This window comes from Pedobacter sp. (assembly GCF_046462515.1).
In the GTDB taxonomy this organism is placed as follows: Bacteria; Bacteroidota; Bacteroidia; order Sphingobacteriales; family Sphingobacteriaceae; genus Pedobacter.
The window spans coordinates 1-57,671 of sequence record NZ_JBKGVD010000007.1 but is presented as its reverse complement, the minus strand read 5'-3'; the positions used below and the strand labels follow the sequence as shown (position 1 = coordinate 57,671).

Genomic DNA, 57,671 nt, shown 5'->3' with positions numbered 1-57,671 from the left:
ACCTTATAGGTTTGGAAAATTGTACAGTACATGATTAAACTTAACCTGACCCCGGAGAAATCCGGGGTTTATTTTTGAGGGTTTAATCCAAAGGGTATTTTAATCTAAAAGAGTTATTTGATTTCCGATTTATTTCTAAGCTCTTCAAATTTTTTCAAATCAAAAGCAGATAGTTTGTCTTCTCCTATTGCTTTATAGATTACACTGCGATTTTGATAATATTCTGCTACCTCAGGGTCTAATACAATAGCTTGTGTTAAATCCTTAAGAGCCAAATTGTACTCTTTTAAATTTCCATATACTATGCCTCTGTAAAAATAGGCAATTGCATATTTGGGGTCTAATTCTATAGCTTTAGAAAGACTGTTTAATGCAAGCTTAAGGTCGTTAACATCTTTGCTTTCTGTATACCAGACCATATAAGTTCTTCCTACCAAAGAATGGGAAGAGGCTGCATAATTGGGGTTGACATCAATTGCTTTGTTAAATTCCTGTAAAGCCAGTTCATATTGTTTTTTATTGTAGTATTCAATTCCTTTGTTTTGCAATATTACGGTCTCTAAGCCAATATCAAGTTTGCTTTTGCTGGTGTTCTGATTTTGATCAGAAATATTCGATTTACCTTTGTAAATACCATTTTCAAAAAAACCTTCATCTGTTTTACCATTTGCATGTACGTATTTTCCATAGCCTGTTAGGAGATTGTTCTTAAAATCGCCCTCGTAACTATCCCCGCTCCATTGAGTATTTCTGCCCCATATCAGCTTACCTTTGCCTGTCCTGTTTCCATTCTGATAATCGCCCATATAAACGGTTCCGTCGGTCCAGGTCATTTTGCCTTTTCCGTTTGTTTGGCCGTTTATAAACTCACCTTCATAAATACTACCATCAGGCCAGGTATATTTGCCCGTTCCAGTTCTGGTACCATTTTTAATATCGCCCTCATAAATGCTTCCAGTGCTCCATATTATTTTCCCTTTTCCGTTAAGATCATTGTCTTTCCAGTAACCTTTATAATTGTACTTAAGGCTTGAAGAGGCTTCACCATAACCATTAGCTTTACCATTGCTTACTTCTCCATTATAATAAATAGTATCCTTTGGATTAGCTGCTCTTGTGAACTCTAATTTTTGCCATTTGGCTTTCGGACTAATATAAGAGCGTACTTTATTCTTTTGTTGAGCCTGTAAAATAATAATAGGACCAATCATAAAAAATAGGATAATTAAAACCTTTTTCATCATTGTAAATGCAGATGTTAATACAATAAATAATCTGAATATACTCAAATTCGGTTGATTGCACAATTCCAAAATATTAAAAACCAAATAGTTGTAAGAGATGTTGTTTTTTTAAACTCTAACTTAAATCGTTATGAAAAAGTATTTGTTATTATTAACCATTGGTATTGTAATTACCTTGGTATCTTGTTCCAGACCAGGCAAAGAAATTGCACAAGCTATGTTAAATTCAACAAAAGATAATACCTCTATCGGAGTAGCTAAATTTTATAGTGAAGCAGGAGGCAAAATTAAGATGGACCTGGAACTTAATTTTCCTGAAAGAGCAGATAGCACTGTCGCAGTTCATTTTCATGAACATGGAGATTGTGGAAATATGGGAGAAAATACACATGGACATTGGAACCCTACCAACGAACCGCACGGTAAATGGGGGAGTGCTGCCTACCATTCGGGTGATATCGGAAATGTCAAATTAGATGCTAAGGGACACGCTACGCTTAGCGTGACTACCGATAGATGGAGTGTAAGGTCTAATGATGTTAAAAATATCATAGGCAGGGGCATTATAGTTCATGGAGGAACTGATGATTATACTACACAGCCAACAGGTAATTCAGGGCCAAGAGTAGGCTGCGGTGTAATTGAAGAAGTAAAATAAACTTAGAAAGAGCTTGTCTGTTATTTATCTTCCATTTTAGGCGAGCTCTTTATGTAATTAGTAGGTGAATGTCATCCTTTTATAAAACTGAAATTAATATGGCAACACTTACTACTCCTCGTAATGGCTGGGCCGTGAAAGGAAAATCAAAAACATTGGCGCCAGGTATAGATCTGACTGCAATGGTAGATTTAGCTTTTTTGCTGATTACATTTTTTATGCTGACAACTTCTTTGAGCAAGATGGGTGCTATGGAAATTGCTAAGCCTATTGATAGTAATGAGCCCATAGATTTGGCAGAATCCAGAACAATGACCATTCTTTTAGCTAAAAACAATCAGGCTGCTTATTATATGGGAGAGACTGGAAAAGCAGTGATGTATCAAACAGATTTATCAGAGATACAAAAACAAATTGCTCACAACAAAAAAGTAGTAGCCGAGAGATATCATAAAGATTCTTCAAAATTTATGATAGTAATTATTAAGCCTACCTCAGGCTCTAATTACAAAAACTTTGTCGATATCATGGATGAAATACACATCGGTTCTGTACAGTCTTATTTTATTGATGATAAGAATATCTCAGAACAGGAAAAAACTTTTATGAAACAGAGAGGGATATTATAAAGGGCGGCTAAAAAGCCGCCCCTTTTAATTAAAAAGTTATTGCTATAGACCAAATGCGGCTTTTACCTGATCAACAAAATCAAGTTTTTCCCAAGTGAACAATTCTACAGTAACTGATTTCTCCTCACCATTTGGCGATTTGAATGTTTTAGTTACAGTTTCAGGTTTACGGCCCATATGGCCATAAGCTGCTGTTTCGCTATAAATAGGATTTCTTAGCTTTAAACGTTGCTCAATGAAATAAGGGCGCATATCAAAAATGCTTTCTACAATTGAAGCAATTTCACCATCAGTTTTATTTACTTTAGCCGTGCCATAAGTATTAACATAAATACCCATTGGTTTTGCCACGCCAATTGCATATGAAACCTGTACCAGAATTTCGTCAGCTACACCTGCCGCAACCAAATTTTTTGCAATATGACGTGTTGCATAGGCCGCACTTCTATCTACTTTACTCGGGTCTTTTCCTGAAAAAGCTCCTCCACCATGAGCTCCTTTACCTCCGTAGGTATCTACAATGATTTTTCTTCCAGTCAAACCCGTATCGCCATGAGGTCCTCCTATTACAAATTTTCCGGTAGGGTTAATATGGTACTGGATTTTGTCGTTAAATAAATGTGCGTATTGAGGATTGTTTTTTATGATACGAGGGATTAAAATGTTAATCAGGTCTTCTTTTATTTTTGCTAACATCTTGTCTTCTGTATCAAAATCATCGTGTTGGGTAGAGATTACAATTGCGTCTATACGTACAGGCTTGTTATTATCATCATATTCTAAGGTTACCTGCGATTTGGCATCAGGGCGTAAATAAGTAATTTCGTTGTTTTCACGACGTAAAACAGCTAATTCCTGTAATAATTTGTGCGAAAGATTTAACGCCAAAGGCATATAATCTTCTGTTTCATTGGTGGCGTAACCAAACATCATACCTTGGTCACCTGCCCCCTGTTCTTCCTTGGTTTTCCTGTCAACGCCTTGATTAATATCCTGAGACTGCTCATGAATGGCCGATAATACGCCACATGAATTGGCTTCAAACATGTATTCACTTTTGGTATAGCCAATTTTTTTAATGACATCTCTGGCAATTTGCTGTACGTCAAGGTAAGTTGTAGACTTTACCTCCCCGGCTAATATAACCTGCCCTGTGGTTACCAAGGTTTCGCAAGCTACTTTCGACTCGCTGTCGAAAGCTAAAAAATTATCAATTAACGCGTCTGAAATTTGATCTGCAATTTTATCAGGATGCCCTTCAGATACAGATTCTGATGTGAATAAATAAGACATTTTAAATCTTCTCTAATGTTAAAAAATATAAAATGTTAGGTGGTAAAGCCCCGAATAAATCGGCCTGTAAAATAAGTGTAGAAAGAATTAGCACTTTTTTTTACGTGGTTGCAATCTTGCTCTTAATTAAGAGTTTAGCAAATCAGTCCACCTTAACGGCACAAAAGTAGTGTAATAAATTTTAATACTCAAAAATTATCAATTATTTTGTCGGCCAAATCCTTATGTCTTTACAAAAGTATAACATTCTGTTTGTGATCAATCCTATTTCCGGCGGAAAAAAGAAGGATCGTATACCTGCTTTAATCAGCAAATATTTAGACAAAGATAAATTTAATGCCTCTTATGTTTTTACTGAAAAAGAAGGCCATGCTACAGAAATAGCTGCTGAAGCCGAAGCCCATAATATGGCTGTTGTGGTAGCTGTAGGAGGCGATGGAACCATAAATGAAATTGCCAGCAGTTTAGTAAATACTAATGTAAATTTAGGGATTATTCCTTTTGGATCCGGTAATGGACTGGCCAGATTTTTGGGTATTCCAATGACCACAAAAGGGGCAGTGAAATACCTTAATTTATTAAACGTACAAGCAATTGATTCTGCCCTATTAAATGAGAAACGCTTTTTTAATATGGCAGGTATGGGTTTTGATGCCCATATCAGTGCTGTTTTTGCCGGAAATAAAAGTCGGGGTTTAAAAAGCTATGTTAAATTGGGTCTTAAAGAAATTACTTCTTATAAGGCACAACGGTATAAACTGGAAATAGATGGGGTGTTCTATGAACGTGATGCATTTGCAATTAGTATAGCCAACTCTTCTCAATATGGTAATAATGTATATATATCACCAAAATCTTCTTTAACAGATGGCTGGTTAGATGTTTGTATCATAAAGCCAATACCTTTGTTTAAATTACCGGTTCTGGCTTATGAAATGATAGCTGCTAAAACTCATAATTCATCTTTAGTGGAGATTATAAGAGGTAAAGAAATTAAAATCATAAGAAATAAACCAGACTCCATCCATCTTGATGGAGAGCCCTTTCAAATGGAAAAGAATATTGATATTAAAATAGAGCCGGCATCGTTAAATATAATTGTTGGAAAACTTTAAACATTAAACCGTGAGTAAGCAGAAAAAAAAGGTCTACAATGATTTTGGTGGAATCATGTTTTCTACAAACCCTGATTTCGAGTTTGCAGAAGAGCAGTTTCAGCAGGAGGAAACCCTACCTAATGCGCAACAGAACTTAAGAATTCTATTAGATAGGAAAAATAGAGCAGGAAAAACAGCTACAGTAATTACCGGATATATAGGTAAAGATGAAGATTTGCAGGTATTGGGTAAAACGTTAAAAACCAGATGTGGTGTAGGAGGAAGTGTGAAAGATAGAGAAATCATTATACAGGGAGATTTCAGAGATAAGATTTTGCAATATCTTACAGACCAAGGTTATAAAGTAAAAAAATCTGGAGGATAATGTGTGTAAATATTTGTTTATTAGGTTTTTAATGAATAGTGTAAAAGCGACAATAAGTAAAAAAATATTTTAAAAAAAAGCGGTTTTCCACACCAGACTATGTAGCTTTGGGCTTTCAAAAAACCAAAAGATATGAACAGTTTAAGTGAACGGAAACTTGATTTGAGCTATCTAAATCTAAAACCCAAGACCGTTAAATACCAGCTAACGGTAGCCCAATTAGTAGAAGAGGCCCTTAAAAATGGTGAAGGGACTTTGGCAGATTCAGGAGCTTTAGCTATTGACACAGGTAAATTTACAGGAAGATCACCAAAAGATCGGTTTGTTGTTGCCGATGCATTAACAGAGGATACTGTATGGTGGGGAGACATCAACATTAAGATATCTCAGGAACATTTTGAGGGGTTATACCAAAAAATGCTTCAATTTATTGCACAAAAAGAAGTATACGTAAGAGATGCATACGCTTGTGCCAATGAAGATTACAAAACTACAATCAGAGTTGTTACCGAGCATGCCTTTCAAAACCTGTTTGCCAATAATCTGTTTTTAAGATATGAATCTGGAGAACTTCCAGCTCAGCCTGAATGGACTATTATAGCCATGCCGTCTTTTATGGCTAATCCCGAAGTAGACGGAACAAGGCAGTCAAACTTTTCTATCTTAAACTTTTCAAAAAAGATTATCCTGATAGGAGGTACAGCCTATACCGGAGAAATAAAGAAAGGTATTTTTTCTGTGCTAAATTATATATTACCTACCCAAAGAAATACACTTTCAATGCATTGTTCTGCTAATGTTGGCATGGATGGAGATACTGCAATTTTCTTCGGTTTATCAGGAACAGGTAAAACCACGCTTTCAGCAGATCCTAACAGACCTCTCATTGGGGATGATGAGCATGGATGGGGTGAAAACGGAGTGTTTAATTTTGAAGGAGGCTGTTATGCAAAATGTGTTGATTTAACAGCAGAAAAAGAGCCTCAGATTTTTAACGCAATTAAATTTGGCGCATTATTAGAAAACATCAATTATTTTGAAAATACCCGTACGGTAGATTTTTCTAATATTGAAAAAACCGAGAATACTCGTGTGGCTTACCCATTAAATCATATCGAGAACGCCATTATTCCATCTGTAGGGCCTATTCCTAAAAATATATTTTTCTTAACGGCAGATGCTTTTGGCGTATTGCCACCTATATCGAGACTAACACCCGGACAGGCTATGTTCCATTTTATTTCGGGCTATACCGCAAAAGTTGCCGGAACAGAAGCAGGTGTTACAGAGCCTCAGCTAACATTCTCTGCCTGCTTTGGAAAAGCATTTTTGCCTTTGCACCCGGCGCAATATGCCCAGCTCTTAGGAGAAAAAATGAAAAAACACCAAGTGAATGTATGGCTGATCAATACGGGATGGAGTGGAGGCCCTTATGGAGTTGGTGAACGTATAAAGCTTAAATATACGAGAGCTATGATAACAGCAGCGTTAAAAGGTAATTTGAATGATCAGAAATTTGTTGAACATCCAGTATTTGGCTTAGCAATGCCTATCAGCTGTCCTGAGGTACCACATGAAGTTTTAAATCCAAGAAATACTTGGGCTAATGCAGAAGCCTATGATGCAAAAGCAATAGAACTGGCAGAAGCCTTTGTAAATAACTTTAAACAATTTAGTGATTTGGCGGATGAGGAAATACTTAGCGGTATGCCAAAAGTTGCCCAAAACATAAATTGAGTATGTTTTTTTGCTTAAAAATTTGCATTTAAATAAAATTTTGTCTTTAATTGCGAAAGATTGTCTCAAACGGGGCAATCTTTTTTAATTAAAGTGGATTTAAGTGGTCATCGGGTAATGTAAAGAAATGATTGCGCAAGTAATATTTAATTTGATTTTTGAATCAAAATTATAAATTTGCTTCTGCAACGTTATTTTGCAGCTTTGTGTACACACAAAATTGAGTTATTAATTATTTAAAAATTAAAAAAACAAGTACTAAAACTAAAAATTAAAAAAATGGCAAACGCACCAAAACCAACACCTGCTAAGAAAGAGAGCAGTGCAACAGCATCTAATTTATTTGCTACGCTTGTAATTCCTATTTGTTTAATAATCGGTATTGCATTATTTATTTTCGTATTGGGTAAACCAAGTAACTTTAACATCCCTGAAGATGTTGCTAAAAATAACAGCCCGTTGTCTTTAGCGTTTTATAACGATGATACCCACAGCTTTTTACCACATCCAGGAAACTACGGCGGTATGGCGTTTAAAGGTGGTTTTATCGTGCCTATCTTAATGGGTATGCTTTTAATGGTATTTGTGTTCTCAATTGAGCGCTTAATCGTAATTGGTAAAGCAACAGGTAAAGGTAGTTTAGAATCGTTCATCAAAAAAATCCAGTCTTTATTAAGCTCAGGTAACATCCAGGCTGCAGTTGCAGAATGCGATAAACAACAAGGGTCTGTAGCTAACGTAATCAAATCTGGCTTAAAAAAATATAGCGAAGTAGAAGCAGATACAAACTTAGATGTTGAACAATCTGTTGTAGCTATCCAAAAAGATATCGAAGAAGCTACTTCTTTAGAAATGCCAATGTTAGAGCAAAACTTAACAATCATTGCTACTTTGGTTTCTGTAGGTACGTTAATGGGTCTATTAGGTACGGTAACAGGTATGATTAAGGCATTTGGTGGTTTAGCTAATTCAGGAGCACCAGATCAGGCGGCTTTAGCAACAGGTATCTCTGAAGCGCTTATCAATACTGCTACAGGTATCAGTACTTCAACATTAGCTATTATCATGTATAACATCTTAACTTCTAAAATAGATAAATTAACTTATGCTATTGACGAAGCAGGATTTAGCATCATCCAAACTTACGCTAGTACACATAAATAAAAATTATTTTAATTTTTTTTGCCGGCTTTATGGAAAACCGGAAATGAAATCATCATTAGTTAAAAAATTATAATTTTTATATTATGCCTAGAGTAAAAGTTCCAAGAAAGAGTACAGCAGTAGATATGACCGCAATGTGCGATGTTGCATTCTTATTGTTAACTTTCTTTATCTTAACGGCAACAGCTCGTCAACCCGATCCATTAGATATCACTACGCCTTCATCAACGGTGCAGTTTAAAGTGCCGGATAAAGACATCGCGATTGTAAGTATCGGTAAAGGAAAAGTTTTCCTTGAGATTGTTGGCCAGGATGTAAAGAAGTTAACTTTACAGAAAATGGGCAGCTTGTACAATGTGCCATTCACTGAAGAAGAAGCAAAACGCTTTTCTGTAGTATCTTCATTTGGTGTTCCATTCGGAAACTTGAAAAAGTTTTTAGCAATGAACAGCCAGGAGAGAGAGAAATCAGGCATTCAGGCGGGTATTCCTAATGACTCTACCGTTAATAATGAATTGTTTGAATGGATCAAGCAAGCACGTTTCGCTACCGCAGAATTACATGGGGTAGATATGCGTATCAGTATAAAAGGAAATGCCAACGAAGAATATCCTGCAATCAGAAAGGTTGTTGATTTACTTCAGAAACAAAAAATAAATAAGTTTAGTTTAATTACATCAGCCGAAGCAGGCGGTGCTAACTAAGAAATAATATGGCAGAATTAGACACCTCCGGCGGAGGCAAAAATAAAGGTGGTAAAGTAAGAAGTAAGAAACAATCTACCAAGGTTGATTTAACAGCGATGGTGGATTTAGCTTTCCTTTTAATTACTTTCTTCATGCTAACCACATCTTTATCTAAACCTTCGGCAATGGATATAGCCAAGCCGGATAAAGATCCAAAAGATGAAAATAAACTGGAATTGAGACAGTCGCAAACCATGACTATATTATTAGGTAAAAATGACCGCATTGCTTGGTACATGGGAGAGGCTGGTAAATCAGCTCCAACTATTGAAGGTTTTAATGACATCCAATCTTCTTTATTAAAAAATAAGAAAGAGGTAAAAGAGAAAACCGGAAAAGATATTATTGTTATTATTAAACCAACAGATGCATCTACATATAAAAACTTTGTAGATATCATGGATGAGTTAAGTATAACCAAAACAAATATCAACGCACCGGCTATTGATGATGATCCTAAACATCTTTTAGATAGCGAGAAAGAGTTTATGAAATCTAAAGGGATTTTATAAATAAGTATAAACAGATAAAAATATTAAGCAATGTCTAAAATAGATTTATTCAGTAAAGAATGGCTTGATGTTGTTTTCGAGAAAAAAAACAAGGCTTACGGCGCTTATGAGTTACGTCAGTCTAATGCTTGGAATACAACTAAGTCATTGTTTATAGCTTCGGCGATTTTCATTCTTCTATTTTTGGCGCCTAAGATTTATGCCTTATTAAAAGGCTTAGCTCCAGAACCGCCACAAGAGAAAATGACTGAGGTAGTGATATCAACACCTCCGCCAATTAACCCGGAAGTGAAAACACCTCCGCCGGTTGAGCCGCCACCACCAAAGCAGGATCAGGTTAAGTTTCCTCCTCCGGTTGTTAAACCAGACAATTTAGTACGCGATGAGGAACCACCTAAAGCTGAGGATTTGAAAAAAGCAGATCCAGGACAAAAAACAATTGAAGGTGACCCAAGTGCTGATATTGTTCAGATTGCTCCTGTTGGAGAAGGACCTAAGCAAGCGCAAGTTGTAGAGGATAATACCGTATATAACTTCGTAAGTATGGAAAATCCACCAACATTCCCTGGGGGTATTGAAAAGTTCTATGACTTTTTAGGTAAGAATATCAAATATCCTCCAATGGCTGCTGAGAATAATGTTCAAGGTAGTGTGTTTCTTTCGTTCACTGTTGAAAAAGATGGTTCTTTGACAGATATTAAAGTAGAAAGAAAACTTGGCTATGGTACAGACGAAGAAGCAGTTCGTGTATTAAAGTTAAGTAAACGTTGGAATCCAGGTATGCAGAACGGTAAACCAGTTCGTGTAAAATACAACATTCCAATTAAATTTAGCTTACAGTAACCGTAAAGCATGTTTAATTTTAATAATTCAAGACAGAAATCGCCTCAAAAGCGATTTCTGTTTATTTTAGGCCTTGCCATGATGGTAATATATTTTGGCATAAGTATCGTAATACTTTTTTTTAACGAGGCCCTTTCATTAGATCCTGAACGCTTTCCACGCAATTATCAGATCGCATTTGGCGTTTTATTAATCGTCTATGCCGCGTTCAGATTTTATAGGATCCTAAAAGACAATAACGAGAACGAATGAGGATTTTGAATTTTAGTCTGGTTATATTGTTGCTGTTCGCCGCCTCCTGCAATCGCAAACCTAAAACCGTTAAAACTAAAGAAACCAGAACTTCTGGTCATACCACATTGTTGGTAGATGAATCTTTTTCAAGAATACTAGATGACCAGATTAATGTATTTAATAGCGATTACCCGGATGCGAGCATTAAGGTAATACCAGGTAATGAAAATAAGATTATTCCGAGGTTCTTGAACGGAGAAGTAGATATGTTAATCGCTTCGAGGATGTTGAAACCTTCGGAATTGAGCTATTACCGGAGAAAGCAAATACCGGTATATACAGACCGGTTTGCCATTGATGGTATAGCACTTATTACCAATTCTACCGACAGAGATTCAACCATAACTGTAGCTGATGTTCTTGACTTGATTAAAGGCACTTCAAAATCTAATAAAAAATTGGTTTTTGATAATGCTTATTCAAGCACTTTAAGATATTTTGTAGACTCTGCTAAGGTAACAGCTTTACCAAAACAGGGTGTATATACACTAGAAACCAATAATGACGTTATCAAATATGTGGCAGAACACAATGACTTTATCGGCGTGTTAGGTGTAAATTGGTTGTTAGAAAGTAACAAAAGTGTTGCTTCTTATTTGCCCAAAATTAAAACACTGGCTGTGAAGAACCTGCCAGGTAAAAAAGGAGATGATAATTTTTATAAACCTACTCAAGAAAACCTAATTAATGGCAAATATCCCTTTTTAAGAAATATTTATGTTATTAACGGAGAGGGAAGAAGTGGTTTAGGCACGGGATTTGCAAATTGGTTAGCTAGTCCCCGCGGACAGCTTATTGTGTTGAGATCTGGATTAGGTCCACATAAAATTATGCCAAGAGAATTTAATTTGAAATCGAAGAACTAAAAAAAAATTATTAAACTTGAGAAAATAAATTAACTGTAAAGAAATCACATACATGCAGTAAAACTTATCTCAAAATTAACTAATAGAAAACAATGAAAATGATTAAGAAAACAGCAGCCCTTGTATTAGGGTTAGTATTGATGGGTGGAGCTGCCTCATTTGCTCAGAGTTTAGCCGATGCGAAAAAAGCTATTGATGCAGAACAGTATCAAAAAGCAACTTCTATGCTTAAAACATTAGTTGCGAACCAAGCTAAATCAGGAGATAACTATTATAATCTTGGTCGCGTTTATTTATTAACAGATGATGTTGACTCGGCTAAAATCGTATTTAATAATGGTGTAACGGCCGATGCTAAAAATCCATTGAACTATGTAGGCTTAGGACAGACTGATTTGATGCAGAATAATGTGGCAGGAGCCAAAGCTAATTTTGATAAAGCAATACAATTAGGATCTAAAAATTATTTAACCTATTTAGCTATAGGAAGAGCGTATATTGATCAAAAAAATCCTGATTATGTATCTGCATTGCCTAATTTGCAAAAAGCAGATGAATTAGATTCTAAAGATAAAGATGCTGATGTATTTCTTGCGTTAGCAGATTACTGGGCTCAACAAAAGAAAAATACTGAGGCATATCCTCAATATTTAAGAGCTTTGGATATTAATCCGGCTTTATCTCGTGCTAACGTACAGATCGGAAAAATGTATAAAGAGGCTTATGCTTTCCCAGAATCAGAGACAGCGTTAAAAAAAGTAGTAGAGGCTGATCCTAACTATGGTCCTGCTTATCGTGAATTAGCAGAGCTTTATTTGCAATGGTCTTATTCAGATCCTAAAAACGGAGCTGCAAAACGTAATGAAGCATTAGAGAATTACAGAAAATATCTTGATTTAACAGATAAATCTTTTGAATCTCGTTTGCGTTATGCTCAGTTTTTAGTTTATGCAGATGATTTTGCAACATTAGAAAAAGAAGTAGCAACATTACAGGCGCCAGATGCGAATAACCCTAAAACTTTTGTGGTTACAAGGATGAGAGGCTATTCTGCCATAGAGAATAAAAACTATGAGCAAGGTATAAAATACATGAATGAGCTGTTTAACAGAAAACAAGATGCATCACGTATCTTAGGTTCAGACTATTTATACTTAGGTAAAGCAGAACAGGCAATTGGGCAAGATAGTTTAGCATTCATAAATATTACCAAAGCAGTAGAATTAGATTCTACTAAATATGAGGCATTAGCTGATTTAGGTAAAAAATATTTTGATAATAAAAACTATAAAAAAGCTGCAGATGCTTATAGAATTCTTACAAAAGCCAACAGTAAGAACCCTAACTTAGCAATGGCTTATTTCTTCTTGGGTTACTCAGATTATTTTGATTACGCTTTTGCTGATCAGGCGCATAAAAATCCAAGTAGAGATTTATTAGTAGAAGCTGATGCGGCTTATGCAAAAGTTATTGAAATGGCTCCTGATTATGAAAGTACATATATTCAGAGAGCTCGTGTAAATAAATTATTAGACATCAAAGATAATGGTGAAAACCAAAAAGGATTAGCTATTCCTTTCTATGAGAAATTTGTAGAATTAGTAACTGTAACTAAACCTGAAAAAGCTGCTCAAAATAGCAGAAACTTGATTGATGCATATAACAACATCGGACAGTTTTATGCAAATACGGATAAAGAAAAAGCTAAAGAATACTTTAACAAAACTTTAGCATTAGATCCACAAAATAGCTATGCAACAGAGAGTTTAAAAGCGTTATCTCCTGCACCAGCACCAGCTAAGAAAACCCCGATTAAAAAGTAATTTTAAAATAAGGATAAAGAAGGCAGGGTTTGTAATCCTGCCTTTTTCTTTTAAATTTGCCACAAACTAAATTTAATATGGCAGCACAGAGTACAGCTCAAGATTTTATACCTATTATATTTCAGGTTATTGTTGCATTAGGATTTGTTGTAGTTACCCTTGTGGCAACCCACTTTTTAGGTCCTAAGCGTAAAACAAGCGATAAACTTACCCCTTTCGAATCGGGTATTAAAGTAGTGGGAAATGCACGTCAACCTTTTTCCATTAAGTATTTCTTAGTGGCAATTTTATTCGTGCTTTTTGATGTAGAGGTCATATTTATGTATCCATGGGCTGTGAATTTTAGGGAGCTTGGCTGGAATGGGGTTATAGAAATGTTTATTTTTATGGCTACCTTACTATTAGGCTTTATTTATATTCTCAAAAAGAAAGCTTTAGACTGGAATTAAGCAGGTTATTTAGATTGTTTCTAAATGATGTTCGTGTAATTCATTTGGAGCTAAATATTGTAAATTTGTTGCTTATCCGAGCCAGCTTGGGTAAGCATTTTTGTTTAAAACATGAGTGAAATTAAGATAGTTGAAGCCCCTCCGGGTATTGAAGGCTCAGGCTTTTTTGCCACCTCTTTAGATAAGGTGATTGGTTTGGCCCGTTCACATTCGTTATGGCCCTTGCCATTTGCAACTTCATGTTGTGGTATAGAGTTTATGGCAACAATGGGCTCTCATTATGATTTTGGCCGTTTTGGAGCAGAACGATTAAGCTTTTCGCCTCGTCAGGCAGATGTTTTAATGGTAATGGGAACTATTGCTAAGAAAATGGGCCCGGTATTAAAACAGGTTTACCTTCAAATGGCAGAGCCACGTTGGGTAATGGCTGTAGGTGCATGTGCGTCAAGTGGAGGTATTTTTGATACCTATTCGGTTTTACAGGGGATTGATGAAATTATTCCTGTTGATGTGTATGTTCCAGGTTGTCCGCCCAGGCCAGAAGCTATTTTAGATGGATTTACCAAGATACAGGAGCTGGTAAAAAACGAATCAGGTAGAAGAAGATATTCTCCTCAATATAAAGAAATGTTAGCTGGATACGGAATACAATAATGGCTAAAGCAACAAATACAGAATTAATCGATTTGCTTGGAGAGAAATTTGGCGATCAACTTTTTGATGTGTCAGAGCCTTATGGCTTACTAACTTTCTCTACAACTAAAGATAGAATAATAGATGTTTTAACCTTTTTAAAGGAAAACACCACCATAAATTTTAACTTTTTAACAGACATAACGGCAGTACATTATCCTGAGAAGGAGCAGATTGCGGTAGTTTATCATCTGCATAGCATGGTAAGTGGGATAAGGTTAAGAGTAAAGGTTTTTATTCATGAAAATGATCCTCGTATTGCCAGTGCCACTGTTCTTTGGAATTCTGCAAACTGGATGGAAAGAGAAACATATGACTTTTTCGGGGTAAAATTTGAAGGTCATCCTGATTTGAGAAGAATTCTGAATATGGATGATTTAAATGTGCATCCAATGTTAAAACAATATCCTTTGGAAGATCCTAACCGGGTAGATAAAAAGGATGAATTTTTTGGTAGATAGCAAATGAAACATAATAATCAACCGGTTTTCACAGACAACGATCCGCAAAGTGAATTGGTAACCCTAAATTTGGGCCCCACACACCCTGCAACACATGGTGTGTTTCAAAACGTAGTTCAGTTGGATGGAGAGCGCATTGTGAGTGGCGTTTCTACCATAGGCTATATTCACAGAGCATTTGAAAAAATTGCAGAACATAGGCCTTTTTATCAGATAACACCACTTACTGATCGACTAAATTATTGTTCGTCGCCTATCAATAATATGGGCTGGCATATGACAGTTGAAAAACTGTTAAACATTAAAACACCAAAAAGAGTAGATTACCTGAGAGTGATTATCATGGAGTTATCACGTATTGCAGATCATATCATCTGTAATACCATCATAGCTCAAGATACAGGTGCAACAACGCCTTTCTTATATTTCTTCCAGTTCAGAGAGCATATTTATGAAATTTTTGAAGAAATATGCGGTGCTCGCTTAACTACTAATATTGGGCGAATTGGAGGATTAGAAAGAGATTTTAATGACGCTGCATTTGCTAAGATCCACAAATTTGTAGCTGATTTTCCAAAAGCATTACGTGAGTTTGAAAGTCTTTTAAATCGCAACCGTATTTTTATAGACCGTACAGCAGGTGTGGCTGAGGTTACACAAGAAACGGCATTAAGTTATGGATGGACAGGCCCCTTATTAAGATCTACAGGTGTTGATTATGATGTGCGTATAAGCGAACCTTACTCATCGTATGAAGATTTTAATTTTGAAATTCCGGTAGGAACCAGTGGCGATATTTACGATAGGTATTTGGTTAGAAATGAGGAAATGTGGCAGAGCCATAGCCTTATTCAGCAGGCTTTAGAAAAGATTAAATCAGAACCTAAGGGTATTTTCCATGCAGATGTACCAGATTTTTATCTGCCCGGAAAAGAAGAAGTTTATAATAATATGGAAGCATTAATTTATCACTTTAAGATTGTGATGGGAGAAATTGATGCGCCAAAAGCAGAGGTTTATCATGCCGTTGAAGGTGGAAATGGAGAATTAGGTTTTTACCTGATAAATGATGGTGGAAGGAGTCCTTACCGTTTACATTTTAGAAGACCGAGCTTTATTAATTATTCTATGTTTGCAAAAATGAGCGAAGGAATGTTATTATCAGATGCCATTATAAACATGAGTAGTATGAACATTATTGCAGGAGAATTAGATGCTTAAAGTAGAAGAAACACAACCTGTAGAATTTTCATCAGCTTTAATAGCAAAGTTTGATGAAGTTGTAAAACGTTATCCGGAAGGCAGACAAAAATCGGCTTTGCTACCTATTTTGCATTTGGTACAGGCAGAATATGGCTGGACAAGTGTGCCGGCAATGAATAAAGTCGCAGAATACCTCAGCATACAGCCCATTGAAGTTTATGAAGTGGCATCTTTTTACACGATGTACTTCTTAGCGCCTAAAGGAAAGTATGTTCTGGAGGTTTGCAGAACCGGACCTTGCTGTTTGGTAGGTGCCGAGAAAATTATGCAGCATATAGAAAATAAACTGGGCGTTAAAGAAGGAGAGATTACGGCTGATGGTATGTTTAGTTGGAGGGGTGTGGAGTGCTTAGCCGCATGTGGTTTTGGACCGGTTTTACAGATCGGACCTGAATATACATTTTATGAAAATTTAACTGAGCAATCAGTTGATCAATTAATAGACGATTTACGTAAAAAATAATGGCACGCAAACTATTATTAGAACATATAAACGTACCAGGTATTCACACGCTTGAAGTATATCGTCAAAAAGGCGGATACCGGGCGGTAGAGAAAGCACTTAAAACCATGACACCTGATGATGTGGTAGAAGAGGTAAAAAAATCTGGTTTGAGAGGTCGTGGTGGCGCAGGTTTCCCTACAGGAATGAAATGGAGCTTTTTGGCTAAGCCAGAAGGTGTACCCCGTTATTTGGTTTGTAATGGAGATGAATCTGAACCAGGCACTTTTAAAGATCGGTTTTTGATGACACATATTCCTCATGCTTTAATTGAGGGGATGATTGTGTCTAGCTACGCTTTAGGAGCAAATACTTCTTATATCTACGTAAGGGGTGAAATGATGCCTCAGATAAGAATATTAGAAAAAGCTATTGAAGAGGCTAAAGCAGCAGGATTATTAGGTGAAAATATTTTAGGTACCGGTTACAATCTTGAATTATATGTTCAGCCAGGTGGCGGTGCCTATATCTGTGGAGAAGAAACTGCACTTTTAGAATCGTTGGAAGGGAAAAGAGGAAATCCTCGTATTAAACCTCCATTCCCAGCTATTGCAGGTTTATATGGCTGTCCAACTGTGGTAAACAACGTAGAGTCTATTGCCGCCACTGTTCCAATTATTAACGATGGTGGTGATGAATATGCTAAAATAGGCATAGGAAGAAGTACAGGAACAAAACTGATATCTGCTTCAGGTAATTTAGTGAAACCTGGAGTATATGAAATAGAATTAGGCTTACCGGTAGAAGAATTTATTTACTCGGATGAATATTGTGGTGGTATAGCAAATGGAAAAAGGCTGAAAGCTACTGTAGCGGGAGGTTCATCGGTTCCGATCTTGCCGGCAAACTTAACTCTTAAACTGGCCAATGGTGAGCCTCGTTTGATGAGTTATGAATCTTTATCAGAAGGAGGTTTTGCAACTGGAACTATGTTAGGTTCAGGAGGATTTATCGCTTTTGATGAAGACCAGTGTATCGTAAGAAATACCTGGAATTTTTCACGTTTTTATCATCATGAAAGCTGTGGTCAATGTTCGCCATGTAGAGAAGGAACCGGTTGGTTAGAGAAAATTCTTCATAAAATAGAATATGGTCATGGTACTATGGATGATATTGATTTGTTGTGGGATGTTCAGCGTAAGATAGAAGGAAATACGATTTGTCCGTTAGGTGATGCGGCTGCATGGCCTGTTGCCGCTGCCATTCGTCATTTTAGAGATGAATTTGAATGGCATATAAAAGAGCCTATAAAAAGCCAAACCAGCAATTACGGATTAGCTGATTATGCAAATCCGATTGAAAAAAAAGTAGAAGTAAAACAGGATAATCTTTAACCATGAGCGATTTAGTTAAAGTAACCATAGATGGAATAACGGTAGAAGTAGAGCCGGGTACAACTATTCTAAATGCTGCAAGGCAAATAGGAGGTGATATTGTACCTCCTGCAATGTGCTATTATTCAAAGCTTAAAGGTAGTGGCGGTAAATGCCGTACCTGTATTGTAAAAGTAAGTAAAGGTTCTGAAAAGGATCCTAGACCCATGCCTAAATTGGTAGCTTCTTGCCGTACTACAGTTATGGATGGTATGGAGGTACAAAATATAACTTCGCCAGAAGTACTTGAAGCCCGTGCAGGAGTTGTGGAGATTTTATTGATTAACCACCCGCTAGATTGTCCTATTTGTGATCAGGCAGGAGAGTGCGACTTACAGAACTTGGGATATGAGCATGGTTTACAGAAAACCAGATATGAGTTTGAACGCAGAACTTTTGATAGGATAGATATAGGAGATAAGATACAGTTGCATATGAATCGTTGTATCTTGTGCTATCGTTGCGTATTTACTGCAGATCAAATTACAGATAAACGAGTACATGGTATTTTAAATCGTGGAGACCATTCCGAGATTTCTACTTATATCCAAAACGCGGTAGACAATGATTTCTCAGGGAACGTTATCGATGTGTGTCCAGTAGGTGCTTTAACTGATAAAACTTTCCGTTTTAAAAATCGTGTTTGGTTTACCAAGCCAGTTGATGCACATAGAAACTGCTCACATGAAAAATGTAACGGAAAAGTAACGTTATGGTACAAGGGAGAAGACGTTTTACGTGTTACAGCTAGAAAAGATCAATTTGGAGAGGTAGAAGAGTTTATCTGTAACGAGTGCCGTTTCGATAAAAAGAAAACTTCTGATTGGACATTGGAACATCCAACTCATATATCAGATACATCTGTAATTTCATCAAATCACTACGAGACATTTAAGCCGCTTCCGGTAATTAAAGAAAATCCTGAATTACAGGCGGCTAATAAAATTGAGTTAGAAAAAACAACCAAGTTTTAATGGATACTAATTTTGTTATAGAAAAATTTATACTGGTAACGGTAATTTTTGCAATCAGCTTAGTTATTGCCATGTACTCTACCTACGCCGAACGTAAAGTTGCTGCATTCTTGCAAGATCGTTTAGGACCAGACAGAGCAGGGCCGTTTGGTATTCTACAGCCTTTAGCTGATGGTATCAAAATGTTCATGAAAGAAGAAATTATACCGAGCAGTTCAAATAAATGGTTGTTTTTGGTAGGGCCCGGGCTGGCCATGTTATGTGCCTGTATAGGCACCGCAGTAATACCATGGGGACAGGACATTACCATAAATGGCAAAGTAATGCCTTTACAGGTGACAGATATTAATGTTGGCCTGTTGTATATTTTTGGTGTAGTTTCTTTAGGTGTTTACGGAATTATGATTGGTGGATGGGCATCAAATAATAAATTCTCTTTATTAAGTGCAATTCGCGCTGCTTCGCAAAATATCAGCTATGAAATAGCTATGGGGCTTTCAATTATTGCCCTTTTATTGGTTACAAATACACTAAGTTTAAAAGGCATAGTTGAACAGCAACATGGTTTTGGATGGAATATTTGGGTACAACCATTAGGCTTTTTAATCTTTATGGTATGTTCATTCGCAGAAACCAATCGTGCACCTTTTGACTTGCCTGAGTGTGAGGCCGAGCTAAATGGAGGTTACCATATGGAGTACTCGTCAATGAAATTAGGCTTCTACCTGTTTGCAGAGTACATCAATATGTTTGTTTCTTCAACAGTAATGGCTACGCTTTATTTTGGAGGATATAACTATCCGGGCATGGATTATATGGCTACTCTCTTAGGACCTTTTTGGGCTCCTTTGTTTGGTTCATTCATATTTTTTATGAAGATTTTTGCATTTATCTTCTTCTTCATGTGGGTACGTTGGACTATTCCACGTTTCCGCTATGACCAGTTGATGAATTTGGGCTGGAAGGTTTTAATTCCTTTAGCTATTGCAAATATTGTTATTACAGGTATTGTTATCGCATTAGTAAATAATTTTTAATGGAATCATTAAGTAATAGGAAAAAGGTATTGGAGCAAAAGTCGCTCAATTTGGCAGAGAAAATGTATTTACCTGTCATTGCGAAAGGCTTGGCTACTACTATTAGTCACTTTTTCAAAAAAAGTGCAACCATTAAATATCCTGAACAGGAAAGAGAATTTTCTCTGAACTGGAGAGGGATGCACTCTTTAAAAAGAGATGAGGAAGGAAGAGAACGTTGTACAGCCTGTGGATTATGTGCGTTATCATGTCCTGCAGAAGCAATTACAATGATTGCAGCTGAACGTAAAAATGATGAGAAACATTTATATAGAGAGGAGAAATATGCAGCAGTATATGAAATAAATATGTTGCGTTGCATTTTCTGCGGTTTATGTGAGGAGGCCTGTCCAAAAGAAGCAATCTATCTTGACGGCCCTATTGTTCCGGCAGATTATTTACGTAAAAACTTTATTTACGGTAAAGATAAACTGGTAGAAGCTCCTTTGGAGAAGTAAAACAATTAACAAATGTTCTGCTAAACTGATAATTAAATCAGGTGAAACAGAAAATAAAAACTAAACAAAATTAATGGGTACATCAGTATTCTATTTCGTAGCAACATTAAGTATATTCTTTGCTTTAATGGTAATTTTTGCAAAAAATCCCATTCATAGTGTATTATACTTGATTTTAACGTTTTTTACGTTTACTGTGCACTACGTTCTACTTAATGCACAATTTTTGGCCGTAGTTAATTTTATTGTATATATGGGAGCTATCATGGTACTCTTTTTATTTGTACTGATGCTACTCAATCTCAATAAAGAAAATGAACCGAATAAAACTGCACTAATTAAGGTAATAGGCGTAGTTGCGGGAGGTTGTTTGTTCATAACCCTGGCAGGATCATTAAAAGCGGTATCAATCAATAATCCTTTAACATTAAGCAATCCTAATATTGGTTTAGTAGAGAATTTAGGGAAAGAGCTTTTTGGGCCTTTTATGCTGCCTTTTGAGCTTTCGTCTATCTTGTTATTAAGTGCAATGGTTGGGGCAGTATTGTTAACAAAAAAAGAAGAAAAAGATAATGGGTAACGTAGTTGAAACCATGCAAACAGTACCACTAAATCATTATATATGGTTTTGTGCAGCTATTTTTACGATTGGCGTAATCGGTGTTCTGATACGTAGAAATGCCATCGTTATCTTCATGTCTGTAGAGTTAATGTTAAACGCAGTGAACCTGCTACTGGCAGCGTTTTCAGTGCATCATAACGATTCTTCGGGACAGGTTTTTGTATTCTTTATTATGGCTTTGGCTGCTGCAGAAGTGGCAATAGGCCTAAGTATTATTGTAATGGTATACAGGAATACGCAATCGATAGATATTAATGTGTTAAACCGCCTTAAGTGGTAATTTTATTATAGTAAGATGATTGAAAGTTTACTTTGGTTAGTTCCGCTGCTTCCGCTTTTAGGTTTTATCATAAACGGTTTAGGAAGAAATAAATTAAATAAAGCTGTTGTTGGCTTTATTGGAAGTGGGGTAATCTTTACCTCATTTATACTGAGCTTATACTTGTTTTTTCAGCTAAGTACATTGGCAGATAAACAAGTTACCGTAACACTTTTTGATTGGATAAGTGTAGGTAATTTACATATTCCACTTTCGTTTCTGTATGATCCGTTAAGTTCGGTAATGCTTCTGATAATAACCGGTATTGGATTTTTAATACATATTTATTCTACAGCTTATATGCATGAAGATGCAGGCTTTGGTAAGTTTTTTAGTTACCTCAACTTGTTTATCTTTTTTATGCTTATTCTGGTTTTGGGATCAAATTACATCGTAATGTTTATAGGCTGGGAAGGTGTAGGTTTATGTTCCTATTTACTGATTGGTTTTTGGTATACCAACCGTAATTACGCCAGCGCTGCCAAAAAAGCCTTTATAATGAACCGTATTGGTGATTTAGGTTTTTTATTAGGTGTATTTTTAATGTTTGGCTTTTTTGGTAGTATAGAATTTGCTAAAGTTTTTCCTTTGGCAGCTAAAATGTTGCCAGGCCATGGTACATTGATAGCTATTACATTATTGCTGTTTATTGGTGCTTGTGGTAAATCGGCTCAGTTACCTTTGTTTACCTGGCTACCTGATGCAATGGCGGGTCCAACACCAGTTTCGGCGTTAATACACGCAGCTACCATGGTAACAGCTGGTATCTATATGATAGCGAGGTCAAGCGTATTGTTTGATCTGGCTCCAGTTACGCAAAATGTAATTGCTATTATTGGAATGGCAACAGCGTTAATAGCGGCACTAATTGCTTTAACACAAACAGATATTAAAAAGGTGCTGGCTTACTCAACCGTATCTCAGTTGGGCTATATGTTCTTAGGCTTAGGAGTGGGTGCTTACACTGGATCGTTCTTCCATGTACTTACACATGCCTTTTTTAAAGCACTTTTATTTTTAGGGGCAGGTTCTGTAATACATGCTATGCACCATGAGCAAGATATGCGCCATATGGGAGGTTTAAAAGGTAAATTAAAAACTACTTTTGCTACCATGATGATTGGTACTATTGCTATTGCGGGTTTACCTCCATTTTCAGGCTTTTTCTCAAAAGATGAAATTTTGGCTTACACGTTTCAGCAGAATCAAATATTGTGGATCATAGGGGTGTTTACAGCTTTCTTAACCTCTTTTTATATGTTTAGAATGATGTTTTTAACTTTCTATGGCAAGTATAGAGGTACACATCATGAAGAAAGCCATATTCACGAATCGCCAAAGGCAATGACTATGCCTTTAATTATTTTGGCCATTCTTTCAATCTTAGGTGGATTGATTAATATGCCTCATATATTTGGCGGTAATGCTTGGTTAGCAAGCTGGTTATCCGGAGCAAATGTTAGCCATAACGAGCTGAGCTTAGATCATAGTACAGAATTCATTTTAATGGGTATTTCTGTAGCAGCGGCTTTGGTTGCACTACTATATGCATACAACAGATATGTTAAAAATTCCGATATTCCGGTTGCAGATGAAGCTCCTCGATCTTTCCTTGAAAAACTTTCTTATCATAAATTCTATCTAGATGAGATTTATGAGGCTATTATCAGAAAACCTTTAGATGCTTTGTCTAAATTTTTCTATAAAGTGGTTGACACAAAAATTATAGATGGAATTGTAAACAGTTTAGGCTGGTCTGCAAATGAAGGAAGCAAAGGCTTGAGGTTATTACAATCAGGAAATGTAGGTTACTATATTTTACTGATGGTAGTAGGCGTAATTGCCCTGATGTTATACACATATTTATCATTATCGTAAAAAAGGCTCAATAAATATAAATGGAACTTTTACTACTTATATTTTTACCATTAGTTGGCGCAATTCTTACCTCTTTTATTAAAGGCAACGGCGCAAAAACTACTGCATTAATATTCTCAATTATATCACTCGTTATTACTGGTGCTATCGTCTGTCAGTTTACTCCTGATGCAACTCGTCAGTTTGTGACTAACGTAAATTGGATAACTCAATTAGGTATTCACTTTAACGTTGGTATAGACGGAATTAGTTTAATCACTGTAATCCTAACCAATATTTTAACTCCGCTGATTATTTTAGCGAGCTATAAGCACAATTATGATAATTCAAATGCTTTTTATGGCTTGATATTATTCATGCAGAGCGGATTAATTGTAGTGTTCACTGCCTTTGATGCTTTTTTATTCTATATAGGATGGGAAGCTGCTTTAATCCCAATTTATTTTATCTGTGCAATGTGGGGAGGCAAAGACCGTATTAAAGTAAACATGAAGTTTTTTGTTTATACGATCGCTGGCTCTTTGTTTATGCTTCTGGGCATCATTTATCTGTATTTGCAAAACCCTATCCATAATTTTGATATCAATGCTTTCTATGCACTTAACTTAGATACTACTCAGCAATCGTGGATATTCTGGGCTTTCTTTTTAGCTTTTGCAATTAAGATGCCTGTTTTCCCTTTCCATACTTGGCAACCAGATACTTATACCACTGCACCTGCTACAGGTACTATGTTATTGGCGGGCATCATGCTAAAGATGGGAGTTTATGGAGCCGTAAGATGGCTTATACCAGTTGTACCTCAGGGAACAGATACATGGCTTTCTCTAGTTATGGTATTAGCGGTAATAGGTGTTGTTTATGCCTCTATTATTGCCTTTAAACAAAGAGATGCTAAACGTTTAATTGCCTATTCATCAGTTGCCCACGTAGGTTTGATTGCTGCGGGTGTATTTGCTTTTACTATGCAAAGTTTGCAAGGAGTTATGATGCAGATGTTAAGTCACGGTATCAACGTTATAGGTTTATTCTTTGTATTGGATATTATATACTCGAGACTTAGAACTAACAAAATAGAAGAATTGGGAGGTTTGGCAAAGGTTGCGCCACAGTTAGCCATCGTGTTTCTGATTATTGTACTGGGAACTGTTGCTTTACCAGGGACTAACGGATTTATCGGTGAGTTTCTATTATTGCTAAGCGTATATAACTATAACGCTTGGCTTGGAGCAGTTGCTGGCTTAACTATTATTTTTGGCGCAGTATATATGTTCAGAACATATCAGAACATTATGTTGGGCGAGACCAATACACTTACGGCTGGCTTTACAGATATTAAAGGCTCAGAAAAAATTGTACTTTATACTATTTGTGCTTTAGTTATTATTATAGGTGTATATCCTAAGCCATTATTGCATCTTTCAGAAGCATCAATACAACATTTATTGGAACAAGTAAATCAAAAATTAACAGGGGTAAATTAGCAGATGAATATAATTATAACCATCGCCGTAACGGCTTTAGTAGTACTTTATGCAGGTTTGTTTAAAGCTAAAAAAGCATTATTGCCTTTAACACTCCTAGGATTATTGGTAGCTTTCGGATTTACCGTATGTAGCTGGAACAATCCGGTAACCTATTACGGAATGCTACATGTAGATAATTTTGCATTGGCTTTTTCAGGTATTTCAATTATCAGTACTTTACTGATATTCTTACTCACGCAAAATTACTTTGCCAGCAATAGCAAGAACATAGCAGAATATTTCACACTGATTTTATTTGCATTATCTGGTATTATCATGATGGTTTCTTATAAAAACCTTTCAATGTTGTTTATAGGAATAGAAATCATGTCTGTAAACTTGTACATCCTTGCGGGTATCAGAAAGCTAAATTTTGCCTCAAACGAAGCTTCATTAAAATATTTTCTGATGGGAGCTTTTTCAACAGGTTTCCTATTGTTTGGTATTACCCTTGTTTATGGAGCTACAGGTTCTTTTGATATAGATGTTATCCAAAATAAACTAGTTAACAGCATTACAACGGTATCGCCATTATTTTATCCGGGTATAATATTAATCATGATTGGTTTATGTTTCAAAGTAGGAGCGGCTCCTTTTCACTTCTGGACCCCTGATGTGTATGAAGGTGCGCCAACATTGATTACAACTTTTATGTCAACGGTTGTTAAAACAGCAGGTTTTGCTGCATTCTTAAGACTTTTTGCAGGTGCATTTGAACCTTTGCATGATTTCTGGACACCAGCTTTAGGCATCATTGTAATTGTAACGCTGTGTGTTGGAAATATTACCGCATTGTACCAGAAAAGCTTTAAACGTATGCTGGCATATTCAAGTATTTCGCATGCGGGATATTTGTTGTTCTCACTGATCATTATCAGTGCTGCTTCTGCTAATAATATTTTTGTTTATGCTTCTGCTTATACATTGGCCAGTGTAATTGCTTTTGCCGTATTGATATTGGTTAAACAAAAAACAGGGAGTGATGATATAGACGGCTTTAACGGTTTAGCTAAGAAAAATCCTTTTATTGCATTTGCCTTAACTGTTGCAATGTTGTCAATGGCAGGAATACCCTTAACAGCAGGCTTTATTGGTAAATACCTAATGTTTCTGAATGTTATGCACGGATACCATTTACTTTTATTGGTAATAGCGGTGTTAAATGCTTTAATAGGCTTCTATTACTATTTTAAAGTAATTGTAGCTATGTACTTCAAAGAAGGAGATGATCTATCGCTTGAAACACCAACGCAATATAAATTGGTTTTTGCATTGTCTGTTGTAGGTATATTGTTAATTGGTATCTATCCTAATATTATTTTAAACATCATATAGAATAATAGTGATATACAGAATTATTTGTAGTTTTACAAATATTTCAACATGCAAGAATTTTTAAATTCATTACATCATTTGATAGATCCTGAAAAGCTTCTTAGAGAAGGCGGGTTTTATTTAGTTGTATTTGTAATTTTTGCAGAAACAGGTCTTTTTTTTGGTTTTTTCTTGCCTGGCGATTACCTTCTCTTTTTAGCAGGCATGTTTGTGGCAACCGGTAAGCTTGATGTAAGCATTTATACGCTTGTTTTTAGCTTGTGTGCTGCTGCTATACTGGGTAATTTTACCGGCTATTGGTTTGGCAAAAAAACAGGACCTGTCTTATATACCAGAAAAGACACATTCTTTTTTAAGAAAAGATACCTGAAATCTGCTGAGAGCTATTACCAAAAACAAGGAGCGTTTGCCCTTATTATGGGACGTTTTGTTCCTATTGTTAGAACCTTTGCACCCATTATAGCGGGCATAGTAAGACTTGAGTTTAAGAAATTTGCATTTTACAATATTTCAGGTGCAATTTTGTGGATTTTTTCACTAACCCTCTTGGGTTATTTTTTAGGCAAAAGTTTTGCTAGACAAATAGAAGAATATCTAATTTATATCATAATTGGATTTATTTTAATTACAACTATACCATTACTTATTACCTTTGTAAAAGAAAAGTTGTCAAAAAACGATAATAATAACTAAGAATTAGAGTTTAAAAATAAAAATGAGTAAAGACGAGCACCATCCGTGGCACAGTGTATCTCCGGGAGAAGAATTACCCGAAGTAGTTAACGCAATCATCGAAATTCCAAAAGGGTCAAAAGCAAAATACGAGATCGACAAAAACTCAAGCTTGATTAAATTAGACAGAGTACTTTTTTCTTCTGTAATGTATCCGGCAAATTATGGTTTTATTCCACAAACTTTTTGTGATGATAACGATCCGTTAGATATCCTTGTTTTATGTTCTGTAGATGTGTTTCCTATGACAATCATCGAAGCAAAAGTTATCGGTGTAATGCATATGGTTGATAATGGCGAGCAGGATGATAAAATTATTGCTGTGGCTAAAAACGACCCATCATTGAATTATATTAATGATTTACCTGATCTGCCTCCGCATACCATGAAAGAAATTGTTAAATTCTTTCAGGACTACAAAGCCTTAGAAAACAAACAGGTTACTATAGAACATCTGTTAGGTGTGCGTTATGCACATAAAGTAATACAGGAAAGTATAGAGCTTTATAATAAAACTTTTAGAAACAACGCTTAATAATGGCCTGGGATATATTCTTGACTTTGTTTTTAGTGCTTTTAAACGGCTTTTTTGTAGCCGCAGAATTCTCTATTGTAAAAGTTAGAGGTTCGCAAATTGAAATAAAAGCAAAGTCGGGAAGTGGCGTTGGCAAGATGGCTAAACATATTGTTAACCATCTTGACGGCTATCTGGCAGCTACTCAGTTGGGCATTACCTTAGCTTCTCTGGGCTTAGGTTGGGTAGGAGAAAGAGTAATGCATGAGATCATACATGATGCATTGCTTAATGTTGGGTTTAGTGAAACCTTAATTACATCTATTTCTACCGTAATAGCCTTTTCAATCATTACCATAATGCATATTGTGTTTGGAGAACTGGCACCTAAAAGTTTAGCTATACAAAGACCCGTAGCAACCACTTTATTTGTTGCGTTTCCGTTACATGCCTTTTATATTATAGGTAGGCCTATAATCTGGCTGCTAAACGGTTTTGCTACACTCATCCTTAAACCTTTTGGAATTGTTGCTGGAGGGCACGAATCATCTCATAGCACAGAAGAACTCCATTACCTGCTAGAGCAAGGTAAAGAAAGTGGCGCTTTAGATACCAATGAGCATGAGCTGATTAAAAATGTTTTTGATTTTAATGAGCGTGTGGTTAGAAGCATTATGGTCCCTCGTACAAAGATTGCAGGTATAGATATCGATTCAAAAAATAATGAGGTTGTGGAAATGATTGTGAAAGAGGGCTACTCACGTTTACCTGTGTATGTTGATACAATGGATAAAATAGTGGGTATAATTCATGCAAAAGATATCTTGCCTTTACTTGCCGATAATAAAGAATGGGCATTGAGAGATATCATTAGAAAAGCTTATTTCATACCCGAAACCAAAAAAATCAATGATCTATTAAGCGAACTTCAGCTAAAACGTATTCAAATTGCAATTGTTTTAGATGAGTTTGGAGGTACTGCTGGAATGGTAACTTTAGAAGATATCGTTGAAGAGCTGGTAGGTGAAATTCAGGATGAGTACGATGAAGAAAAACCTATTGTTGAAAAAATATCTGATACAGAATTTATTGTAAATGCTTATGCTACGGTATATGATGTAAATGAGCATTTGCCACACGATCTTCCAGAAGATGAAGATTTTGATACGGTTGGAGGCTTGGTTTCACATGCTTTTGGAAAAATTCCTGAAGTAGGAGAGAGAGCAGCATGTTATGGCTATAATTTTACTGTACTGAAAAAAACTGAGCATAATATTGAGACTGTAAAGCTGGAAGTGATCATAGATAAAGAAGAAATGGTAGATCTGCATTAAATTTTAGATTTATGCATTTATTTTATACCCCCGATCTAAAAACGGATACCTATACTTTAAACGAAGAAGAAAGTAAACATTGCAGTAAAGTTCTAAGGCTTAACGTAGGTGATACTGTACAGCTTATCGATGGAGTAGGAGGTTTATATGAGGCAGAGATTACGGCGGTAAATAAACGTAACGTAGATCTTAAAATCATTAATCACATAAAAGATTATGGTAAAAGAGATTTTCACATCCATATTGCCATAGCACCTACTAAAAATATTGACAGGTTTGAGTGGTTTCTTGAAAAAACAACCGAGATAGGCATAGATGAAATTACACCTCTTATCTGCGAAAGATCAGAACGTAAAGTAATTAAGGCAGAGCGCTTAGAAAAAGTAATTACATCTGCTGTTAAGCAATCTATTAAAGCTTATCACCCAAAATTAAATGCGGCAATAAACTTACAGGAGTTTCTGCAGCAGGCAAAAGCAGATCATAAACTGATTGCTCATTGCCTGGATGGAGACGATAAGCAATATATCAATACACAGGTTAAAAATCAGCAATCTTATTTAATACTCATTGGCCCCGAAGGCGATTTTTCTCCTGCTGAAATAAGCTCTGCTTTGCAAAATGGTTATAAACCGGTAACTTTAGGCAATACACGTCTCAGAACTGAAACAGCAGGTCTGGCCGCTTGTTTTGAACTAAATTACATCAATAGATGAATCAATTTAAGATTGGCAACATTAAGATGGTCACCTCAGACGATCTTCGCAGGAAAATGAAGCGTAAATGGCGCGTCTTATATCCTATTCTGTTGATTTTTCTTTTTATGGGTTTTACACCGCCATCGTATAAAATAGCTAAACTTAAATATAATGGAGGAGGTGATTGGTATGCCAACCGTACAGCGCTTCCCAATTTAATTGAGTTCTGTAATAAAAACTTGTCTACAAACTTTTATACCCCCGAAGATGTGGTAGATGTTGGGAGCGAAGAGTTATATAATTATTCATTTATTTATATGACCGGACATGGTAACGTAGTTTTTAGTGATGCTGAAGCAATGAATTTGCGTAGGTATCTAACAGGAGGAGGCTTCCTGCATATAGACGATAATTATGGTCTTGATAAATTTATTAGACCTCAGATGAAAAAAGTATTTCCAGAATTAGATTTCGTGGAATTACCCCCAAATCATAAAATATATAATCAAAAGTTTAAGTTTCCGGGAGGATTACCCAAAATACATGAACATGATAACAAAAGACCCCAAGGTTTTGCATTGATCTATAAAGGCAGGGTGGTCTGTTATTATACTTATGAGTGCGATCTAGGCAACGGTTGGGAAGACTTTGGGACTTATCCTTCAGATACGCAGGAAACTCGTTTAAAAGCCTTAAAAATGGGGGCTAATTTAATTCAGTACGCATTAACCAATTGATATGAACCAGGTAAAAGTAAACGGTAATTTTAATTACGATATTTCAATAAACAATAAAGAGATCAAAGTGGGTGATCAGATCATTAATATAGATCAGATGAAAGTAAATGATTATATAACCCATATCCTTCATAACAACAAATCATATACCGTAGAACTTATCGCCTTAAATAAAGAAGAAAAAGAAGCCACAATAAAGGTTAACAATAATATTTACCAAGTTGCTGTTAAAGATCAGTATGATCAGTTGTTAAAACAATTGGGTTTGGAAAATATGACTTCTAATAAAGTTTCTCAAATTAAGGCCCCTATGCCCGGGTTGGTTCTAAATGTACTGGTACAGGCGGGACAAGAAGTTAAAAAAGGAGATAGCCTTCTTGTACTTGAAGCCATGAAAATGGAGAACATGATTAAATCGCCAACAGATGGGATCATAAAAAAGATAGAAGTTAAGCAAGGTGATAAAGTAGAAAAGAACGTATTGCTGATCAGCTTTAACTAAAATTAAAAGAGGGTGGTATATACCTGGCTTACAGGATTTAATAAAGTAAACGATTAGGCCAGGTAAAAGAAATAATGAGGGTGAGATAGTATCAATAAAGGAAAGAAGTGCCAATACTGTTTGGACCATAAGCCTAAAGTATGAATTAGAATTTTACTACTTAATAAAACTAAAGTTGGTAACAGAGCAATGAGTAGAGCTTTATACTTTTACTTCATTTTGCTAAATAAACAGGGTCACAATCGCAATTGTGCCTTGCAATAAGCCTAAAATAACAATCGGATCAAAAAAACTGACAGCGCGGTGCATATTCTGATTTAAGATTATTACATGTTGATCTGAAATAAAAAGCCCCATAAGTAATAACTTACAGGGCTTTTCTATTTTGAGCGAAGTGCTCCGTATTACTTAGATTTGAATGCCTTAGCTGGAGCAACTTTAAACTGGGGTTTACCCGAAGGTTTTACCTCTGATGCACCCAACATGGTCATTGCGCAACGGAAACCGATATCAGCTGTAGATTCTGTTTGTTGCATATATCTTCTTGAAGCTGGATTTAACCAGATCGCCTGATCATCCCATGAACCGCCTTTATAAACTCTTGATTTATCATTAATCAATGTCAATACCTCACCGTTGCTCAATTTAACTTCTGGGTCTCTGTAGCCACGTTGATCTGGGTTATAAGTACCTCCTGGAACACTGTCTTGTAGAAGCTGTGACCAGGTTTGTTTAACTCCAGAAATAGCAGGCTTCATTATAGGCATGCCATGTTTGTCTTTTGCAATTGTACCAGTATTGGCATCTCTGGATTTATTCTCATACTCATTACCCCTGTATGGATTTAAACCTTCTGTTGCCTGAAATGTTTTAGAACGGTATACATCAGCTACCCACTCATTTACGTTTCCGGCCATGTTGTAAAGACCAAAATCGTTAGGCGTAAAACTTCTTACAGGCATAGTTAAACTACCTTTATCATTTAATGAGCCTCCAACACCCATATAATCTCCTTTACCTCTTTTAAAGTTGGCCAAGATCATACCACGGGTTTGTTTTTTAGGAGAAGTAATGCCCAATCCGTTCCAAGGGTATACTTTTTTCTGATTGATGTTTGAATATTTTGTATTACCGATTAACCCTAATGCGGCATATTCCCACTCAGCTTCTGTAGGAAGGCGGTAAGGTTGTAAGATTACACCGTCTTCAAGACGTACAGGCCTGCGGTTGCCTTTGCCAGGTTTGTTCAGGTCTTGAGGTGCTTTTTTGCCCACATCTTTGATTTGACCATTAAGATATATTTCGGTATTAAAAGGTTCTCCACTTGTTTTTGGGGCAGAATTCGCAGCTGATGGTTTGTTTAAATCCTTAAATGTTGTCATGTAACCTTTTTCTCGCAACAATAATTCGTTTACTCTGTCAGTCCTCCAATCACAATAATCGTTAGCTTGCTCCCAAGATACCCCAACGACAGGATAATCCTGATAAGCAGGGTGTCTTAAATAATTATTAACATAAGGCTCGTTAAAAGATAAAGGTCTTCTCCAAACTAAAGTATCAGGCAAAGCAGTATAATAATATTCTCTATCCTGAGGGAAATTTGTTTTAATCCAGTGTAGATATTCAAGCCAGTCAGTGTTAGAAACCTCAGTTTCATCCATATAAAAAGAGCTTACAGTTACCTGTCTTTTATAGTTATAGTCACCTATATCCTGACCCGGTACATCAATAGCGCTTCCGCCCATGATAAATTCACCACCTTCAATTTCCACTAAACCGGGGCCTGGCCCGCGTTTATACTTTTTATTAACCTCAAAACCTCCATTCTCACGTTTATTATAGGCATATCCGGTTTTGCTCGACACATTGCCGCCTTTTTTCCCTGATCCACACGAAGCAAGCAGACCTACACTAAGAAATGCAGATAATGTGTATAAGTATAGTTTGTTCATAAATTTCTACAAATTGGCTTTCGAAGTTAAAATTACACAAAAAAGAAACAGTGACAAAAAAGTTTTTGCTTAAATATTTTAAATACGGAAATAAGGATGGTTTTTTGCTCATTCAAAGATAGTTTGCCCTTAAACAAGCATAACATTATGGCCTGTTTTTAACTGGGGTTAAGCACGTTTTTGTTTGTAGAATTTTTTACTCAGAAATATTCTCAGTGTATATATTTTAATGAGCATATATTATAGTCTTTCCCTTTTCGTTATAGTTGTGTTGCAATAAATAGTTAAACTGTTAACTTTGAAAAAATTACGTTAAAAACTAAGATTGCTTTAAGATCTAACACTCACAAACCATGAATTTAAAAAATGGCGGGGCTCTACTTTTCTCGATAATTCTAAGCTGTATTACCCTTATACAAGCTAAGGCTCAAAATACGGATGGAACTCGAACAAATAACGTAATGACAGGTGTTCCATTTTTGTTAATTACACCCGATGCAAGAGCCGGGGCCATGGGAGAAACTGGAGTTGCAATTTTGCCAGATGCAAATGCAATGAGTATTAATCCATCTAAACTGGCTTTTCTGGAAAAACCTTATGGAGTTTCTCTTTCATACAGTCCATGGTTAAAAAGCCTTGTTCCAGACATTAATTTAGCTTATTTAAGCGGCTATTACCGTGCCGATGATCGGACTACTATAGGAGCATCGTTAAGATATTTTTCTTTAGGAAATATTCCTTTGGTTGATGAGAACAGAAATGAACAAGGAATGTTTAATCCTAATGAGTTTGCCATTGATGGGACCTTTGCCAGAAAATTTGGTGAAGAATTTTCATTAGGAACTACTGCAAGATTTATTTATTCTAATTTAACATCTGGTCAGATCACGGGTGGACAACAAAAACCAGGAACTGCATTTGCGGTTGATGTATCGGGGTTTTTTAAAAAACCTACCGTTATGTTTGGTAAAGATGCCATCCTCTCTGCAGGAATTAACCTATCTAACATCGGTACCAAAGTAAATTATTCAGATGCGGCAGATAAACCTTTTCTGCCTGCTAATTTTAAACTTGGCGGAGCTTCTACTTTTATATTAGATGATTATAACCAGATTAGCATTGGTTTGGATTTTAATAAACTGATGGTTCCTACACAACCTATAAGAGATAACAATGGAAATATTATAGCAGGTAAAGATCCGAATGTTTCGGTGCCTGCAGGTATATTCCAGTCATTTTCGGATGCTCCCGGAGGTTTTAGTGAGGAATTAAAAGAAATTAGTATTTCTACAGGGGTTGAATACTGGTATAACCAGCAATTTGCTGTAAGAGGGGGCTATTTTTATGAATCTCCACAAAAAGGCGACAGAAGATACCTTACTTTAGGAGCAGGTCTAAAATACAATGTATTCAATCTCGACTTTGCTTATCTAGTAGGCAGCCCTCAGAAAAATCCTTTAGCCAATACGTTGCGTTTTACACTTATATTTAATTTCGACCGCGAAACAAAAAAATGAAAATCAAGGTAGGTTTTGGTTTTGATGTTCACCAATTAAAAGAAAATCATCCGTTCATAGTAGGAGGCGTAAATTTAGAGCACTATAAAGGCGCTTTTGGTCATTCTGACGCAGATGTGCTTTTACATGCCATTTGTGATGCCCTTTTGGGTGCAGCTAATCTTAGAGATATAGGGTTTCATTTCAAAAATACAGACGAAAAGTGGAAGGGAATAAGCAGTCTGATTTTATTAGAAGAAGTAGTTAAGCTTTTAAAAGAGAAGCATTATGAAATTGGAAACATAGATGCTATGCTTTGCATAGAGGAACCTAAGATTAATCCGCATATACTGCAAATGCAGAAGAACATTGCCAAAGCCGCTGGGATTTCTACAGATGATATTTCTATCAAAGCTACAACTAATGAGCAAATGGGTTTTATTGGCAGAGAAGAAGGTGTGGTTGCTTATGCGGTTTGTTTAATACAGAAGATTTAATTAAAAACGGGCAACTCTGAGTTGAGTCTGCCCGTGAATTACATAATTATTTACTCCTATTATTCTTCTAAATATCCGAACTTGCCATTATTATAATCATTGATTGCCTGTTCTATTTCTTCCGGTTTATTCATTAAAAACGGTCCGTATACGGCTATTGGCTCATTAATGGGTTCGCCACTTAAAACTAAGATCAAGGCATCAGAATTGGCTTCTATCTCAATCAGTTCACCTTCATTTTCAAAATAAATCAATTGGTTAGTTTCTGCTTTTTTATTGTGATTAACCGTAATGTTTCCTTCTATTACAAGTAAAGCGGTGTGATAACCGGCAGGTAAGGTAAAATCTATCTTACTGTTATTTTGAAGATGCAGGTTATACATCTCAATAGGACTAAAAGTATCTGCGCTTCCTTTTATACCTTTAAAATTTCCTGCAATTACATCGGCATAACTACTATTATCAGCAAAATTATATCGGGCAATCTTATCTTTTTGTAAGGCCTGGTATTTTGGTTTGCTCATTTTAAATTTAGCCGGCAGGTTTACCCAAAGTTGTACCATTTGAAAAGGACCACCTGTTTTTGTGAAATTTTCTTCATGATATTCTTTATGTAATATTCCGCTAGCGGCAGTCATCCATTGTATATCTCCCGGAAATATTGTTCCACTATTACCTGCGCTATCATGATGTGAAACAGCTCCCTGATATGCAATGGTAACGGTTTCAAAGCCCCGATGAGGATGCACACCTACGCCCCGTGGTGTATTTCTGGGAGAGAAATCGATTTTGGCATTATAATCAAGCAAAAAGAATGGATCCATTTTAATTTTATACCCTCCCGGGAAAAAATTATGAACTCTAAATCCATCACCTACCATATGAGGTGCAGGAGGGTTTAAGATCCCTGCAACCTGTTTTATATTTGCTTGCATAATTGTTTTCTCCTTGTTTTAAAATTTAATGTGATTAAGCTTGCTTTACAAATTGCAACTCACCTAATATTTTTACTTCATCGCTAACCATTACACCACCTGTTTCAAGGGCGGCATTCCAGGTTAAGCCAAAGTCGCCACGATTGATTTTTCCGTTTATGGTAAAACCTGCTTTAGTATTACCCCAAGGATCTGTGTTTACTCCACCTAATTCGGCTTTTAGCTTTATTTCTTTAGTTACGTCTTTAATGGTTAAATTTCCGGCCACTATAAAATCATCACCGTCTTTTGTTATACCGGTTGATTTAAATGTCATTTCAGGGTATTTCTCTGCATCAAAGAAGTCTCCGCTTCTTAAATGATTGTCACGATCCTGATTGCGGGTATCTATGCTTGACATATCCGCTTTAAAATCTACTTGCATGTTTTCAAAGTTTTCATCATCTGACGTTAAATCAGCTGAAAAAGATTTAAAATCACCAGTTACGGTAGAAATCATTAAGTGTTTTACTTTGAATTGTAACTCACTGTGAGTTGGGTCTAAAGACCATTTTACTGTTGCCATAATTTTATGTTTTAAATTCTTGTTTAAATTTTATAACACAAAATTACGATAGCAGTTTTAGTTGGTAATTGATTTATGTTAAGAAATGGTATAGTTAATTTTTTTTAAAATGTTTATGAGCCAGATCTTTACGTACACGACTTAAAGACTCAGGTGTAACACCTAAGTAAGATGCAATCATCCACTGGGGTACACGTAATGTAAGGTTTGGATAGAGCTTAATAAAATCTAAATATCTATCTTCTGCAGTGGCACCCAAAAGCATGTTTATTCTTTTTTGCATAAAACGTATAGAGTTATGCAGCATTAAAATATTGAGTTCTAAAATCTGAGGTACAATATTTTTAATATCGCTAAAGAAATCTTTGGGAACAATTACCACTTCGGTTTGCTCAATGGCATCGATGAATAATTGTGAGGGTTCATTAAAGATAGAACTGTCTCGATCAGAGATTACCCAGTTTTCAGGAGCAAATTGTATAATATGTTCTTTTCCTTTTTCGTCTATAGTAAAACTCCGGAGGAGGCCACTATTTACAAAATAATTATCTGAACGCAGATCTCCTGGGCTTAAAATAATCTGTCCTTTCTTAAAAGTCTTGGTATTAAGGCATGAGGTGGCTTCTACAGCTTGTGCATCGGTAAGCTGTAAGCGTGATTTTAGATATAATTGAAAATGCTCAAGCACCTGTTTATTTTTCTTTTGGGTTTATTTTAGAGAAATCTGCACTGCATTTACCACAACCCGAAGCACAGGAGCCATTTTTAGGCGCTATTGATCTGTAGATAATTCTACCTACATACCACAGCGCTCCTAAAAAGAGCCCTATCATAATGATGAATTGTATATCCATTTTACAAAAATAGTATTCTTAAAATCACAGGGTTCAGATTTGTGTAAAATTAAAGAAATAAGCCAGTTGTTCCGCCTACCCAGTCAAAATCTTTATTATGGTTAACACCGATCATCTTGCCTTTGCTTAATCGGGCTAAATTGATGCAGAGCTGCGGCTCTTCATGATCGGGCCAGATATACATTAATCTGATTTCTACCTTAACTCCGCCGTTGGGTGCTTTAACAACAGGGCTATAATTAACCTTACGTTGCAAGATCCAGTTTTCTGGATCCTTAATGTTTTTTATATCCTGTTGAGTTACATCAACAATTACACCTGAACCTGCAAAACTAAAAAGAGGCTTTAATACATAATTTTCCAGATTTGCAGGTAGAGATGATAATTTATCAAGAAATGAGGTTTCGGGTACAAAGGGGCTTTGCAGAAAGGGCATAGTATATTTGCTGATACGATAAAACCAATTTGGGTGTGTTATCCATTCTATATCCAACTCTTCTCTGGGGTCAAACCCTTCTTTAAAAACAGATAAATTGTTTGCTGCTTCGTCAAATATTAAGCGGTTATATATTCTTTTTAGTTCTATTTCTTTACCTCTCTCAATGTAATAAAGTGCTTTGCCTCTTTTCTTAATGTCGGTAATCGACAGGATTTTAATACCCAGTTTTTGAGCGGTTATGTAAAAATCGATAGCTGTTTTTTGATGTAATACATCTATATCCATGAGCGCCACTTGTAAAGGATCTTCATCCCCTACAATTACCTTTTTGAGCAGGTTGAAGTAAGAATTGTTGTCAAAGCCATCAAAATAAGGAGTTAAAAGCGCATTGAGATGATAACTGCTTACATATTTCTCTGCTAATAAAGCTTGAAAACCAAATAGAGAAGGGAAGCCTTGCATTTCAATAAGCATAGGGAGCAGCTCGCCATTCGGATTTTGATGTATGCCAAAATCCATTACAATAAAATGTGGTTGCGCATTTTCATTTGGTACAAGCCAATTAGCAGGAATGGATTTTTGTGTGAGTTCTTTAAAATTAGGCTGTTTAATAAAATTTAAAATATCATCACCTGCTTTAATTAGCTTCTGTTTCAGCTCAACAGGAATAAATACAGGCGTTTCTGCTACTCTGAAAGGAATTTTTGGATAACCCATGTTTAGGCTGTCCAGAAAATTCTGGTATTTCTCTTCCGAAAAATTTCGGTTAAATTCTTGCCTCAGTTCCTTTATCATAAATATAAAGTTACAGCGTATGGTAATAATCGATAGCCTGACTTAAAAAGTTGGGAAGTACCGTATGATGTGTTAAAGCTAATTTATTAGGGTCATTTAGCTGATCAATCATTTCATGATACGCATTTACGCCATTATTTTTAATAATTACAGCCTTTTTTTCTTCCTGATAAAAATGCATCTTCATGCCAATAGGGTCTGCTTCAGGATGAAATTGCGTACCTACCATATAAGCTGAGAACCTAATTGCCATGATACAGCGCTCTTGCTCAGGATTTTCTCTTTCTCGCTCAATAGCCAATATAGAAGCGCCTTTTTGATTAAATAAAGCAAGGTTAGGTTGTACAACCTGCCATTTTCTGCTGTCAACTGCATATACAGGATTGGGTAATCCTTTAAATATAACTTCATTTAATCCTGCATCAGTTAAAAAAGTAGGAAATATCCCAAACAAATTTGATCCTCTTGGAGTAACCTGGCCTAATTTGTACTTGCGACATCCTAATTGAAATGAATGGCAGATCAGAAAAACAAATTTTTTGTCTTCATTTATATGATTGTGTTCATCAATCTGGTCAAGTAAAGCAAAAAAATCTTTTTCCCATTTCATCTTTTCCCCATCATGCGGACTACCAGGGCCGCCACTTGAAATGTAAATATCATGATCAAGATCTGGAATTTCTCCTTTTTTACGGGTATCATAAACTTCAAGACTAAACTTAACTTCATTTCGCTGTTGATAATGATCCAGAATTTCGAAAATATTTCGCATACCCTGATTCGGAGCCCCGTTATTCATATCTATGATAGCAACTTTAAAGTTAGGTCTTGTCATATTCATCTATACAGTATTGATTAAGGTTTGAGAAGTAATATAATCTACTACGGCAGGATAACTTAAGGTTTGTTCGTAAACGGCTAACTGTTTATCTGCGCCTGTGCCGCTTTCAAGTATTTTTTGAATGTAATTGATGTCATCCCGGCTACCTAAATCATCTACTACATCATCTACAAAATCTAATAATTCTAAAATCAGATTCCGGCAGTTCACTTCCATTTCTTTTCCGAAATCGATCAGGTTGCCATCTAAGCCATAACGTGCAGCCCGCCATTTATTTTCATTAATTAAAGCGCGTGAATAAGTGATGAAGTTTAAATTCTGTAAACGTAATTTATATAATTTGACACATAAAGCTTGCAAAAGAGCAGTAATAGCCATTGATTCATCGATTAGCATCGGGCAATCACAAATTCTGAATTCTATGGTTTCATAAAAAGGATGTACACGTATATCCCACCAGATTTTTTTGGCATTGTCTATACAATTGGTTTTGATCAGTAACTTTACATAGTTATCATAGTCTTCAATGCTGTTAAAAGTATCAGGAATTCCGGTTCTTGGAAATTTATCAAATACTTTGGTTCTGAAAGATTTGTAGCCTGTATTTCTGCCTTCCCAAAAAGGCGAATTGGTAGAAAGTGCAAAAACATGAGGCAGAAAATAACGTACTTGGTTAGCAATATGTATAGCCAGTTCTCTGGACTGGAAGCCCACATGCACATGCAAGCCAAAAATCAGATTTGATCGGGCTGCCTCCTGTAATTCGTTTACAATATTGCTGTAACGAGGGTGATCTGTAATCAATTGTTTTTCCCAATGAGAAAAAGGATGAGTTCCTGCCGCACCAATTTTAAAGCCTTCTTCTCCAGCAAGTTGGGCAACGGTGTTGCGTAGTTGTCCTATTTCCTTACGGGCCTGTTCCGTATCGCGACATATACCGGTGCCTACCTCAACTACGGCCTGATGCATTTCGGCCTTTACCTGATCTTTGTATATTTTTTGAGCTGCTTCTACGATTTTTTGTTCGTGTGAGGCAAGCTCTCGCGTAACAGGGTCAACAACCATGTACTCTTCTTCAACACCTAATGTAAATTTGTTCATGTTTAGAATAAGGCAAAAACTTATTTTGTACAAAAGCAAATTAGCTCTTCTTTTTCAAATATCTGTATTAATCGGCTATTTTATGTTTTAAGTTAAGATATCTCTGTAATTTTTGAATAAAATATGCCCAAAGAAAACAGGTTCACAGCCAAAGTCAAACCTGTGTGATGCAGCCGTGTAGGCTTTAGAACCTATTGATATTCAAAATTTAACAAAAAAAATATTGAATTTTAACACGCCTAAATCTTCAGTTTTTCGATGAAAAACCTTAACTTTGCGCCCTAATTTTTACAGAAGCATATATATGCAAAATATCAGAAACATCGCAATTATTGCACACGTTGACCACGGTAAAACAACTACGGTTGACAAAATTTTACATGCCTGCGCTATTTTCAGAGATAACGAGCAAACAGGAGATTTAATTCTTGATAACAATGATTTGGAACGCGAGCGTGGTATTACCATTGTTTCAAAAAACGTTTCGGTTAAATACAAGGGTGTAAAAATAAATATTATTGATACCCCGGGCCACGCCGATTTTGGAGGTGAGGTAGAGCGTGTTTTAAAAATGGCCGATGGCGTTTTATTACTTTGCGATGCTTTTGAAGGTGCTATGCCTCAAACCCGTTTTGTAACGCAAAAGGCATTATCATTAGGTTTAAAACCAATTGTTGTAATTAATAAGGTTGATAAAGAGAACTGCCGTCCTGAAGAGGTACATGAGCAGATTTTTGAACTGTTCTTTAATCTTGAGGCTACAGAAGATCAATTAGATTTTCCGGTAATATACGGTTCTTCTAAGAATGGTTGGATGAGCACAGATTACAAACAACCAACAGATAACTTTTTTCCTCTTTTAGATGCTATTGTAGAACATATTCCTGCAGCTCCATTAAATGAAGGAACTTTACAAATGCAGATTACATCCTTAGATTATTCTTCATTTGTAGGCCGTATTGCTATTGGCCGCGTACATCGTGGTGTAATTAAAGAAAACCAGCCGGTTACTTTAATCAAACGTGATGGTAAAATGGTAAAATCACGAGTAAAAGAACTTTATACTTTTGATGGTTTGGGTAAGGTAAAAGCTTCAGAAGTTAAATCAGGTGATATATGTGCTGTTGTAGGTATTGAAGGTTTTGATATTGGTGATACCATTGCAGATTTTGATACGCCTGAACAATTACCTGTAATTAAAATAGATGAACCTACCATGAACATGTTGTTTACTATTAACAACTCACCGTTTTTTGGTAAAGAAGGTAAACTAGTAACCTCTCAACGTATTAAAGAGCGTTTGCTTAAAGAGATGGAAAAAAACTTGGCGTTAAAAGTTGTTGAAACAGAATCGCCTGATGCCTGGTTGGTATATGGAAGAGGTATTTTGCATTTGTCAGTTTTAATCGAAACCATGCGTCGCGAAGGTTATGAGTTACAGGTAGGTCAGCCACAGGTAATTGTGAAAGAGATTGATGGAGTAAAATGCGAGCCGGTTGAAACTTTAATTGTTGATGTTCCTGGAGACGTATCTGGTAAAGTAATCGAATTGGTTACGCAACGTAAGGGTGAATTATTAGTAATGGAGCCAAAAGGAGATCTGCAACATTTGGAATTTGAAATTCCTTCTCGTGGTATCATTGGTTTACGTAATAATATTTTAACGGCAACAGCCGGAGAAGCAATCATGGCACACCGTTTTAAAGCATATGAGCCATGGAAGGGCACAATTCCCGGACGTTTGAACGGGGTATTGATCTCTATGGAAAAAGGACAGACCACCGCTTACTCAATTGATAAATTACAAGATAGGGGGCGTTTCTTTATTGATCCGGGGGTAGATGTGTACGAAGGACAAATTTTAGGCGAACACATTAGGGATAATGATTTAGTAATTAATGCGGTAAAAGGGAAACAGCTTACCAATATGCGTGCTTCTGGATCTGATGATAACGTTCGTATTGCACCGGCTATTAAATTCTCATTAGAAGAAGCCATGGAATACATACAGGCAGATGAGTATATTGAAGTAACACCTGCAAGTATGCGCTTACGTAAGATCTACTTAACGGAGAACGAACGTAAAGTTAATGCTAAAAAATTCCAGTCATAGACCGAGTGAAATTCTTTATATTTTTAAATGGCGTCTGAGTTTATTTCAGACACCATTTTTGCTTTTATGCCACTTTAGGACTAACATTACCGGTTCTTTTCAATGTTCCCCAAGTATTTAACTCTCCTTTAATAGCCTTTCTAAATGATCTGAACAATACCACATACATCAACTGACGCCAAAAAAAACGCTGAGGAAATAAATAAAGAAGGTTCTTCATTTTTTCATTGGTTTGTTTAAATGCCAATGCTGCAAAAGCAATATCAACCAGAATAAAGATAATGTAATAAAATAGTACCTGTCCAAAGCCATTGTGAAGGCTTAAAATGCTAATGAATCCATCTAAAGTTAGATTATTGCCTGCACTTAAAGCAAACAGGCCACTAACAAGCGAAACCAACATAAAGAAATCTGCTAAAGGTGCAAATAGTGGTAAAATAATCTGGTAAACCAGTATATTGGGCATTCCCACCATCCCAAAATAGCCGTACTTTTTATTAAATAAAGTATTTTTATTTTTCCAAAAACTTTGCAATACGCCAAAACTCCAGCGGAAACGCTGTTTCAAAAGCATTTTAACTGTTTCAGGAGCCTCAGTTAGAGCAATGGCATCTTCGGCATTTTTAATAATATAACCTGCTTTTAAAATACGCATCGTCAAATCACAATCTTCAGCTAGGGTATCTGTAGTAAAACCACCTACTTCTAAAACTACATTTTTCTTGAAAGCTCCGATGGCACCTGGAACTACTGTTATGGTATTTAAAAGATCAAAAGCCCTTCTGTCCATGTTCTGGGAAGTAATATATTCTATAGACTGCCACCTGGTTAAGATATTGGTAGGATTGCCCACTTTAACCGTTCCAGCTACCGCCGCAATTTTATCATTGTAGAAATAACGCATTAATGAAGTAACTGCATCGGGTTTAAGCTGGGTATCGGCATCAATGCACACAATATAATTGGCGGCGGCTCTAGAAATGCCGTAATTAAGTGCCGATGCTTTTCCACCATTTGCTTTTGTGTATATTTTAACCTGCTGATGACCAGCAAAATGTTCATTCACCAATTTATAGGTTGAATCTTTAGAGCCGTCATCTACAAAAATCAGCTCAAAATCTGGGTAATCAGTTTGCAGTAAGCTGTTTATAGATTGTATAACGGTAACTTCTTCATTGTATGCGGGTATAATAATGCTTACTTTTTCAGTAGGATTTTTAATCAGGAGATTTTGTGTTTGTTTGCTTAACCTGCGTTGTTTTAAAGCTAGGTAAGCAATAAACAAGGTACGTAAAATGGCCAGTACAATGGCAATAGTAAATACAGTATTCAGTATGATATTACCATAATAAAATAAAGTAAGAAAAAAATAATCACCTGATGCGGTAAGGCCTGTAGTTGCACTGTTTTTTACCAAAGGCATTACATCATTGCGGGTTTTACCCATTAAACTGCTTACTGTAGTAAACTCGTAACCTTTGTCTTTAAAGTATTTAATGATACGTGGCAATGCAGCTACGGTGGCACTTCTGTTACCGCCAGCATCATGAAGCAGGATAATATTCCCGGCTTCAGATTGTTTTACTACAGCATTATAAATCTGGTCTGCTGTAATGCCCGGCTGCCAATCTTCAGGATCAATATATTCGCCAATATTGATATAGTTTTCTTTACGGCTTTGGGCAACAGGTAAAATTTCTGCAACAGTTTCTGGTTCGGCATCGGCATTAAAGGGAGCTCTGAATAATATGGTACTGTGGCCGGTTACACACTCTATAATTCTACGGGTTGCATTCAGTTCAAATTTTACTCTTTTCTCACCAATGGTCGACATATCGGGGTGAAAAAAAGTATGGTTCCCAATTTCAAAGCCATCATCATACTCCTGACGTAATAGTTCCATATTTTTTTCGGCCATCACCCCAACTACAAAGAAAGCCCCAGGTACTTTTTCTTTTTTTAGAATACTGAGAATTTGCGGTGTATAAACCGGATCTGGTCCATCATCAAAGGTCAGCACTATTTTCTTTTCAGCTTCGCCAAAACGTTTAATTACATATTTTGTAGGTAGCTTTACATAATCTTCATTAACAATGTCAAAATTGTCTGCTGTAAATTTTACCTCACCCGGATTAGGTGTACTGATAAGGTCTAATATTTCTCCAGATCCAATGTATTGAACATCGCCTGCTGTTTTTAGCGAGCTGATCTTGTTAAAATTAAATCCTGTTTTCTTAAGTGTATCTAAACTTAAATTCTTATCTATAAAATGCCACAATCTGGTATCTTCGGTGCCTAAACGCCAAATGGCAATTCCTGCAATATTCCAGTCATCCGCTTTACGGATTAAATTAAAATTTGTGGCAGCATCTGTGAAATAAACCTGGTGCCGGTAGCCATTACCATCTTTATAGCTGTAGTGCAGGTTGGCAGAACTTGGGTCAAATATAACTTTACTGCCAAAATCCTGAGCTGTAATCAAAGCGTTCTCATAGCTTAAAGAGGTTCCGGTTTTGTTTTCGGGCCAATCATAACCATAACAGGCTAAGGCTAAAATCACCTTATCAGGATTTGTTTTTTTACACATATTATCTAACTGCTCCTCTACCCATGCCTGATGTGAAATATCTCCTGCATTACTTCCTACTTCATGCTGATCGTATGCCATGAGTACCAGATAATCATTGTATTTTTGCAATTCTTCAACCTTAAAATCATCATTCTCAGGGCTGATATCCTGACTTACCAATAAACCATTTTTATGAAAAGCCATATATACATTTTGCATGAAAAGTGTAAAAGGCTGTGGATTTTTTAGGTTTAAATCTTCAAAATCAATATTTATACCTGCAAAGCCCAAAGATTTTGTTTGTTGTAGCAGGTTGTTGATAAACCTGGTTTGCATTTGCTGATCAAACAGAATTTGTTTAATCACGTCGGCGTTAGGACTACCTCCTATAAAGTTTGTAACCTGTGCAATAGGTTTTTTATGGTATTTTTTTACAATGTTTAATGCAGTAGTATCTGCTTTATTGATCAGGTTACCGGTTTTAGCATCAAAGAAAAAAGATTCCATTGCAACCATATCTATGTGTGCAATGTATTTTTTTAAAGCACTTAGCGATTGTTTTTGCACTGTTTTAGACCAGCTGCTAACATAAAAAACCATATTAATTCGTTTGCCCACTGTATGTGCTTTCATACGTAGGCGTTCACGATCTGCCTTTATTTTTTCAAGTTTGCTTTTAACGATCTTAAAATCCTTGAACTGTCGGGTTTGTTTAAGATGCTCTATCTTATTTTTATTTAACGGTGTATTGGTGTTTATGTTCACTACAGGAGGAGCCTGCATAGAAGAAATGGTTAAATAAACACATATCCCTGCGAACAGAAATACCAAAAATAACGTTCTGCTTACCCAGGTAAATATATACCACCTGCTTTTTTTTTCTGTTTGGAAAACTTGTTTTTCCATAATTTCCTTATCTTAAGATACAATTTTCAATAATTAAAATGAAGATTAGATGAAACAGGGCAAATGGCTTAGACTTAAAAATAAAAAAGCCCTTTCTTAATTTGAAAGGGCTTTTTTATTTATGTATTAAAGCAGATAGGTTTATCCTCTCCCCGATCTTCCTTCGCCACGACTTGGTCTGCTACTTTCGCCTCGGCTGCTATTACCAGACTGGCTGCGTTCTACTCTTTGAGGTTGGGGGGCTTCCATTCTAGGTTGAGATCTCTCTATACGTTGTGGTTGCGGAGCTTCCATCCTTGGTTGAGGTCTTTCCATGCGTTGTGTTTCAGTTCTTTCTGTACGTTCTACACGTTGCGGAAAAGCTCTGGTTTGGGGGGAGGCTGAACGGTCTTCCTGAGGAGGCATAACCATTTGTCCTCTTCCGTTAGTTGTTCTGTCTATACGTTGCGGTTGTTCATTTACGGAAGGATTTCCCATTTCTCTGCCTCTGTTCATATTACCATTATCCTGACGGGGATTTCTGCTTTGTTCATTATCTACATTTTGTGTTCTTTCTCTGCCTTCTCTGTTCATCATCTCGTTTCCTCTACTTTCTCTGGTAGCTACCACTCTTGAGCTTCTATCTATAACATCACGGTTAATACTTGCATTAACTACACGGCTTGGAGCTGGCTGCCTATCGGTATTTGCTGACCCTCTTGCCGGACGAGGGTTGTAGATATTTACAGTATTGTTCTCAATCCTTGAACCTCCGGTCCTGCTATTTCTGTTGATGTTATATACGGTTACATCTCTGTTTGTTACTCTTCTGATATCGTCTGCACGAGGTCCGGTATAATAAGTGCGGTTATTTCTTACATAGGTATTGTTAATAATAACCGTGTTTTGTATGTAAACTGTATTTCTTCTTGAATAATATCTTGGGAAACTAGAGTAATAGATATCACGTTGAGGGATAAAGTTCCAGCAGAAGTCTGGTAAACGGTAAGGGCGACCAAAACTAATATTGATGTTAACACTTGGTCCCATAGGAGCCCATCCGTAATAGCCTCCACCACTTCTCCAAGTTACCCATGCAGGTCCCCAAACAGTATCTGGAATCCAGATCCAGCTATTATAACGGTTGTATACCCATCTACCATAATGGAAAGGAGCCCATCCCCAATCGTAATTTGATACCCAGGTATTGCCATACTCGGTCATTACCCACCGGCCATTACTGTAATAAGGTCTGAATTCACTTTGGTCAACGTCGGGTCTCCATACATAACCGTAATCTGGGTCGTTGATCCAAATGCCGTAAGGTGATAGTTCATCATAAAAAGATTGTAAAGAAACATCTTCGTATTGTGCGCTTACCCTTTGTGTGGTTCCGAAGAGTAGCAGCATGAGTCCGAGCAGTATAGCTGGAAATTTAATTGTGCGTTTCATGTCTTGTGTGTTTTAAATTTATTTAATTAACCTAACAAAATATTAGTATCAAAAGAGAAGCCACTTTGTTACTAATAATACATGAAACGGGGATTTGTTATATAAATATTATATTTTAGGCAATAATTTTACAAAAAATTGGTTTTTTGCCATTAATGTGTTTAAAAAATTAGTCAGATAAGGAACTAAATTTGCTACATGTTTAAAACAAATGGGATTAAAACTTGTTTTTAAAAGTTTTTGCAAAATTTTATTTTATAGATGCGTAAAGGAACCTTATTTCTCATCCCAGTTCCGTTAGCTGACGATGCTGCGGCTAAATCTTTCACCCCGTTTTTGGTAGAAACAATTAACCTGATTAATGTTTATATTGTAGAGAATGAAAAAACCGCCCGTAAGTTCTTAAAAGAAGCAGGGCTAAAAATACCTCAAAGTGAACTGATTATTCATGATTATGGTAAGCATAAGCGTGATGGGAATGTTGAACATTTTTTTACGCAACTAAATAAAGGGCAGGATGTAGGCTTAATGAGCGAGGCTGGTTGCCCAGGTATTGCGGATCCGGGAGCTGAAATTGTAGCTGAGGCGCATAAAAAAGGAATTAAGGTGGTACCCTTAGTGGGCCCTAACTCTATGGTACAGGCCATAATGAGTTCTGGTTTTACAGGCCAAAGCTTTGCTTTTCATGGTTATTTACCTATTAACAAGGCTGAAAGGACGAGAAAGATTAAAGAATTAGAACTCTTAGCATCAAAACATTTGCAAACCCAATTGTTTATGGAGACTCCTTTCAGGAATAATCAATTGCTTGATGATTTGCTGAAAACCTGTAGTCCACAAACTTTGCTTTGCATTGCCAGCAATATCAATGCGGAAAATGAATTTATTAAAACTAAAAGTATCGCCGCATGGCGCAAAGAACAGGTAGACTTGCATAAGCAACCTACAGTATTTGTATTATATAAGCCTTAAATCTTGTTAATAAGTTTCGCTATCAGGCGGGATGCCATAATCGGCAAAATTTAACGGTTTGCTTTTTTTCTGTGATTTACTGAAAAGAGAAGTGATAAAGGATTTTACATGAGATACTACGCCTGCAATCTGATCTGCATCTAAAGAATTTCCTATTTTACCCGATATCAGAGCTCCTAGGGTTTTGGTAATTAAACCAGAACCTCTGAATAAAGTTTTATTCAAGATGAAGGGTAGTATTACAGACATCATTTTGCCTGTAATATTGGTTTTCTCATCAATCTTAAATAATGTTTTTGAATTGGTTAATTTGTTCAAAAAATATAAAGGAGACAACTGATGTATATAAGTCTTGGCATTGTTCTTTAATGCTTCTTCTCTTAACAAATAAGAAGATTTAAGACGAAGCCTTTCAGATTGCAGATCTGCTAATGATTGTATATGTGGTCTAATTCTCGTCATCTTTATCGGCAACTTTTTCAAAATATTTCTTAATAAACAAATCAACCAGCCATTTTTCTATAATGTTATCCTTGGTAAGGAATACTATAATGGATAAAAGAAGGTAAATTCCTGCAACGCATCCAAAGCCTGCCACATAACTCTCAAATAAATTCGACAGAAAAAGCGCAAGCGTTACTGAGCCAAATAAAAAGGCAAGTGTAAATCCTATGGCAACAACAGTATTAGTTATGAGATCTGCTGCTATTTTAGAACCTTTTTCTACAGTGCTCAGGCGTATGTACTCAATTCTTTCTTCTACGTATTCCTTTGCCTCAGCAACAATTTCTTCGAGTTTTATTTCCTTCTTTTCTTCCATTACGCTTTTAAAAAATATTTTCTGGCTTAAACATGCTCTACTTCGTCAGAATATTCTTCTTCCACATCGCGAAGTTTACTTTTGATTGAGCTTACTACTTTGTCTTTTAAACTGCTCAAGTTATTAATCTCATCCGCAGCTTTATCTTTAATGGCATCACCAAGATCTTTTAACGACTGACTTAATTTATCACGGGTCTCACTTCCTTTATCAGGAGCAAATAATAAGCCTAATGCTGCACCTGCTGCTAACCCAGCTAATAATGCTACTACAACTTTTGAGTTATCTTTCATGACGTTTATAATTAAAGGGTATTAAATTCTTATATAATAACTGCTATTTAAGTAAAAATGTTTTTGTTTACAGCTAAAATAGCTAAAATAGGTGTAAAAAACTTATCACGAAATGATTATCTGATAAGCTTTTTACAAGGAGGAGTTATTCTAATAAGCTATAGGTAGCTTTACGACAACAAGATTTCCAAGGTCCTGAGGTTTGATCTCTATCATACCGTTGTGATTCATCACAATTTTCTGTGCTTCAGTTAGAGCCAAACCATTACCGGGTTTTTTAGTGCTAAAAAATGGTTCCAATATGTTGTCATTGTAGTTTTTGCTCAGACCAGGGCCATTATCTTCTATAAGTATAGAATAGAAACCACTGTCCTTAATAGTGGTAATATGGATAGCTTTAGGGAAATCATGCATGTTTTCGATTGCGTTGACCAATATGTTTTGTAATGCCTTTTTGAGTTGATATTCATCGGCCAGTATTTCTAAATCTGCATTTAGAATATCTTTATCTACTGAAATCCTTTGTCCTAATACTAGATCGTTAACCTCACTCAACGCATCTTCTATAAGTTCTTTAATATTTACTTTTTCAAAAGAGAGTGGTTTGTTCTCTGTGCTTACAATTACCTGTTTAATGAGTTGGTTAATATTATCACAATTGGTTTTAATAATATCTAGATTAGTTTGTACGGTTTCATTATAGACCAGGTTCTTATCTGTGTTCAGCTCTTCAATTACGAAGTTGATTGTAGATAAGGGATCCCTGATTTCTTCGGCAAAAGCTTTAGCTATATGTGCAGATACGCTTAGTTTGCTTTGATTAATAGAGTTGTTTTCTTTGTGTTTTCTTGGGGTAAGGTCATGGATAATGGTATGATAGATGCTCATAATATTCTGAGGGTCTATCTGTAAAAAAGAAGAAAGCGTACAAAAATAAGTTTGACCGCTGCTCGAAATCATCTCACATTCAAAGTTGCTTACGGCACCTTTTGTTTCGAGCTGCTGAATAAAGCTATCTCTGTCTTCAGAATTCTTAAACAATTGCCTGTCTGTAACTGAATTCAGATCATTGGGATGAAAGCCAAAAAAGTTCAAACCGGCTTTATTCATTTCATATATTTTGCCATTGAAATCTGAAATTAAAATAGGTTCCTTTGTTTTTTCAAAAATCACTCTAAATTTAAATTCACTTTCTTTAAGTGCTCTGATGGCATCGGCTTGTTTTAGAGCATAGCGTAATGTCCTGTCGAGAAGCTGAGCGTTGATCTGGTCTTTTACTAAATAGTCGGCAGCGCCAAAATTCAAAGCTTGTTGATCTATATCGTAATCTCCCTTTCCGGTTAAGATAATAATAGGCTCTTTTATACCTGATAAGATAGCTTCATTTAAAAGGTCTATTCCTGTGTTTTTGCCGAGTCTATAATCAACTAAATAAATATCATGTTGCTGTTTTAAAACAGCATTAATGCCTTTTTCAAAGCTATTAGCCCAGCTCAGTTCATATTTTTTAACACTGGGTATCTGAGAGAAAATATCTTTTGTGATGATAAAATCATCTTCATCATCATCGATTAGTAAAACCTTTATCTTTTCCATAAGATCAATTTGTAGGGAGCCATTTCTGGGAAACAATTTTAGCAATATTTACCAGATCTGAAAAGTTAGATGGTTTAGTAAAGAAATCAGTTACACCTAAATTAAAAACGCTGTCAATATCATCTTTATTTTTAGTGGTTGATAAAACCACTATAGGGATGTTTTTTGTTGAAGGGTTTGCTTTTAAGGCCTTTATTACGCCTCTTCCATCAAGAACAGGCATGTTTAAATCGAGTAAAATCAGCTTAGGCAGAAAATCTTTTTGGCTTAACTCCATAACTTGTTCCAACAACAGTTTCCCGTTAGTAAGAAACTTTATTGAGGTCTGGTTAATTTCACTGAAAGCTTCCATAAGCATAAGTGTATCATCCGGGTCGTCTTCTGCAATTAAAATTAATGGCTCCAAAAGTTTGTCAATCATGATAGCGCATGTTGGTTTACAGGTAACAAGATAGAGAATTTAGCTCCTAAACCTTCTTTCCCTTCTGCAAAAATATAACCATTATGATTTTCTATTATCTTTTTACAAATGGCTAAACCCATTCCTGTACCTTGGTACTCGGCTCTTGAGTGTAACCTTTGGAACATATCGAAAATCTTTTCGGCATAATCCTGGTCAAATCCAATCCCATTATCTTTAATAGTTACCAAGCAATATACAGTATTTTTATGAATTTCACTATACGATGTCTGGTTGCTGTTTATGAGTTGCGCATCAATCTCAATTAGGGGTTTAACATTTGGTTGGGTAAACTTTAATGAATTACTTATAATGTTTTGAAATAATTGCGCTAATTGTGTTGGTGAACCTTCAATATGCTGATCAACATTTAAACTTACAGTTGCATTAGCTGTTTCTATACTGTAATCTAAATCAGTAAGTACTTTTTTAAAAATTTCAGCTAAATTGATACTTACAAAGGTTTGGGGCTGTTGTTTGGTCGTTCTTGAAAAGGCGAGTAAATCATCTATTAAATTTTGCATACGACTTGCAGCATTTTGCATGCGTACAATATAATCTTGTCCTTCTTCGGCCAGCTGTGGACTGTATTTAGTCATCAGTCGGTCGCCAAACGCCCTTATTTTTCTTAAAGGTTCCTGTAAATCATGTGAAGCCACATAAGCAAATTGTTCTAACTCTTTATTTGAAGCATCAATCTGAGTAATTTTTTCTTCAAGCTGCCTTTGTGTTTGTTTAAGGGCGGTCACATCCTGTGTATTTCCCAGATAAGAAAATCCACCGTATATTTCGTCTTCTTTATACTTGGCTACGGTAGTTACAAATCTGATTTCGCCATTTGGTCTGATGATTTTGTAATCTAATTTAAAGGACGATTTATGCGTAATTGCCCTTTCAAAAGTTGCTTGAAACACTTCATAGTCATCAGGATGTACCAGACTTTTAAAGCTTTCTAAAGTGATAAAGATAGAATGGGGTAAGAAACCATGGATATTGTACATTTCATCAGACCAGAAGAAATATTCATCAGTAACTTTCCACTCCCAACTGCCATTGTGTGATACTGTTTCGGCCTCTCGTAATAAGATCTCACTCTTGCGCAATTTAAGTGTAGCTTTTTTAAGTTCGGTAATATCCTGCATAGTACCAATAAGCTTATCATCTTTTTCGGCATAGTACCCTTGTGTAAGAACGTATTTTCTTTCTCCGCTTTTGAGCAGGATCTGATACTCTACAGCAAAGTTGGTTTTTTTATGCAAGGCGTGTAAAAACTCTTTTCGTAATTTTGCTCTATATTCAGGCACAACCAATTCGTTGTTCAAGATTTCTTCGGGTGTAAGATCAGCGGGAGGAAATCCAAATATTTTATAAACCTCATCTGAAAGCCTGTATTTTTTTGATTTAATGTCTAATTCCCAGCTGCCTATATGAGATATTTCTTCTGCTCTTGCCAGTAATTTTTCGCGGTCTAAAAGATGTTGCGTAATAATTCTCTTTTGCTTAATTTCTGCATTTAAGGCTGCAGCCATCTTCTCTTCATTTCTAAAAGTTTCTACATAATGCAGAATAGTACCTCCCAATAAAACGAGATAACTTAAAAAGCGGAGAAAAAATGCGGTATTAAAATAAATATCAAAAGCTTTGAAACTAATGGCCATTAAAATCTGCGCAATAATTAAAGGCGCTATACTTAAAACCAATAGCTTAGAGAAGATATTGTAATATCTGAGTTTGAACCTCGGGAGTAGTAAAAAGGTCCAGATCAATAAAAGGCAAAAGGGAATGAAGTATATTACATTGAACTTTATTGCCTGCATGAAGAAAATGTTATATAATGGATAATTTTTGTTGTAATAAATAATGCTTACACAAAACAGAAATAATAAAATGGTAAGAAGTGTAGTTTTGGTAATTGCTTTTTGTTTTTGGGCTAAAGTTCTTTTATGTCTGGATTTTAATTTCAGATAAAATAGAGTTCCCGATAAAAGGTTAGCAGCATAAAAAATATTGGTAATAGACCATACAAAGTAGATGTTATTGTGGGCAAGTATAAGATTGTCGGCCAGTTTACTTTGGTTAAGAGTTAACAGCAGATATCCGTCTAAAGCACCAGTGCCTAGTAGTGTTAAGCCAAAAAGAGTAATTGTAAGCTCTTTGCGGAGATAAAAATCAACGCATGCCAATATACCTGCAAATAAAGCTGAAGCAATGCCTAATACAATCCATACGGTGGTGTAAAAGCTCAGATCAAGTTTAAACCCCATGAAAACTTTATACGATTCGTATTTATTGGCCGTGAGTTCTGTGCATAGCAGGGGCACCATTGAGATGAGGCATAAAACAGCAATAACAAACCACATCTTTTTAGTTAAAGGTGGTGATTGCTTAAACCTGTATGTTACAAGATTTTGGAAAAAATTACTCACATTCTATTTGTCGAGGTCTATAGCCTTCATTTTATTGTAGAGTGTTTTTCTATCGATGTTTAAAATTTTGGCTGCTTTGGTTTTGTTAAAATTTACCTCTTTTAGCACGTTAAGTATGGTTTCATACTCAGCTTCAAGAGCCGCATTTTTTAAATCCCGTACTTTAGGTTTTTCTGCTTCGTTTTCTGAATTTAAATTGTAAATAGAACCTTTAGCGTAGGTAGATATTTCAAGTGGAAGTGCTTTGGTTTGCACTTCTTCTGTTTCTGTAAGTAGTGTAGCTCTTCTTACCACATTTTTAAGCTCACGTACGTTGCCTGGCCAATTATAGTTTAAAAAGCAGTCGATTACTTCCTGAGAGAAAGTTTTGACCTCTTTGTTCAGTTCTTTGTTGGCTACCTCTAAAAAGCTGTTGGCAAAGGAAAGGATATCTTTTCCTCTTTGACTTAAAGGGGGTAAATGAATGGCAAACTCATTAAATCTGTGGTAAAGATCTTCACGGAAGCGGCCTTTAGAGATGGCTTCCTGCAGATTTTCGTTGGTAGCAACTATAATCCTTACATCTAAATCAATTTCTTTGGTACTGCCTATGCGCTTAATTTTACGTTCCTGAACAGTCCTTAACAAAACAGCTTGTATATCGTATGAAAGATTGCCTACTTCATCTAAAAATAAAGTGCCGCCATTGGCCATTTCAAAATGACCTATTTTAGTATATAAAGCACCTGTAAAAGCGCCTTTTTCATGTCCGAAAAATTCACTGCCCGCAAGTTCTTTGGTTAAAGATCCGCAGTCCATAGCCACAAAAGGTTTGTCTTTTCTAGGGCTGTTAAGGTGAATGGCCTTGGCTACAGATTCTTTTCCGGTACCGCTATCACCAATTAATATCACACTGTATGCAGTAGGGGCAACCAATAAAATCTGTTTCATCAGGTCTTTTGATGCTGCACTTTGCCCAATTACAAATTCATCGCTAAATACATAGGTAGATTTAGTTTTGGACTTCTCTTTTTGAGGTTCTTCTGTGTGGCTGATAGGGGCATTGAGTGCGTTTTGGGTTTCAATTGCTTTATTAATGGTATTTAATATCTCATCTGGATAAAGCGGTTTGGTAATGTAATCATACGCGCCTAATTTAATCAGCTCTACGGCCAGTTTGATGTCTGAATATCCGGTGATAATGATTACCCCGGTTTTAGGATAACTGTTCTTGATTCTAACCAGCATTTCCTTGCCGTCGGTATCTTCAAGCCTGTAATCGCATAAAACCAAATCATAATTATCTTTTGCTAAGTGCTCCATTGCAGAAGCACCGCTTATGGCACTGGTTACTTCAAATCCATTGCGGGTTAAAAATTTAGATAAGAGTAAACCAATGTTAATTTCATCATCAACAATTAATATTTTTCTCATGGTAATCTGGCTCGTAAACTTATTTTCAGCCTAAATATAGAGAAAAAAAACACGATGGGAAATATTTTCTACACTTTTTTTGAAAAAAGTGTAGAAAATAAAGATATTAACAATAATGAATGATTAATTGCCTTTAAATGCTGGTTTGCGTTTTTCAAGAAATGCATTTACGCCTTCTTTAAAATCATTGGTGTTAAAACAATTGGCAAATTCATTGATTTCAACCTCAAATCCGTTAACTTGGCCTTGCCCTGACGCATTAATGGCTTTTATAGCGCTGCTTAAAGCTAAAGGTGCTCTTAAAATAATTTTAGCTAAGATTTCTTCGGCTTTGGAAATCAATTGGTCCGGTTCTGTAACGTGGTTTACAAGTCCTGCTTTTTCAGCTTCTTCTGCAGTAAGCATATCGGCGGTGAATATCATTTCCATTGCTTTGCCCTTGCCTATAAGCTGTGTTAATCTTTGTGTACCGCCGTATCCAGGTATTAGCCCTAAAGTAACTTCAGGTAAACCTAATTTCGCATTGTTAGAAGCTATACGGATGTGACAGGCCATAGCCAATTCGAGCCCTCCGCCTAAAGCAAAACCATTGATGGCTGCCAAAACAGGTTTTGTACAATTTTCAATTGCATTGAAAACGCTTTCCTGTCCGGTTTTTGCCAGTTGGCGACCTTCTTCAATATCATAATTTTGAAACTCGCTGATATCGGCTCCGGCCACAAAAGCCTTTTCTCCGGCCCCAGTAATAAGAATAGCTCTTACCTCAGCACTTTTATTAGCAGCTTGTACTGCGGTTGCTATCTCTTCTAGAACAGATCGGTTTAACGCGTTTAATTTTTGAGGTCTGTTTATAGTTAAATAAAAAATATGATTTTTTACTTCAGTTAAAATGTTTTGAAATTCCATAGTTAAAAGCTCTGTTAGTGGTTACCCAATCTTCAATATATTTTACAATAGATGCCATTGGTGTGCCGGGTGCAAAAAGTTCTCCCACTCCAATTTGTTTGAGTTTTTCCATATCTGCTTCAGGAATAATTCCACCTCCGGTAAGCAACACATCATCCAGCTGCTTGGCTTTCATTAATTCCATTACTTTGGGGAAAACAGTCATGTGAGCGCCTGAAAGGATAGAAATGCCTATCGCATCCACATCTTCCTGTAAAGCGGCGTTAACCACCATTTCAGGGGTTTGACGTAAACCTGTATAAATTACTTCCATGCCGGCATCACGTAACGAAGTGGCAATTACCTTTGCCCCGCGATCATGGCCATCTAAACCCACCTTGGCAACTAAAACACGTATAGGCCTATTCAGTTTTTTATCCATAGCTTATATTGATTGGCCGTAAATTTAATTAAAATACCAATCTTATTATGCGATAAGCTAAAAACAGCTTAAAAATCTTTATAATCTTGCTAACTTTGCATTTTAATTTTTATCTATATGAGCGAAGAAAAATCATTAAATTTTATTGAAGAAATAATAGAAAATGATTTAAAGAGCGGAAAGTATCAAACTTTGGTAACACGTTTTCCGCCGGAGCCTAACGGCTATTTGCATATTGGCCATGCAAAGGCTGTTTGTCTAAATTTTGGTTTAACTCAGAAATACGGAGGCTACACAAACCTTAGGTTTGATGATACCAATCCTGTTACCGAGAAAACAGAATATGTAAACAGCCAGCAGGAAGATATCAGGTGGCTTGGATTTGAATGGAAAAACGAATTATATGCTTCTGATTATTTTGGTCAGTTATACCAATTCGCCATAAAATTAATAGAAAAGGGTTTGGCTTATGTAGATCATAGCACAGCTGAAGAAATTGCCCTGCAAAAAGGAACACCGACTGAGCCAGGGATTGATAATGTTTATCGAGCCCGTTCTGTAGAAGAGAATCTGGATCTTTTTACCCGGATGAAAAATGGGGAATTTGCAGATGGTGCATGTACTTTGCGTGCAAAAATAGATATGGCCAGTCCTAATATGCTGATGAGAGATCCGATTATTTACCGGATCAAACATACCCCTCATCATAGAACAGGGAATGAGTGGTGCATTTACCCTATGTATGATTTTGCACATGGACAGAGCGATAGTATAGAAGGAATTACCCATTCGATCTGTACTTTAGAATATGTTTCGCACCGCGAATTATATGATTGGTTTATTGAAAAACTGGAGATATTCCCATCTAAACAATATGAATTTGCCCGCTTAAATCTTACTTATACCGTAATGAGTAAACGTAAGCTTTTGCAACTGGTTAATGAAAAGCATGTGGCGGGCTGGGATGATCCGCGTATGCCAACTATTAGTGGTTTGAGAAGAAGAGGATATACGCCTGAAAGTATCAGGGAGTTTTGCGAGCGTATTGGCATTGCCAAGCGTGAGAACCTGATCGAGCTGAGCTTATTGGAGTTCTGCATCAGAGAAGATCTTAACAAAAAAGCAAACAGGGT

The 57,671-nt window shown here is 36.1% G+C and carries 59 protein-coding genes (1 of these 59 running past the window's edge); 38 read left to right on the top strand and 21 right to left on the bottom strand.

All coding sequences use genetic code 11. The annotated features are described in order from the left end of the window. Nucleotides 1-38, top strand: partial view of a DUF3892 domain-containing protein gene (locus tag ACLHG9_RS07670; RefSeq protein WP_410220910.1) — the final stretch only. It extends 253 nt beyond the left edge of the window; 38 of the gene's 291 nt are visible here — the last part of the coding sequence; its start codon lies beyond the left edge, outside the window; the stop codon is at nt 36-38. 75 nt (nt 39-113) lie between these two features. Here ACLHG9_RS07670 and ACLHG9_RS07665 read toward each other — a convergent pair whose 3' ends face one another. Next, on the bottom strand, nt 114-1,244 hold the full coding sequence (locus tag ACLHG9_RS07665; RefSeq protein ID WP_410220909.1) for a tetratricopeptide repeat protein: 1,131 nt from the start codon (nt 1,242-1,244) through the stop codon (nt 114-116). A 130-nt stretch (nt 1,245-1,374) separates the two neighbouring features. Here ACLHG9_RS07665 and ACLHG9_RS07660 point away from each other — a divergent pair, with 130 nt between their 5' ends. Together ACLHG9_RS07660 and ACLHG9_RS07655 are read left to right on the top strand one after the other, a co-directional pair. Next, nucleotides 1,375-1,902 carry a superoxide dismutase family protein gene (locus ACLHG9_RS07660; protein WP_410220908.1) on the top strand — a complete coding sequence of 176 codons (528 nt, stop codon included), beginning with the start codon at nt 1,375-1,377 and terminating at the stop codon, nt 1,900-1,902. A 98-nt stretch (nt 1,903-2,000) separates the two neighbouring features. Beyond that, nucleotides 2,001-2,531: an ExbD/TolR family protein gene (locus ACLHG9_RS07655; protein ID WP_410220907.1), complete on the top strand. Its 531-nt coding sequence runs from the start codon at nt 2,001-2,003 to the stop codon at nt 2,529-2,531. A 42-nt stretch (nt 2,532-2,573) separates the two neighbouring features. On the opposite strand, the gene metK is transcribed toward ACLHG9_RS07655, so the two are convergent. After that, nucleotides 2,574-3,824, bottom strand: a complete 1,251-nt coding sequence (metK, locus tag ACLHG9_RS07650) for a methionine adenosyltransferase (protein WP_410220906.1) — start codon at nt 3,822-3,824, stop codon at nt 2,574-2,576. A gap of 224 nt (nt 3,825-4,048) precedes the next feature. On the opposite strand from metK, the gene ACLHG9_RS07645 reads away from it, so the two are divergent. The 30 genes from ACLHG9_RS07645 (at nt 4,049) to ACLHG9_RS07500 (ending at nt 30,737) form a co-directional block, all read left to right on the top strand. After that, nucleotides 4,049-4,939: a diacylglycerol/lipid kinase family protein gene (locus ACLHG9_RS07645; RefSeq protein ID WP_410220905.1), complete on the top strand. Its 891-nt coding sequence runs from the start codon at nt 4,049-4,051 to the stop codon at nt 4,937-4,939. Nucleotides 4,940-4,949: 10 nt separating this feature from the next. Further along, nucleotides 4,950-5,306 (top strand): translation initiation factor, encoded by a 357-nt coding sequence (locus ACLHG9_RS07640; RefSeq protein ID WP_410220904.1) that lies wholly within the window; start codon nt 4,950-4,952, stop codon nt 5,304-5,306. Nucleotides 5,307-5,438: 132 nt separating this feature from the next. Further along, nucleotides 5,439-7,043 carry a phosphoenolpyruvate carboxykinase (ATP) gene (gene pckA, locus ACLHG9_RS07635; protein ID WP_410220903.1) on the top strand — a complete coding sequence of 535 codons (1,605 nt, stop codon included), beginning with the start codon at nt 5,439-5,441 and terminating at the stop codon, nt 7,041-7,043. A gap of 279 nt (nt 7,044-7,322) precedes the next feature. Then, complete coding sequence (locus ACLHG9_RS07630; protein ID WP_410220902.1) at nt 7,323-8,207, top strand: MotA/TolQ/ExbB proton channel family protein; 885 nt, start codon at nt 7,323-7,325, stop codon at nt 8,205-8,207. 83 nt (nt 8,208-8,290) lie between these two features. Beyond that, nucleotides 8,291-8,911, top strand: coding sequence for an ExbD/TolR family protein (locus ACLHG9_RS07625; RefSeq protein WP_410220901.1), 621 nt, complete (start codon nt 8,291-8,293; stop codon nt 8,909-8,911). Between the two features lie 8 nt (nt 8,912-8,919). After that, complete coding sequence (locus ACLHG9_RS07620; RefSeq protein ID WP_410220900.1) at nt 8,920-9,465, top strand: ExbD/TolR family protein; 546 nt, start codon at nt 8,920-8,922, stop codon at nt 9,463-9,465. 30 nt (nt 9,466-9,495) lie between these two features. Beyond that, a complete protein-coding gene (locus ACLHG9_RS07615; protein ID WP_410220899.1) occupies nt 9,496-10,308 on the top strand; it encodes an energy transducer TonB in 813 nt (270 codons plus the stop codon). A gap of 9 nt (nt 10,309-10,317) precedes the next feature. Further along, entirely contained in the window at nt 10,318-10,560 is a 243-nt protein-coding gene (locus ACLHG9_RS07610; RefSeq protein WP_410220898.1) for a hypothetical protein, read from the top strand. Further along, complete coding sequence (locus tag ACLHG9_RS07605) at nt 10,557-11,468, top strand: PstS family phosphate ABC transporter substrate-binding protein (protein ID WP_410220897.1); 912 nt, start codon at nt 10,557-10,559, stop codon at nt 11,466-11,468. Before ACLHG9_RS07610 ends, ACLHG9_RS07605 begins: the two co-directional genes overlap by 4 nt. 92 nt (nt 11,469-11,560) lie before the next feature. After that, nucleotides 11,561-13,291 (top strand): hypothetical protein, encoded by a 1,731-nt coding sequence (locus ACLHG9_RS07600; protein WP_410220896.1) that lies wholly within the window; start codon nt 11,561-11,563, stop codon nt 13,289-13,291. A 77-nt stretch (nt 13,292-13,368) separates the two neighbouring features. After that, complete coding sequence (locus ACLHG9_RS07595) at nt 13,369-13,740, top strand: NADH-quinone oxidoreductase subunit A (protein ID WP_410220895.1); 372 nt, start codon at nt 13,369-13,371, stop codon at nt 13,738-13,740. A gap of 111 nt (nt 13,741-13,851) precedes the next feature. Next, nucleotides 13,852-14,394, top strand: a complete 543-nt coding sequence (locus tag ACLHG9_RS07590; protein WP_410220894.1) for an NADH-quinone oxidoreductase subunit B — start codon at nt 13,852-13,854, stop codon at nt 14,392-14,394. Beyond that, complete coding sequence (locus tag ACLHG9_RS07585; RefSeq protein ID WP_410220893.1) at nt 14,394-14,894, top strand: NADH-quinone oxidoreductase subunit C; 501 nt, start codon at nt 14,394-14,396, stop codon at nt 14,892-14,894. Before ACLHG9_RS07590 ends, ACLHG9_RS07585 begins: the two co-directional genes overlap by 1 nt. A 3-nt stretch (nt 14,895-14,897) precedes the next feature. Continuing rightward, entirely contained in the window at nt 14,898-16,115 is a 1,218-nt protein-coding gene (locus ACLHG9_RS07580; RefSeq protein ID WP_410220892.1) for an NADH-quinone oxidoreductase subunit D, read from the top strand. Beyond that, complete coding sequence (gene nuoE, locus ACLHG9_RS07575) at nt 16,108-16,620, top strand: NADH-quinone oxidoreductase subunit NuoE (RefSeq protein WP_410220891.1); 513 nt, start codon at nt 16,108-16,110, stop codon at nt 16,618-16,620. Before ACLHG9_RS07580 ends, nuoE begins: the two co-directional genes overlap by 8 nt. Beyond that, complete coding sequence (gene nuoF, locus ACLHG9_RS07570) at nt 16,620-17,993, top strand: NADH-quinone oxidoreductase subunit NuoF (protein ID WP_410220890.1); 1,374 nt, start codon at nt 16,620-16,622, stop codon at nt 17,991-17,993. Before nuoE ends, nuoF begins: the two co-directional genes overlap by 1 nt. A 2-nt stretch (nt 17,994-17,995) precedes the next feature. Beyond that, the gene (locus tag ACLHG9_RS07565; protein WP_410220889.1) at nt 17,996-19,006 is read left to right on the top strand and encodes a 2Fe-2S iron-sulfur cluster-binding protein; all 1,011 of its coding nucleotides are present in this window, start codon (nt 17,996-17,998) and stop codon (nt 19,004-19,006) included. Continuing rightward, a complete protein-coding gene (gene nuoH / locus ACLHG9_RS07560) occupies nt 19,006-20,043 on the top strand; it encodes an NADH-quinone oxidoreductase subunit NuoH (RefSeq protein ID WP_410220888.1) in 1,038 nt (345 codons plus the stop codon). The genes ACLHG9_RS07565 and nuoH overlap by 1 nt, the downstream gene beginning before the upstream one ends. Further along, the gene (locus ACLHG9_RS07555; RefSeq protein ID WP_410220887.1) at nt 20,043-20,540 is read left to right on the top strand and encodes a NuoI/complex I 23 kDa subunit family protein; all 498 of its coding nucleotides are present in this window, start codon (nt 20,043-20,045) and stop codon (nt 20,538-20,540) included. Before nuoH ends, ACLHG9_RS07555 begins: the two co-directional genes overlap by 1 nt. A 73-nt stretch (nt 20,541-20,613) precedes the next feature. Next, the gene (locus ACLHG9_RS07550) at nt 20,614-21,120 is read left to right on the top strand and encodes an NADH-quinone oxidoreductase subunit J (RefSeq protein ID WP_243359696.1); all 507 of its coding nucleotides are present in this window, start codon (nt 20,614-20,616) and stop codon (nt 21,118-21,120) included. After that, on the top strand, nt 21,113-21,442 hold the full coding sequence (gene nuoK, locus ACLHG9_RS07545) for an NADH-quinone oxidoreductase subunit NuoK (protein WP_410220886.1): 330 nt from the start codon (nt 21,113-21,115) through the stop codon (nt 21,440-21,442). The genes ACLHG9_RS07550 and nuoK overlap by 8 nt, the downstream gene beginning before the upstream one ends. A gap of 15 nt (nt 21,443-21,457) precedes the next feature. Then, entirely contained in the window at nt 21,458-23,359 is a 1,902-nt protein-coding gene (gene nuoL / locus ACLHG9_RS07540) for an NADH-quinone oxidoreductase subunit L (RefSeq protein ID WP_410220885.1), read from the top strand. Nucleotides 23,360-23,379: 20 nt separating this feature from the next. After that, nucleotides 23,380-24,843 (top strand): NuoM family protein, encoded by a 1,464-nt coding sequence (locus ACLHG9_RS07535; protein ID WP_410220884.1) that lies wholly within the window; start codon nt 23,380-23,382, stop codon nt 24,841-24,843. Nucleotides 24,844-24,846: 3 nt separating this feature from the next. Further along, nucleotides 24,847-26,220 carry an NADH-quinone oxidoreductase subunit N gene (locus ACLHG9_RS07530; RefSeq protein WP_410220883.1) on the top strand — a complete coding sequence of 458 codons (1,374 nt, stop codon included), beginning with the start codon at nt 24,847-24,849 and terminating at the stop codon, nt 26,218-26,220. A 48-nt stretch (nt 26,221-26,268) separates the two neighbouring features. Beyond that, nucleotides 26,269-26,913, top strand: a complete 645-nt coding sequence (locus ACLHG9_RS07525) for a DedA family protein (RefSeq protein WP_410220882.1) — start codon at nt 26,269-26,271, stop codon at nt 26,911-26,913. Nucleotides 26,914-26,935: 22 nt separating this feature from the next. Continuing rightward, nucleotides 26,936-27,487 carry an inorganic diphosphatase gene (locus ACLHG9_RS07520; protein WP_243359716.1) on the top strand — a complete coding sequence of 184 codons (552 nt, stop codon included), beginning with the start codon at nt 26,936-26,938 and terminating at the stop codon, nt 27,485-27,487. 2 nt (nt 27,488-27,489) lie between these two features. Beyond that, nucleotides 27,490-28,800, top strand: a complete 1,311-nt coding sequence (locus ACLHG9_RS07515) for a hemolysin family protein (protein WP_410220881.1) — start codon at nt 27,490-27,492, stop codon at nt 28,798-28,800. 11 nt (nt 28,801-28,811) lie between these two features. Continuing rightward, nucleotides 28,812-29,516, top strand: a complete 705-nt coding sequence (locus ACLHG9_RS07510; RefSeq protein WP_410220880.1) for a 16S rRNA (uracil(1498)-N(3))-methyltransferase — start codon at nt 28,812-28,814, stop codon at nt 29,514-29,516. Nucleotides 29,517-29,623: 107 nt separating this feature from the next. Continuing rightward, nucleotides 29,624-30,235 (top strand): DUF4159 domain-containing protein, encoded by a 612-nt coding sequence (locus ACLHG9_RS07505; protein WP_410220978.1) that lies wholly within the window; start codon nt 29,624-29,626, stop codon nt 30,233-30,235. Between the two features lies 1 nt (nt 30,236). Beyond that, a complete protein-coding gene (locus ACLHG9_RS07500) occupies nt 30,237-30,737 on the top strand; it encodes a biotin/lipoyl-containing protein (protein ID WP_410220879.1) in 501 nt (166 codons plus the stop codon). A gap of 404 nt (nt 30,738-31,141) precedes the next feature. On the opposite strand, the gene ACLHG9_RS07495 is transcribed toward ACLHG9_RS07500, so the two are convergent. Further along, entirely contained in the window at nt 31,142-32,689 is a 1,548-nt protein-coding gene (locus tag ACLHG9_RS07495) for an SUMF1/EgtB/PvdO family nonheme iron enzyme (protein WP_410220878.1), read from the bottom strand. A 353-nt stretch (nt 32,690-33,042) separates the two neighbouring features. On the opposite strand from ACLHG9_RS07495, the gene porV reads away from it, so the two are divergent. Both porV and ispF read left to right on the top strand, forming a co-directional pair. Further along, on the top strand, nt 33,043-34,206 hold the full coding sequence (gene porV, locus ACLHG9_RS07490; RefSeq protein WP_410220877.1) for a type IX secretion system outer membrane channel protein PorV: 1,164 nt from the start codon (nt 33,043-33,045) through the stop codon (nt 34,204-34,206). Continuing rightward, entirely contained in the window at nt 34,203-34,682 is a 480-nt protein-coding gene (gene ispF / locus ACLHG9_RS07485) for a 2-C-methyl-D-erythritol 2,4-cyclodiphosphate synthase (RefSeq protein WP_410220876.1), read from the top strand. Before porV ends, ispF begins: the two co-directional genes overlap by 4 nt. Nucleotides 34,683-34,741: 59 nt before the next feature. On the opposite strand, the gene ACLHG9_RS07480 is transcribed toward ispF, so the two are convergent. The 7 genes from ACLHG9_RS07480 to ACLHG9_RS07450 form a co-directional block, all read right to left on the bottom strand. Then, nucleotides 34,742-35,617, bottom strand: a complete 876-nt coding sequence (locus tag ACLHG9_RS07480) for a pirin family protein (RefSeq protein ID WP_410220875.1) — start codon at nt 35,615-35,617, stop codon at nt 34,742-34,744. A gap of 34 nt (nt 35,618-35,651) precedes the next feature. After that, nucleotides 35,652-36,182, bottom strand: a complete 531-nt coding sequence (locus ACLHG9_RS07475) for a YceI family protein (protein WP_410220874.1) — start codon at nt 36,180-36,182, stop codon at nt 35,652-35,654. A 94-nt stretch (nt 36,183-36,276) separates the two neighbouring features. After that, nucleotides 36,277-36,870 carry a Crp/Fnr family transcriptional regulator gene (locus ACLHG9_RS07470; protein ID WP_410220873.1) on the bottom strand — a complete coding sequence of 198 codons (594 nt, stop codon included), beginning with the start codon at nt 36,868-36,870 and terminating at the stop codon, nt 36,277-36,279. 4 nt (nt 36,871-36,874) lie between these two features. Next, on the bottom strand, nt 36,875-37,036 hold the full coding sequence (locus ACLHG9_RS07465; protein ID WP_410220872.1) for a FeoB-associated Cys-rich membrane protein: 162 nt from the start codon (nt 37,034-37,036) through the stop codon (nt 36,875-36,877). A gap of 49 nt (nt 37,037-37,085) precedes the next feature. After that, nucleotides 37,086-38,270 carry a hypothetical protein gene (locus ACLHG9_RS07460; RefSeq protein ID WP_410220871.1) on the bottom strand — a complete coding sequence of 395 codons (1,185 nt, stop codon included), beginning with the start codon at nt 38,268-38,270 and terminating at the stop codon, nt 37,086-37,088. 10 nt (nt 38,271-38,280) lie between these two features. After that, nucleotides 38,281-39,111 carry a glutamine amidotransferase-related protein gene (locus ACLHG9_RS07455; RefSeq protein ID WP_410220870.1) on the bottom strand — a complete coding sequence of 277 codons (831 nt, stop codon included), beginning with the start codon at nt 39,109-39,111 and terminating at the stop codon, nt 38,281-38,283. Then, nucleotides 39,112-40,212: a carboxylate-amine ligase gene (locus ACLHG9_RS07450; RefSeq protein WP_410220869.1), complete on the bottom strand. Its 1,101-nt coding sequence runs from the start codon at nt 40,210-40,212 to the stop codon at nt 39,112-39,114. Nucleotides 40,213-40,516: 304 nt separating this feature from the next. On the opposite strand from ACLHG9_RS07450, the gene typA reads away from it, so the two are divergent. Continuing rightward, the gene (gene typA, locus ACLHG9_RS07445) at nt 40,517-42,325 is read left to right on the top strand and encodes a translational GTPase TypA (RefSeq protein WP_410220868.1); all 1,809 of its coding nucleotides are present in this window, start codon (nt 40,517-40,519) and stop codon (nt 42,323-42,325) included. 64 nt (nt 42,326-42,389) lie between these two features. Here typA and ACLHG9_RS07440 read toward each other — a convergent pair whose 3' ends face one another. Both ACLHG9_RS07440 and ACLHG9_RS07435 read right to left on the bottom strand, forming a co-directional pair. Then, complete coding sequence (locus ACLHG9_RS07440; RefSeq protein ID WP_410220867.1) at nt 42,390-45,800, bottom strand: glycosyltransferase; 3,411 nt, start codon at nt 45,798-45,800, stop codon at nt 42,390-42,392. Nucleotides 45,801-45,941: 141 nt separating this feature from the next. Beyond that, nucleotides 45,942-47,231, bottom strand: coding sequence for a DUF6600 domain-containing protein (locus ACLHG9_RS07435; protein ID WP_410220866.1), 1,290 nt, complete (start codon nt 47,229-47,231; stop codon nt 45,942-45,944). Nucleotides 47,232-47,492: 261 nt separating this feature from the next. Here ACLHG9_RS07435 and ACLHG9_RS07430 point away from each other — a divergent pair, with 261 nt between their 5' ends. Beyond that, nucleotides 47,493-48,203, top strand: a complete 711-nt coding sequence (locus tag ACLHG9_RS07430; protein WP_410220865.1) for an SAM-dependent methyltransferase — start codon at nt 47,493-47,495, stop codon at nt 48,201-48,203. 6 nt (nt 48,204-48,209) lie between these two features. On the opposite strand, the gene ACLHG9_RS07425 is transcribed toward ACLHG9_RS07430, so the two are convergent. The 9 genes from ACLHG9_RS07425 to ACLHG9_RS07385 all read right to left on the bottom strand — a co-directional run bounded on the left by ACLHG9_RS07425 (nt 48,210) and on the right by ACLHG9_RS07385 (nt 56,538). Beyond that, nucleotides 48,210-48,665 carry a hypothetical protein gene (locus tag ACLHG9_RS07425; protein ID WP_410220864.1) on the bottom strand — a complete coding sequence of 152 codons (456 nt, stop codon included), beginning with the start codon at nt 48,663-48,665 and terminating at the stop codon, nt 48,210-48,212. After that, complete coding sequence (locus ACLHG9_RS07420; RefSeq protein ID WP_410220863.1) at nt 48,652-49,023, bottom strand: phage holin family protein; 372 nt, start codon at nt 49,021-49,023, stop codon at nt 48,652-48,654. The genes ACLHG9_RS07425 and ACLHG9_RS07420 overlap by 14 nt, the downstream gene beginning before the upstream one ends. Nucleotides 49,024-49,049: 26 nt before the next feature. Further along, nucleotides 49,050-49,316 (bottom strand): YtxH domain-containing protein, encoded by a 267-nt coding sequence (locus ACLHG9_RS07415; RefSeq protein WP_243359814.1) that lies wholly within the window; start codon nt 49,314-49,316, stop codon nt 49,050-49,052. A gap of 150 nt (nt 49,317-49,466) precedes the next feature. Continuing rightward, nucleotides 49,467-50,912, bottom strand: coding sequence for an ATP-binding protein (locus ACLHG9_RS07410; protein WP_410220862.1), 1,446 nt, complete (start codon nt 50,910-50,912; stop codon nt 49,467-49,469). Nucleotides 50,913-50,916: 4 nt separating this feature from the next. After that, nucleotides 50,917-51,333 carry a response regulator gene (locus ACLHG9_RS07405; protein WP_410220861.1) on the bottom strand — a complete coding sequence of 139 codons (417 nt, stop codon included), beginning with the start codon at nt 51,331-51,333 and terminating at the stop codon, nt 50,917-50,919. Next, nucleotides 51,330-53,732 (bottom strand): sensor histidine kinase, encoded by a 2,403-nt coding sequence (locus tag ACLHG9_RS07400; RefSeq protein ID WP_410220860.1) that lies wholly within the window; start codon nt 53,730-53,732, stop codon nt 51,330-51,332. The genes ACLHG9_RS07405 and ACLHG9_RS07400 overlap by 4 nt, the downstream gene beginning before the upstream one ends. Nucleotides 53,733-53,801: 69 nt before the next feature. Next, entirely contained in the window at nt 53,802-55,211 is a 1,410-nt protein-coding gene (locus ACLHG9_RS07395) for a sigma-54-dependent transcriptional regulator (protein WP_410220859.1), read from the bottom strand. A 123-nt stretch (nt 55,212-55,334) separates the two neighbouring features. Beyond that, nucleotides 55,335-56,117: an enoyl-CoA hydratase/isomerase family protein gene (locus tag ACLHG9_RS07390; protein WP_410220858.1), complete on the bottom strand. Its 783-nt coding sequence runs from the start codon at nt 56,115-56,117 to the stop codon at nt 55,335-55,337. Next, nucleotides 56,092-56,538 carry a cobalamin B12-binding domain-containing protein gene (locus ACLHG9_RS07385; RefSeq protein WP_410220857.1) on the bottom strand — a complete coding sequence of 149 codons (447 nt, stop codon included), beginning with the start codon at nt 56,536-56,538 and terminating at the stop codon, nt 56,092-56,094. Before ACLHG9_RS07385 ends, ACLHG9_RS07390 begins: the two co-directional genes overlap by 26 nt. Before the next feature lie 117 nt (nt 56,539-56,655). Between ACLHG9_RS07385 and glnS the strand changes: the two genes are divergently transcribed. Continuing rightward, the coding region (glnS, locus tag ACLHG9_RS07380; protein ID WP_410220856.1) for a glutamine--tRNA ligase at nt 56,656-57,671 on the top strand (1,016 nt) is incomplete at its 3' end.

Excerpts from the sequence above, each read along its gene's own strand:
- ACLHG9_RS07665 (WP_410220909.1), bottom strand. The coding sequence starts at position 1,244 with ATGATGAAAAAGGTTTTAATTATCCTATTTTTTATGATTGGTCCTATT.
- ACLHG9_RS07660 (WP_410220908.1), top strand. The coding sequence starts at position 1,375 with ATGAAAAAGTATTTGTTATTATTAACCATTGGTATTGTAATTACCTTG.
- ACLHG9_RS07655 (WP_410220907.1), top strand. The coding sequence starts at position 2,001 with ATGGCAACACTTACTACTCCTCGTAATGGCTGGGCCGTGAAAGGAAAA.
- metK (WP_410220906.1), bottom strand. The coding sequence starts at position 3,824 with ATGTCTTATTTATTCACATCAGAATCTGTATCTGAAGGGCATCCTGAT.
- ACLHG9_RS07645 (WP_410220905.1), top strand. The coding sequence starts at position 4,049 with ATGTCTTTACAAAAGTATAACATTCTGTTTGTGATCAATCCTATTTCC.
- pckA (WP_410220903.1), top strand. The coding sequence starts at position 5,439 with ATGAACAGTTTAAGTGAACGGAAACTTGATTTGAGCTATCTAAATCTA.
- ACLHG9_RS07630 (WP_410220902.1), top strand. The coding sequence starts at position 7,323 with ATGGCAAACGCACCAAAACCAACACCTGCTAAGAAAGAGAGCAGTGCA.
- ACLHG9_RS07625 (WP_410220901.1), top strand. The coding sequence starts at position 8,291 with ATGCCTAGAGTAAAAGTTCCAAGAAAGAGTACAGCAGTAGATATGACC.
- ACLHG9_RS07620 (WP_410220900.1), top strand. The coding sequence starts at position 8,920 with ATGGCAGAATTAGACACCTCCGGCGGAGGCAAAAATAAAGGTGGTAAA.
- ACLHG9_RS07615 (WP_410220899.1), top strand. The coding sequence starts at position 9,496 with ATGTCTAAAATAGATTTATTCAGTAAAGAATGGCTTGATGTTGTTTTC.
- ACLHG9_RS07610 (WP_410220898.1), top strand. The coding sequence starts at position 10,318 with ATGTTTAATTTTAATAATTCAAGACAGAAATCGCCTCAAAAGCGATTT.
- ACLHG9_RS07605 (WP_410220897.1), top strand. The coding sequence starts at position 10,557 with ATGAGGATTTTGAATTTTAGTCTGGTTATATTGTTGCTGTTCGCCGCC.
- ACLHG9_RS07600 (WP_410220896.1), top strand. The coding sequence starts at position 11,561 with ATGAAAATGATTAAGAAAACAGCAGCCCTTGTATTAGGGTTAGTATTG.
- ACLHG9_RS07595 (WP_410220895.1), top strand. The coding sequence starts at position 13,369 with ATGGCAGCACAGAGTACAGCTCAAGATTTTATACCTATTATATTTCAG.
- ACLHG9_RS07590 (WP_410220894.1), top strand. The coding sequence starts at position 13,852 with ATGAGTGAAATTAAGATAGTTGAAGCCCCTCCGGGTATTGAAGGCTCA.
- ACLHG9_RS07585 (WP_410220893.1), top strand. The coding sequence starts at position 14,394 with ATGGCTAAAGCAACAAATACAGAATTAATCGATTTGCTTGGAGAGAAA.
- ACLHG9_RS07580 (WP_410220892.1), top strand. The coding sequence starts at position 14,898 with ATGAAACATAATAATCAACCGGTTTTCACAGACAACGATCCGCAAAGT.
- nuoE (WP_410220891.1), top strand. The coding sequence starts at position 16,108 with ATGCTTAAAGTAGAAGAAACACAACCTGTAGAATTTTCATCAGCTTTA.
- nuoF (WP_410220890.1), top strand. The coding sequence starts at position 16,620 with ATGGCACGCAAACTATTATTAGAACATATAAACGTACCAGGTATTCAC.
- ACLHG9_RS07565 (WP_410220889.1), top strand. The coding sequence starts at position 17,996 with ATGAGCGATTTAGTTAAAGTAACCATAGATGGAATAACGGTAGAAGTA.
- nuoH (WP_410220888.1), top strand. The coding sequence starts at position 19,006 with ATGGATACTAATTTTGTTATAGAAAAATTTATACTGGTAACGGTAATT.
- ACLHG9_RS07555 (WP_410220887.1), top strand. The coding sequence starts at position 20,043 with ATGGAATCATTAAGTAATAGGAAAAAGGTATTGGAGCAAAAGTCGCTC.
- ACLHG9_RS07550 (WP_243359696.1), top strand. The coding sequence starts at position 20,614 with ATGGGTACATCAGTATTCTATTTCGTAGCAACATTAAGTATATTCTTT.
- nuoK (WP_410220886.1), top strand. The coding sequence starts at position 21,113 with ATGGGTAACGTAGTTGAAACCATGCAAACAGTACCACTAAATCATTAT.
- nuoL (WP_410220885.1), top strand. The coding sequence starts at position 21,458 with ATGATTGAAAGTTTACTTTGGTTAGTTCCGCTGCTTCCGCTTTTAGGT.
- ACLHG9_RS07535 (WP_410220884.1), top strand. The coding sequence starts at position 23,380 with ATGGAACTTTTACTACTTATATTTTTACCATTAGTTGGCGCAATTCTT.
- ACLHG9_RS07530 (WP_410220883.1), top strand. The coding sequence starts at position 24,847 with ATGAATATAATTATAACCATCGCCGTAACGGCTTTAGTAGTACTTTAT.
- ACLHG9_RS07525 (WP_410220882.1), top strand. The coding sequence starts at position 26,269 with ATGCAAGAATTTTTAAATTCATTACATCATTTGATAGATCCTGAAAAG.
- ACLHG9_RS07520 (WP_243359716.1), top strand. The coding sequence starts at position 26,936 with ATGAGTAAAGACGAGCACCATCCGTGGCACAGTGTATCTCCGGGAGAA.
- ACLHG9_RS07515 (WP_410220881.1), top strand. The coding sequence starts at position 27,490 with ATGGCCTGGGATATATTCTTGACTTTGTTTTTAGTGCTTTTAAACGGC.
- ACLHG9_RS07510 (WP_410220880.1), top strand. The coding sequence starts at position 28,812 with ATGCATTTATTTTATACCCCCGATCTAAAAACGGATACCTATACTTTA.
- ACLHG9_RS07505 (WP_410220978.1), top strand. The coding sequence starts at position 29,624 with ATGGGTTTTACACCGCCATCGTATAAAATAGCTAAACTTAAATATAAT.
- ACLHG9_RS07500 (WP_410220879.1), top strand. The coding sequence starts at position 30,237 with ATGAACCAGGTAAAAGTAAACGGTAATTTTAATTACGATATTTCAATA.
- ACLHG9_RS07495 (WP_410220878.1), bottom strand. The coding sequence starts at position 32,689 with ATGAACAAACTATACTTATACACATTATCTGCATTTCTTAGTGTAGGT.
- porV (WP_410220877.1), top strand. The coding sequence starts at position 33,043 with ATGAATTTAAAAAATGGCGGGGCTCTACTTTTCTCGATAATTCTAAGC.
- ispF (WP_410220876.1), top strand. The coding sequence starts at position 34,203 with ATGAAAATCAAGGTAGGTTTTGGTTTTGATGTTCACCAATTAAAAGAA.
- ACLHG9_RS07480 (WP_410220875.1), bottom strand. The coding sequence starts at position 35,617 with ATGCAAGCAAATATAAAACAGGTTGCAGGGATCTTAAACCCTCCTGCA.
- ACLHG9_RS07475 (WP_410220874.1), bottom strand. The coding sequence starts at position 36,182 with ATGGCAACAGTAAAATGGTCTTTAGACCCAACTCACAGTGAGTTACAA.
- ACLHG9_RS07465 (WP_410220872.1), bottom strand. The coding sequence starts at position 37,036 with ATGGATATACAATTCATCATTATGATAGGGCTCTTTTTAGGAGCGCTG.
- ACLHG9_RS07460 (WP_410220871.1), bottom strand. The coding sequence starts at position 38,270 with ATGATAAAGGAACTGAGGCAAGAATTTAACCGAAATTTTTCGGAAGAG.
- ACLHG9_RS07455 (WP_410220870.1), bottom strand. The coding sequence starts at position 39,111 with ATGAATATGACAAGACCTAACTTTAAAGTTGCTATCATAGATATGAAT.
- ACLHG9_RS07450 (WP_410220869.1), bottom strand. The coding sequence starts at position 40,212 with ATGAACAAATTTACATTAGGTGTTGAAGAAGAGTACATGGTTGTTGAC.
- typA (WP_410220868.1), top strand. The coding sequence starts at position 40,517 with ATGCAAAATATCAGAAACATCGCAATTATTGCACACGTTGACCACGGT.
- ACLHG9_RS07440 (WP_410220867.1), bottom strand. The coding sequence starts at position 45,800 with ATGGAAAAACAAGTTTTCCAAACAGAAAAAAAAAGCAGGTGGTATATA.
- ACLHG9_RS07435 (WP_410220866.1), bottom strand. The coding sequence starts at position 47,231 with ATGAAACGCACAATTAAATTTCCAGCTATACTGCTCGGACTCATGCTG.
- ACLHG9_RS07430 (WP_410220865.1), top strand. The coding sequence starts at position 47,493 with ATGCGTAAAGGAACCTTATTTCTCATCCCAGTTCCGTTAGCTGACGAT.
- ACLHG9_RS07425 (WP_410220864.1), bottom strand. The coding sequence starts at position 48,665 with ATGACGAGAATTAGACCACATATACAATCATTAGCAGATCTGCAATCT.
- ACLHG9_RS07420 (WP_410220863.1), bottom strand. The coding sequence starts at position 49,023 with ATGGAAGAAAAGAAGGAAATAAAACTCGAAGAAATTGTTGCTGAGGCA.
- ACLHG9_RS07415 (WP_243359814.1), bottom strand. The coding sequence starts at position 49,316 with ATGAAAGATAACTCAAAAGTTGTAGTAGCATTATTAGCTGGGTTAGCA.
- ACLHG9_RS07410 (WP_410220862.1), bottom strand. The coding sequence starts at position 50,912 with ATGGAAAAGATAAAGGTTTTACTAATCGATGATGATGAAGATGATTTT.
- ACLHG9_RS07405 (WP_410220861.1), bottom strand. The coding sequence starts at position 51,333 with ATGATTGACAAACTTTTGGAGCCATTAATTTTAATTGCAGAAGACGAC.
- ACLHG9_RS07400 (WP_410220860.1), bottom strand. The coding sequence starts at position 53,732 with ATGTGGTTTGTTATTGCTGTTTTATGCCTCATCTCAATGGTGCCCCTG.
- ACLHG9_RS07395 (WP_410220859.1), bottom strand. The coding sequence starts at position 55,211 with ATGAGAAAAATATTAATTGTTGATGATGAAATTAACATTGGTTTACTC.
- ACLHG9_RS07390 (WP_410220858.1), bottom strand. The coding sequence starts at position 56,117 with ATGGAATTTCAAAACATTTTAACTGAAGTAAAAAATCATATTTTTTAT.
- ACLHG9_RS07385 (WP_410220857.1), bottom strand. The coding sequence starts at position 56,538 with ATGGATAAAAAACTGAATAGGCCTATACGTGTTTTAGTTGCCAAGGTG.